This is a genomic window from Desulfoluna sp. CLI2B (assembly GCF_056847375.1).
In genome coordinates this window covers 5,328,952-5,385,944 of record NZ_CP186557.1, presented here as the reverse complement: position 1 = coordinate 5,385,944, position 56,993 = coordinate 5,328,952, and the positions used below count along the sequence as shown (strand labels likewise).

At 61.1% G+C, this 56,993-nt stretch carries 49 protein-coding genes, 2 tRNA genes and 1 pseudogene (2 of these 52 only partly in view); 15 read left to right on the top strand and 37 right to left on the bottom strand.

Annotated elements, in window-relative coordinates; all coding sequences use genetic code 11:
* Positions 1-2,354 carry the 3' portion of an efflux RND transporter permease subunit gene (locus ACOYW2_RS25115; RefSeq protein ID WP_482768342.1) on the top strand. 388 nt of this gene lie to the left of the window's left edge, so the window shows 2,354 of its 2,742 coding nt (coding positions 389-2,742); the start codon falls outside the window, past its left edge; it ends in the stop codon at positions 2,352-2,354.
* A 479-nt stretch (positions 2,355-2,833) separates the two neighbouring features.
* Here ACOYW2_RS25115 and ACOYW2_RS25110 read toward each other — a convergent pair whose 3' ends face one another.
* From ACOYW2_RS25110 to ACOYW2_RS25090, 5 genes and pseudogenes are all read right to left on the bottom strand, one after another.
* Positions 2,834-3,784 carry an electron transfer flavoprotein subunit alpha/FixB family protein gene (locus ACOYW2_RS25110; RefSeq protein ID WP_482418542.1) on the bottom strand — a complete coding sequence of 317 codons (951 nt, stop codon included), beginning with the start codon at positions 3,782-3,784 and terminating at the stop codon, positions 2,834-2,836.
* Entirely contained in the window at positions 3,784-4,572 is a 789-nt protein-coding gene (locus tag ACOYW2_RS25105) for an electron transfer flavoprotein subunit beta/FixA family protein (RefSeq protein ID WP_482768341.1), read from the bottom strand. The genes ACOYW2_RS25110 and ACOYW2_RS25105 overlap by 1 nt, the downstream gene beginning before the upstream one ends.
* A 151-nt stretch (positions 4,573-4,723) precedes the next feature.
* A complete protein-coding gene (locus ACOYW2_RS25100; RefSeq protein ID WP_482418541.1) occupies positions 4,724-6,790 on the bottom strand; it encodes a (Fe-S)-binding protein in 2,067 nt (688 codons plus the stop codon).
* 509 nt (positions 6,791-7,299) lie between these two features.
* A pseudogene (locus ACOYW2_RS25095) lies at positions 7,300-9,101 on the bottom strand (acyl-CoA dehydrogenase family protein).
* Positions 9,102-9,179: 78 nt separating this feature from the next.
* On the bottom strand, positions 9,180-9,770 hold the full coding sequence (locus tag ACOYW2_RS25090; protein WP_482418539.1) for a TetR/AcrR family transcriptional regulator: 591 nt from the start codon (positions 9,768-9,770) through the stop codon (positions 9,180-9,182).
* Between the two features lie 353 nt (positions 9,771-10,123).
* Between ACOYW2_RS25090 and ACOYW2_RS25085 the strand changes: the two genes are divergently transcribed.
* Positions 10,124-10,771, top strand: a complete 648-nt coding sequence (locus tag ACOYW2_RS25085; protein WP_482768340.1) for a potassium channel family protein — start codon at positions 10,124-10,126, stop codon at positions 10,769-10,771.
* 181 nt (positions 10,772-10,952) lie between these two features.
* Here ACOYW2_RS25085 and ACOYW2_RS25080 read toward each other — a convergent pair whose 3' ends face one another.
* The 3 genes from ACOYW2_RS25080 to ACOYW2_RS25070 form a co-directional block, all read right to left on the bottom strand.
* Positions 10,953-11,612 (bottom strand): amino acid ABC transporter permease, encoded by a 660-nt coding sequence (locus ACOYW2_RS25080; protein WP_482768339.1) that lies wholly within the window; start codon positions 11,610-11,612, stop codon positions 10,953-10,955.
* Positions 11,613-11,864: 252 nt separating this feature from the next.
* Complete coding sequence (locus ACOYW2_RS25075) at positions 11,865-12,626, bottom strand: ABC transporter substrate-binding protein (RefSeq protein WP_482768338.1); 762 nt, start codon at positions 12,624-12,626, stop codon at positions 11,865-11,867.
* Positions 12,627-12,779: 153 nt separating this feature from the next.
* On the bottom strand, positions 12,780-13,289 hold the full coding sequence (locus ACOYW2_RS25070) for a CD3072 family TudS-related putative desulfidase (protein ID WP_482768337.1): 510 nt from the start codon (positions 13,287-13,289) through the stop codon (positions 12,780-12,782).
* Between the two features lie 379 nt (positions 13,290-13,668).
* On the opposite strand from ACOYW2_RS25070, the gene ACOYW2_RS25065 reads away from it, so the two are divergent.
* Both ACOYW2_RS25065 and ACOYW2_RS25060 read left to right on the top strand, forming a co-directional pair.
* Entirely contained in the window at positions 13,669-13,866 is a 198-nt protein-coding gene (locus tag ACOYW2_RS25065; RefSeq protein ID WP_180138105.1) for a rhodanese-like domain-containing protein, read from the top strand.
* A 106-nt stretch (positions 13,867-13,972) separates the two neighbouring features.
* Positions 13,973-15,076 (top strand): PQQ-dependent sugar dehydrogenase, encoded by a 1,104-nt coding sequence (locus ACOYW2_RS25060; RefSeq protein ID WP_482768336.1) that lies wholly within the window; start codon positions 13,973-13,975, stop codon positions 15,074-15,076.
* 166 nt (positions 15,077-15,242) lie between these two features.
* Here the strand turns inward: ACOYW2_RS25060 and ACOYW2_RS25055 are convergent, their stop codons facing one another.
* From ACOYW2_RS25055 to ACOYW2_RS25020, 8 genes are all read right to left on the bottom strand, one after another.
* Positions 15,243-16,649 (bottom strand): MATE family efflux transporter, encoded by a 1,407-nt coding sequence (locus tag ACOYW2_RS25055; protein WP_482768335.1) that lies wholly within the window; start codon positions 16,647-16,649, stop codon positions 15,243-15,245.
* 394 nt (positions 16,650-17,043) lie between these two features.
* A complete protein-coding gene (locus ACOYW2_RS25050; RefSeq protein ID WP_482420448.1) occupies positions 17,044-18,048 on the bottom strand; it encodes an alpha-hydroxy-acid oxidizing protein in 1,005 nt (334 codons plus the stop codon).
* A 262-nt stretch (positions 18,049-18,310) separates the two neighbouring features.
* Positions 18,311-18,604 carry a hypothetical protein gene (locus tag ACOYW2_RS25045; protein ID WP_482768334.1) on the bottom strand — a complete coding sequence of 98 codons (294 nt, stop codon included), beginning with the start codon at positions 18,602-18,604 and terminating at the stop codon, positions 18,311-18,313.
* Positions 18,605-18,999: 395 nt separating this feature from the next.
* Positions 19,000-19,671, bottom strand: coding sequence for a hydrogenase nickel incorporation protein HypB (gene hypB, locus ACOYW2_RS25040; RefSeq protein ID WP_482420446.1), 672 nt, complete (start codon positions 19,669-19,671; stop codon positions 19,000-19,002).
* Positions 19,672-19,705: 34 nt separating this feature from the next.
* Positions 19,706-20,056 (bottom strand): hydrogenase maturation nickel metallochaperone HypA, encoded by a 351-nt coding sequence (hypA, locus tag ACOYW2_RS25035; RefSeq protein ID WP_482768333.1) that lies wholly within the window; start codon positions 20,054-20,056, stop codon positions 19,706-19,708.
* A 171-nt stretch (positions 20,057-20,227) separates the two neighbouring features.
* Positions 20,228-21,046, bottom strand: coding sequence for a nitroreductase family protein (locus ACOYW2_RS25030; RefSeq protein WP_180138091.1), 819 nt, complete (start codon positions 21,044-21,046; stop codon positions 20,228-20,230).
* Positions 21,047-21,295: 249 nt separating this feature from the next.
* A complete protein-coding gene (gene nadA, locus ACOYW2_RS25025; protein ID WP_482768332.1) occupies positions 21,296-22,198 on the bottom strand; it encodes a quinolinate synthase NadA in 903 nt (300 codons plus the stop codon).
* Positions 22,199-22,260: 62 nt separating this feature from the next.
* Positions 22,261-22,911: a LolA family protein gene (locus ACOYW2_RS25020; RefSeq protein ID WP_482768331.1), complete on the bottom strand. Its 651-nt coding sequence runs from the start codon at positions 22,909-22,911 to the stop codon at positions 22,261-22,263.
* A gap of 253 nt (positions 22,912-23,164) precedes the next feature.
* Here ACOYW2_RS25020 and ACOYW2_RS25015 point away from each other — a divergent pair, with 253 nt between their 5' ends.
* From ACOYW2_RS25015 to ACOYW2_RS24995, 5 genes are all read left to right on the top strand, one after another.
* On the top strand, positions 23,165-24,394 hold the full coding sequence (locus ACOYW2_RS25015; protein WP_482768330.1) for a molybdopterin molybdotransferase MoeA: 1,230 nt from the start codon (positions 23,165-23,167) through the stop codon (positions 24,392-24,394).
* A 65-nt stretch (positions 24,395-24,459) separates the two neighbouring features.
* Positions 24,460-26,385 (top strand): molybdopterin biosynthesis protein, encoded by a 1,926-nt coding sequence (locus ACOYW2_RS25010; RefSeq protein ID WP_482768329.1) that lies wholly within the window; start codon positions 24,460-24,462, stop codon positions 26,383-26,385.
* Positions 26,386-26,516: 131 nt separating this feature from the next.
* Positions 26,517-27,335 (top strand): undecaprenyl-diphosphate phosphatase, encoded by an 819-nt coding sequence (locus ACOYW2_RS25005; RefSeq protein ID WP_482418524.1) that lies wholly within the window; start codon positions 26,517-26,519, stop codon positions 27,333-27,335.
* A gap of 66 nt (positions 27,336-27,401) precedes the next feature.
* Positions 27,402-28,754: a phosphomannomutase/phosphoglucomutase gene (locus tag ACOYW2_RS25000; RefSeq protein WP_482768328.1), complete on the top strand. Its 1,353-nt coding sequence runs from the start codon at positions 27,402-27,404 to the stop codon at positions 28,752-28,754.
* 676 nt (positions 28,755-29,430) lie between these two features.
* Positions 29,431-29,631 (top strand): cold-shock protein, encoded by a 201-nt coding sequence (locus ACOYW2_RS24995; RefSeq protein WP_092215676.1) that lies wholly within the window; start codon positions 29,431-29,433, stop codon positions 29,629-29,631.
* A gap of 95 nt (positions 29,632-29,726) precedes the next feature.
* On the opposite strand, the gene mutL is transcribed toward ACOYW2_RS24995, so the two are convergent.
* The 8 genes from mutL to ACOYW2_RS24955 form a co-directional block, all read right to left on the bottom strand.
* On the bottom strand, positions 29,727-31,595 hold the full coding sequence (gene mutL / locus ACOYW2_RS24990) for a DNA mismatch repair endonuclease MutL (protein ID WP_482768327.1): 1,869 nt from the start codon (positions 31,593-31,595) through the stop codon (positions 29,727-29,729).
* A gap of 84 nt (positions 31,596-31,679) precedes the next feature.
* Positions 31,680-31,862 (bottom strand): hypothetical protein, encoded by a 183-nt coding sequence (locus ACOYW2_RS24985; protein ID WP_482418521.1) that lies wholly within the window; start codon positions 31,860-31,862, stop codon positions 31,680-31,682.
* Positions 31,863-31,932: 70 nt separating this feature from the next.
* Entirely contained in the window at positions 31,933-33,396 is a 1,464-nt protein-coding gene (gene gatA / locus ACOYW2_RS24980) for an Asp-tRNA(Asn)/Glu-tRNA(Gln) amidotransferase subunit GatA (RefSeq protein WP_482768326.1), read from the bottom strand.
* A 15-nt stretch (positions 33,397-33,411) separates the two neighbouring features.
* Positions 33,412-33,699, bottom strand: coding sequence for an Asp-tRNA(Asn)/Glu-tRNA(Gln) amidotransferase subunit GatC (gene gatC / locus ACOYW2_RS24975; protein ID WP_482420436.1), 288 nt, complete (start codon positions 33,697-33,699; stop codon positions 33,412-33,414).
* An 80-nt stretch (positions 33,700-33,779) separates the two neighbouring features.
* A complete protein-coding gene (locus ACOYW2_RS24970; protein ID WP_482420435.1) occupies positions 33,780-34,502 on the bottom strand; it encodes an SPOR domain-containing protein in 723 nt (240 codons plus the stop codon).
* 62 nt (positions 34,503-34,564) lie between these two features.
* Positions 34,565-34,924 (bottom strand): DALR anticodon-binding domain-containing protein, encoded by a 360-nt coding sequence (locus tag ACOYW2_RS24965; protein ID WP_482768325.1) that lies wholly within the window; start codon positions 34,922-34,924, stop codon positions 34,565-34,567.
* Positions 34,873-36,213 carry an arginine--tRNA ligase gene (gene argS, locus ACOYW2_RS24960; RefSeq protein ID WP_482768324.1) on the bottom strand — a complete coding sequence of 447 codons (1,341 nt, stop codon included), beginning with the start codon at positions 36,211-36,213 and terminating at the stop codon, positions 34,873-34,875. The genes ACOYW2_RS24965 and argS overlap by 52 nt, the downstream gene beginning before the upstream one ends.
* Positions 36,214-36,618: 405 nt before the next feature.
* The gene (locus ACOYW2_RS24955) at positions 36,619-37,029 is read right to left on the bottom strand and encodes a hypothetical protein (RefSeq protein ID WP_482418516.1); all 411 of its coding nucleotides are present in this window, start codon (positions 37,027-37,029) and stop codon (positions 36,619-36,621) included.
* A gap of 371 nt (positions 37,030-37,400) precedes the next feature.
* Between ACOYW2_RS24955 and ACOYW2_RS24950 the strand changes: the two genes are divergently transcribed.
* Positions 37,401-37,488: transfer RNA gene (locus ACOYW2_RS24950), tRNA-Ser, on the top strand.
* An 8-nt stretch (positions 37,489-37,496) separates the two neighbouring features.
* A tRNA-Ser gene (locus ACOYW2_RS24945) sits at positions 37,497-37,586 on the top strand.
* A gap of 529 nt (positions 37,587-38,115) precedes the next feature.
* Here ACOYW2_RS24945 and ACOYW2_RS24940 read toward each other — a convergent pair.
* The 4 genes from ACOYW2_RS24940 to ACOYW2_RS24925 all read right to left on the bottom strand — a co-directional run bounded on the left by ACOYW2_RS24940 (position 38,116) and on the right by ACOYW2_RS24925 (position 42,364).
* Entirely contained in the window at positions 38,116-38,370 is a 255-nt protein-coding gene (locus ACOYW2_RS24940) for a hypothetical protein (RefSeq protein WP_482420433.1), read from the bottom strand.
* Between the two features lie 816 nt (positions 38,371-39,186).
* Entirely contained in the window at positions 39,187-40,062 is an 876-nt protein-coding gene (locus ACOYW2_RS24935) for a helix-turn-helix domain-containing protein (protein WP_482768323.1), read from the bottom strand.
* Positions 40,063-40,199: 137 nt separating this feature from the next.
* Positions 40,200-41,147 carry an SDR family oxidoreductase gene (locus tag ACOYW2_RS24930; RefSeq protein WP_482768322.1) on the bottom strand — a complete coding sequence of 316 codons (948 nt, stop codon included), beginning with the start codon at positions 41,145-41,147 and terminating at the stop codon, positions 40,200-40,202.
* A 29-nt stretch (positions 41,148-41,176) separates the two neighbouring features.
* A complete protein-coding gene (locus ACOYW2_RS24925) occupies positions 41,177-42,364 on the bottom strand; it encodes an MBL fold metallo-hydrolase (RefSeq protein ID WP_482768321.1) in 1,188 nt (395 codons plus the stop codon).
* Positions 42,365-42,544: 180 nt separating this feature from the next.
* On the opposite strand from ACOYW2_RS24925, the gene ACOYW2_RS24920 reads away from it, so the two are divergent.
* The gene (locus ACOYW2_RS24920) at positions 42,545-42,697 is read left to right on the top strand and encodes a helix-turn-helix transcriptional regulator (RefSeq protein ID WP_482771086.1); all 153 of its coding nucleotides are present in this window, start codon (positions 42,545-42,547) and stop codon (positions 42,695-42,697) included.
* Between the two features lie 268 nt (positions 42,698-42,965).
* On the opposite strand, the gene acnB is transcribed toward ACOYW2_RS24920, so the two are convergent.
* A complete protein-coding gene (gene acnB, locus ACOYW2_RS24915) occupies positions 42,966-45,482 on the bottom strand; it encodes a bifunctional aconitate hydratase 2/2-methylisocitrate dehydratase (protein ID WP_482768320.1) in 2,517 nt (838 codons plus the stop codon).
* Between the two features lie 204 nt (positions 45,483-45,686).
* Between acnB and ACOYW2_RS24910 the strand changes: the two genes are divergently transcribed.
* A complete protein-coding gene (locus ACOYW2_RS24910; RefSeq protein ID WP_180138064.1) occupies positions 45,687-46,079 on the top strand; it encodes a pancreas/duodenum homeobox protein 1 in 393 nt (130 codons plus the stop codon).
* A 31-nt stretch (positions 46,080-46,110) separates the two neighbouring features.
* Here ACOYW2_RS24910 and ACOYW2_RS24905 read toward each other — a convergent pair whose 3' ends face one another.
* The 4 genes from ACOYW2_RS24905 to ACOYW2_RS24890 all read right to left on the bottom strand — a co-directional run bounded on the left by ACOYW2_RS24905 (position 46,111) and on the right by ACOYW2_RS24890 (position 52,094).
* Positions 46,111-46,518: a YkgJ family cysteine cluster protein gene (locus ACOYW2_RS24905; protein ID WP_482420425.1), complete on the bottom strand. Its 408-nt coding sequence runs from the start codon at positions 46,516-46,518 to the stop codon at positions 46,111-46,113.
* A 112-nt stretch (positions 46,519-46,630) separates the two neighbouring features.
* On the bottom strand, positions 46,631-50,524 hold the full coding sequence (locus ACOYW2_RS24900; protein ID WP_482768319.1) for a response regulator: 3,894 nt from the start codon (positions 50,522-50,524) through the stop codon (positions 46,631-46,633).
* Positions 50,521-51,300 (bottom strand): cyclase family protein, encoded by a 780-nt coding sequence (locus ACOYW2_RS24895; RefSeq protein ID WP_482768318.1) that lies wholly within the window; start codon positions 51,298-51,300, stop codon positions 50,521-50,523. The genes ACOYW2_RS24900 and ACOYW2_RS24895 overlap by 4 nt, the downstream gene beginning before the upstream one ends.
* Positions 51,195-52,094, bottom strand: a complete 900-nt coding sequence (locus tag ACOYW2_RS24890) for a hypothetical protein (RefSeq protein ID WP_482768317.1) — start codon at positions 52,092-52,094, stop codon at positions 51,195-51,197. The genes ACOYW2_RS24895 and ACOYW2_RS24890 overlap by 106 nt, the downstream gene beginning before the upstream one ends.
* Positions 52,095-52,693: 599 nt before the next feature.
* Here ACOYW2_RS24890 and ACOYW2_RS24885 point away from each other — a divergent pair.
* Positions 52,694-53,038 (top strand): DUF3842 family protein, encoded by a 345-nt coding sequence (locus ACOYW2_RS24885; RefSeq protein WP_482768316.1) that lies wholly within the window; start codon positions 52,694-52,696, stop codon positions 53,036-53,038.
* 169 nt (positions 53,039-53,207) lie between these two features.
* Positions 53,208-53,411 (top strand): CooT family nickel-binding protein, encoded by a 204-nt coding sequence (locus ACOYW2_RS24880; protein ID WP_180138051.1) that lies wholly within the window; start codon positions 53,208-53,210, stop codon positions 53,409-53,411.
* A 144-nt stretch (positions 53,412-53,555) separates the two neighbouring features.
* Here the strand turns inward: ACOYW2_RS24880 and ACOYW2_RS24875 are convergent, their stop codons facing one another.
* The 4 genes from ACOYW2_RS24875 to ACOYW2_RS24860 all read right to left on the bottom strand — a co-directional run.
* A complete protein-coding gene (locus ACOYW2_RS24875) occupies positions 53,556-54,038 on the bottom strand; it encodes a hypothetical protein (protein WP_482768315.1) in 483 nt (160 codons plus the stop codon).
* 206 nt (positions 54,039-54,244) lie between these two features.
* The gene (locus ACOYW2_RS24870) at positions 54,245-55,021 is read right to left on the bottom strand and encodes a hypothetical protein (protein WP_482768314.1); all 777 of its coding nucleotides are present in this window, start codon (positions 55,019-55,021) and stop codon (positions 54,245-54,247) included.
* A 12-nt stretch (positions 55,022-55,033) separates the two neighbouring features.
* Positions 55,034-55,168 (bottom strand): hypothetical protein, encoded by a 135-nt coding sequence (locus ACOYW2_RS24865; RefSeq protein ID WP_482420418.1) that lies wholly within the window; start codon positions 55,166-55,168, stop codon positions 55,034-55,036.
* Positions 55,169-55,512: 344 nt separating this feature from the next.
* Positions 55,513-56,993, bottom strand: partial view of an LTA synthase family protein gene (locus ACOYW2_RS24860; RefSeq protein WP_482768313.1) — the 3' portion only. Its footprint extends 313 nt past the window's final position; the window shows 1,481 of its 1,794 coding nt (coding positions 314-1,794); the start codon falls outside the window, past its right edge — the gene reads right to left on this strand; the stop codon is at positions 55,513-55,515.

Genomic DNA, 56,993 nt, shown 5'->3' with positions numbered 1-56,993 from the left:
GGCCCCTGTTCCAGCGCCTGGTGGCCCGCAAGCTGGATGCGGGCCAGCCCCTGGATACCGAGGCTCTGGATGCCCTTGTCCTGTCCGTGAAAGAGAGCCTGGCCCTCATGGCCGAAGCCCCGGTGAAGCGGGTGGTCTCCCCCATGAGTGTTTCGGATATCCGTGCCGAGGGCGACGACTTGTTTACGGGCAAGCTCCTGGAAGAAGACGATGACGGTAAGCGGATCATGCCGGCAACCGGGGAAGAGGTGTCGGCTGTTTTGGAGCGCATGCGGGCCAACCCGGCCTTTCGCCACGGGATCTATGCGGAAAACACTCAAGGGGAGATCACGGACTTCGGCATCGTGGTGACCTTCAGCAAGCGTCCCCGGGTGGATCGTATCTCCCGGGAGGTTATTGCCATCTGTGAGGCGCAGCAGGACCTCAAGGTGATGCCCCAGGGCTCCCCTGTGGTAAACGGGCCTCGCCAACACACGGACCTTCGCCGGTTTCTGCCCCTGGTGGTGCTGGTGATGGGGGTGACCTTTTTCATCAACTTCAGGTCGCCTTTGGGGTTTCTCCTGCCCCTGTGTTCCCTGGTGCTTTCCACGGTGTGGATCATGGGGCTCATGGGGCGGTTTGGTTACTCCATCACCCCTTTGGGGATCTCCCTTCCTCCCCTCATGGTCTCGGTGGGCAGCTCCTATGCCATCCACATCTACAACCAGTTTCTTGCAGACTCCCGGCTCATGGAGGAGAAGGGATTTTCCGAGGGGCTCTGCCTTGCCATGGAGCACATCAGCCAGACCGTTCTTTTTGCCGGGGTGACCACCATGATCGCCTTTGCCACCCTTGCCACGAGCCGCCTGTCCGCGGTGCGGGAGTGGGGGCTCCTTTCGGCGGTGGGCGTGGTCTTCTCCGTGATCCTGGCGTCTTCCCTTATTCCGGCCATTCTCACCCTGGTGGGCAAGGTGCCCGGCGCCCATAAAACGCAGGCGCCACCCCGTGGACCGCTGCGTCCACCCTTCTCCTGGCTGGTGACCCGGCATCCCCGAAAGGTGGTGGCGGGTACGGTTCTGGTCCTGGGGCTTTGTGTGGTGGGCATGTACCGCCTGGAGGTGGAGTCCGATTTTCTCCTCTATTTTAAGAAAAACGACGAGATCCGCGTGAGCGCCCGGGCCGTGGGAGAGAAGTTCAAGGGCCGCTCCGGCTTCAACCTCTTGATCGACAGCGGAACCCCCGGCGGGGTCCTGGACCCGGCTTTTCTGAAACAGGTGGAGGCCATCCGCCGGGAGCTGACCCGGCCGGAGCGTTCGGACTGGTGCATCGGCCGCACGGATTCCCTCACCGATTTTCTCATGGTGATGCACCGGGCCATGAACGGGGACAACCCGGCCTTTTATCGCCTGCCCGACTCCGCAGGCGATGTGCTGGACTATTTTGAGATCTACGGGGGCGAAGACGACAACGACGACGGCAGGCCCGATGAGTTCGAGGCCTATGTGGACCCGGACTGGCAGGTGATGAACCTGTTGTGCCGCCTCTACAGCGGGGACGGGGCCTCGGTGGGCACGACCCGCACCGGCCGGATCATGGGTGAGATCGAGGCCTGGCTGGACAACTCCCTGTCCCAAGGGATCACCGCCCATATCACCGGGTTTCCCAAGATCGACGTCAAGGTCACCGATTACATTGTAAAGGGCCAGCTCTCCAGCCTCCTGCTGAGCCTGGCCGTGATCTTCGGCATTGTGCTGGTGCGGTTCCGTTCGGTGCACGCCGCCTTGCTCTCCATGGTGCCCATGGGGGCTGCGGTGATGATCAACTTCGGGATCATGGGCTGGTTCGGAGTCCACCTGGACATGCTCACCAGCATCATCGCCTCCATCACCATCGGCATCGGAGTGGACGACACCATCCATTTTCTCCTGGCCTACCGCCACCACGCCAAAGCCAACCTCTCCAAGGAGGAGTCCCTGCTGCGTACCCTGGCCGTGTCGGGCCGGGCCATCAGCTACACCTCCCTGGCCCTTGTGGTGGGCTTTCTCGTGCTGGCCACCTCCAACTTCGTGGCCGTGGTCCTCTTTGGCCTGCTCATGGCCGTCACCATGACCGCCACCACCATCGGGGCCCTTCTGGTGCTGCCCTCTCTGATCCTTCTTACCGGGTTCTACCCCCAGCCTGCCGTGGCCGAAGGGATGGCACCCAAAAAGGTGGACCGCCTCATCTCCCTGTTCCGATCCCTTGAAAACAGGCCCGGTGCACTCAAATGCACCGAGGAGCCAAACCTCCCCGAACAGAGCGAAGAGGCCTACCAGAAGGAACAGGCCGCCTGGCTTGCCGAGGTGAAAAAGAGGAAAGAGAAGAACGGAAAATAACAGCGATGCCTCCGGCGGCCAGGGGATAAATCCCCTGGACCCCTGGTTCGCAAATGCTCCGGGGCTCGTTCCTCGCCCTACGCATTTGCTGACGGGCTGCGCCCGTGTGGAATAGACAAGAGCGTGTAGCAAGACACCTCAAAGGCTGAAAATCGGCCCATGCACTGACGCGGCTCACACACCGGAAGACATGGCATCACCCGTGATGTGCAGGGTGCATTTTATGCACCAGGGCGAATGTCTCTCAGCTGTCGAATTGAGACGGACCATGGCCGCCGGTATGTACCATGGTGGGCATGACACTTTTTCTCCCTCTGCGAACCATCCAATGCCCCCGTCTTTCCCCCTGTTGCGACCCATGGAGAGAGGGGCCCTGCTGGCTGTGGTGTCCCGCCAAACACAAAAAGGGCGCATCGACATGGTCGATGCGCCCTTTGGCTTTTCAGCTCAGAGAGCGGGAGCAAAGCCCCGCAAGTCTCTTAGAGGTCGTTGACGGCCTCGGTGAGTTCGGGGAGGAACTCGAGGATGTCGGCAACGATACCCACGTCCGCCACCTGGAAGATGGGGGCGTTTTCGCTCTTGTTGATGGCGATCATGAAGCCACCCTTGATGCCGCCCAGGTGCTGGAAGGAACCGCTGATGCCGCAAGCAAGGTAAACCTTGGGCTTGACGGTGCAACCGGAGGTACCAACCTGACGTGAGGGCTCGAGCCACTTGGCGTCGACGATGGGACGGGAGCAAGAAACTTCGGCGCCTGCGCCGAGGGCTTCGGCCAGCTCGTGGGCCATCTCGATGTTGTCCTCGTCTTCGATACCGCGGCCGATGGAGACGAGCAGATCGGCTTTGGTGATGTCCACGTCGCCAGCCTCGGGCTCAACGATTTCGATGAACTTGCGCTTGGCGGACAGATCGCCTGCTGCAGCAGCTTCTACGCTGCCGCCAGCGGACTTGGACTCGTCGGCTGCGAAGGTGCCGGGGCGAAGGGCCACGACTGCGCCGTTGGAAGCGTCCACGTCCACGTGGGTGTTGACTTCGCCGCCGAACTCCTGGCGTACGGTCTTGAGGGTGGTGCCGTCGGCTTCGAGACCGATGATGTCGGAAACGTAGGCAGCATCCATCTTGATGGAAAGGCCGGGGGCGCAGTCCATGGCGAAGGTGTTGTTGGCGAAGAGGACGATGGACCCTGCGGGGATGACGGTGAGCAGGGCTTTGCGAACCACTTCGGCGTTGGGGTAGGCCAGGGCGGCGTCGTCAATTTTGATGACTTTGGGGAAGATCTTGGCGGCTTCGTCGGCCACGGCGTCGATACCGGAACCGGTGACGATGGCGGTGACATCATCGCCTACGGCCTTGGCAGCCACGACCAGTTCCATTGCAGAATCATCAAGAACGCCATCGGTGTGTACCAAATATGCAAATACCTGTGCCATTACTGCAGCCCTCCATTCGCCTTAAGGATTTCGATGAGTTTTTCGATGATCTCCTCGTTGCTTCCTTCAAGCATCTCAGCGCCATCACCGGCCTCGGGAACGAAGTAGTCGGCCTTCTTGACCTTGGCACCGGCTTCGCCTACGGCGGCGGCGTCAACGCCCAGATCGGCAGCGCCGAACTCGGGGATTTCAACACCGGAGACCTGACGGATACCGCGGATACCCACGTAGCGGGGCTCGTTGATACCGGTCTGGATGGAGAGAACGCAAGGCATTTCGATTTCGTTCATCTCCTGGTTGCCACCCTCGATCTCACGACCGACGGTGAGCTTGCCGTCACCGGTTTCAATTTTGTTGACCAGGGACGCATAGGGGTAGTCGAGCATGGCGGCGAGCATGCCGCCCACAGCACCGGCCCCTTCATCGGCCTGGGCACCGGTGAAGATGAGGTCGTAGCTGCCTTTGTCCACGCAGCCCTTGAGGATGGTGGCCACGCCTTTGCAATCGGAACCCTCGAAGGCGTCGTCGGTCAGGAGGATGCCTTTGGCAGCGCCCATGGCCATTTCACGACGGAGCACTTCGTCGGACTCGTCATCGCCAACGGTGACAACCGTTACGGTGCCGCCGACCTTGTCAACAATCTGAATGGCTTCTTCGACAGCGTAGTTGTCCCATTCGTTTACGGAGAAAACCAGATCGTCACGCTCGATGTCGTTGCCTTCGGCGTTCATTTCGATCTCGTTTTCAGCCGAGTCGGGAACTCTTTTGACACATACTAAGATTTCCATGTTATTCCTCCCAAAAAGTTAATATATACCCGAATCTTGACAATCTCGTCTGTTGGTGCGCCTTCAAGGGCTTACGCCCTGTGGGCGGATCGCAGGCACATGATTCACAGGAATATACATGGGGCCGCCCGCGCGGCCCCATTTTGGTTGACTACTTTTCCATGTGCTGCTCAATGAGCTCGGTGAGCTCGATGGCTTCCAGCTGATCGTCGAGACCAGCCACCTTGATGGCATCTTCCATGTTGACCATGCAGAAGGGGCAGGCACAGACGATGACGTTGGCACCGGCTTCGTGGGCCATCTGGACCCTCAGCACGGCCATGCGCTCTTCTTCATGGGGCTCGTAGAAGAGCATGAGCCCGCCGCCGCTGCAGCAGAGGGAGCGGTCTCGGTTTTTCTCCATTTCTACCATCTGGAGGCCCGGAATGGCGGCCATGGCGTCACGGGGATCATCGTAGATGCCGTTGTGGCGGCCCAGATAGCAGGGATCGTGATAGGTGTAGACCTTGGAGGGGTCTTCCACCGGCTTAAGCTTGATGGTGCCGTCCTTGACCTTTTTAACGATGACCTCGGAGATGTGCTCCACGGGGAGATCCAGCTCGGGGTAGTCGTTCTTCAGGGCGTTGTAGGCGTGGGGGTCGGAGGCGATGATCTTCTTGGCCCCGGACTCGTTGATGGCTTCGACGTTCTGCTCTTTCAGCTGCTGGAAGAGCATCTCTTCACCGAAACGGACCACCTCGTTGCCGCTGTCCTTCTCCTGCTTGCCGAGAATGAAGAAGTCTTCTTCGGCGGCGTCCAGGATCTTGGAGGTGCACTTGGCGATGTTGACCATGCGGTCGTCGTAGCTGGTGATGGAGTCCACGAAGTAGAGGGTGTCGGTGGTGTCACCGTTGTCCATGACCTTGACACTGCACTCTTCGGCGAACTCTTTGTCCTTGGTCCAGTCCGCACGCTTCTTCTCCACTTTACCCCAGGGGTTGCCTCGCTTGCCGAGGGCCTTCATGGGTTTCTGGAGGGTCTGGGGCACTTCGCCTTCGTCCACCAGGCCGCGGCGCAGGTCGACGATCTTGTCGATGTACTCGATGCCCAGGGGGCACTCCTGCTCGCAGGCACCGCAGGTGGTACAGGACCAGATCTCGTCGGCGGTATAAATGGAGCCGATGAGGGGCTCGCTCTTTTTCAGCTCACCGCGCAGGGGATAGTTCTTGAACATGTAGTCCCTGGCCTTGATGGTGATAAAGCGCGGGGAGAGGGGACGACCCACCAGGTTGGCCGGGCACTGGTCGGAGCAGCGTCCGCAGTCGGCACAGGTGTAGAAGTCCAGCATGTGTTTCCAGGTAAAGTCCTCGATCTTCTTGACACCGAAGGATTCCAGCTCGTCGAGCCCTTCGGCGGTGATGCCGTAAACCACGGGCTTGATGTTCCCGCGCTGGACGCGCATGAAGAGCACGTTGAACAGCGAGGTGATGACGTGGAAGTGTTTCCCCAGGGGCAGGAAGCAGAGGAAGAAGAAGAAGAGGGTGTTGTGGCAGTAGTAAGCCAGAACGTGGAGGAACTGCAGCAGGCCGTGGGGCGCGCTGGCAAAGACCTTGGAGAAGAACCAGGCCAGGGTCAGGGGAGCCAGGAAGGCCTCGTGACCGGCTGCCACCAGAACCGCTTCAAAAAGGCTCTCGGTGAGCATCAGGCCCATGATGATGCAGCAGACGAACACTGCCTCGGCGGTGTGGTCGTGGCCGTACTTCTCGGGCACCGCGTAGCGGGCGGGCTTGAACACGCCGCGGCGGATGGCCGCCACGAGACAGGCAAAGAAGACGGTGGTGGCCGCGTAGTCCTTCAGGACGTTGTAGACAGCACCCAGGGGCTGATCCGGAGCCAGCCCGGGAAGGGCAAAATCCGGAAACATCCCTATGACCACAAGGGAGCAGGTCCGGAGCGCCAGGGTCAGGAACCCGAAGAAGATCAAGATGTGGAGCACGCCGGCGAACATGTAGCGGGGCTGTTTGATCTGTCCCAGCCAGACAACCAGAACGTTTTTAAGCCGCGCCGGAATGTTACCAAACCGGCTGTTGTCAGGTGCCGCCTTGACGAGGGGGGCCAGACGTTTTGCGATGATGTAAGCAAAGATACCCACACCGACAACCACATAGAGAAACGAAATCAGCCATCCTGGGATAAATCCCAAAATCATTGAATGGGCAGGTGAAATAAGATGTTCCATACTTAGCTTTCCCTCTCTCCCTTAGTTGAAATGATACAATATCCTCAAACAGCACATAGTAATTGTGCCATTTTACTCCATAATTGAAATGAATAACCCTTCAAATGTAAATGACAAACACGGTTCCGTCAAGTAAAAAAGCTTTCACCTTTTCGATCGTAAGCGTTATTGGATAATTACACCCTTTCCTTGTATAAAGGCAAAGGTTTTATGGCATTCTGCCATGCCTCGATCAAAAAGTAGGAGAGTGAGACAAATGTTCCTTGGTTGTGCATAAAATCGAGGCAAGCGGCAAGGGAAATCGGGGTGTGCCAGGGGAAGAAATGCAAGAAAAACGCATGGCCCCGGTGCCCCTCCCTGAAAATGAATGGCCCATGTTTATGCCGGTCCGCTTATGCCGTTGTTTTCAATGCTTACCTCCCTTGGGGCGGTTGGCGGAGAGGGGCCCGGGAACGCCGCCCCCCTCCGCGTCAGCCTGTGGCACCGTGTGCCGCACCGTTAGGGCGTCGTTAGCAGATGAACGACTCCTCGGCGATGTCCACGATGGCGCTGTTGGTGGCCTTGATCATCTCCATCTTGCCTTCGGTGACGGGGAGCACGCAGCCGGTGAAGAAGTCGAGGCTCTTGATCTGGCCTTCGTAGAAGGGGATGTCCTTCTTCTTGGCCTTTTCAAGGCCCTTGGCCGCGGAGGTCCCTCGCCAGAGGAGCATCCAGGCCATCACCACGTCGCCGGTCACCTCCAGGAAGGGGTGGGCGTAGGCAAAGGCGCTCTGCACCTTCTCGCTCATGGCGGTTTTGCCCATGTGCATGGCCAGCTCACCGAGCTTCATGAGGGAGGCCTCCACCTTGGCGGCAAAGGGGGCCAGGACCTCGTACTCTTTGGCCGCGGCCACGGTTTTGCCGATCTCGCCCATGAGGTCCATGAAGACCTTGCCCTTTTTCATGCCGAGCTTGCGACCGAGCAGGTCCATGGCCTGGATGCCGTTGGTGCCCTCGTAGATCATGGTGATGCGGCAGTCGCGCAGGAGCTGGGCCACGGGGTACTCCTCGATGAAGCCGTAGCCGCCGTAGACCTGGACGGCGTGGCTGCACATCTCAAAGGCACGGTCCGTGACATAGCCCTTGGCCACCGGGGTGAGGATCTCGATGAGGCCCTCGTACATGGCCTTGGTCTCTTCGTCCTCGGCCACGTGGGTGTAGTCCCGCAGCAGGCCCATGTAATAGATGGTGCTTCGCATGGCCTCCACGTAAGCCTTCATGGTGAGGAGCTGGCGCCGCACATCCGGGTGCTGGATGATGGGCACACCGCCGTCCTTGGGCTTGGTGAGGTTGGCCCCCTGGACCCTCTGCTTGGCGTAGTCCAGGGCGTACATGTAAGCGGCGGTGGCGCAGGCAAAGCCCTGCATGCCCACGTGGAGGCGCGCCTCGTTCATCATGAGGAACATGTGGGCCATGCCCTTGTTCTCTTCGCCGATGAGGGTGCCCACGCACTGGCCCTTGCCGCCCAGGGTGAGGGAGCAGGTGCAGTTGCCGTGGATGCCCATCTTGTGCTCGATACCGGTGCAGACCACGTCGTTGAAGGCGCCCAGGCTGCCGTCTTCGTTGACGAGGTACTTGGGCACGAGGAAGAGGCTGATGCCGCGGGTGCCGGCGGGGGCTCCTTCGATGCGGGCCAGGACCGGGTGGATGATGTTGTCCACCATCTCGTGCTCGCCGCCGGAGATGAAGATCTTGGAGCCGCTGATGGAGTAGGTGCCGTCATCGTTCTTCTTGGCCACGGTCTCCAGGGCCCCCACGTCGGAGCCTGCGCAGGGCTCGGTGAGGAGCATGGTGCCGCCCCACTCACCGGTGTAGAGTTTTTTCAGGTAGGTGGCCTTCTGCTCGTCGGTGCCGAAGGACTCCACGAGCTTGCCGGCGCCGTGGGTGAGGTTGCCGTACATCATGAAGGGGTAGTTGGCCCCGTTGAAGTACTCGGCGGCTGCCTGGCCCACCACGTGGGGCATGCCCTGGCCCCCCCACTTGGGGTCTTCGGTCATGGCCAGCCACTCCCCTTCGTTGAAGAGGTCGTAGACGCGCTTGAAGGAGTCGGGCACGATGACCTTGCCGGCATCGAAGGTGCACCCCTGCTCGTCCCCGTCCTTGTTGATGGGGAGAAGCTCTTTGACGGCCAGGTTGCGCGCTTCGTTGACGATCATGTCCACGGTTTTTTTGTTGAACTCGGCAAACCTGTCGTTTTTGCTTAAGTTGCCCACCTCGAACTGTTCATGCCCGACAACTTGCGGCAACATCGCTCTGAAATGACTTGAGCCATGTTTCCTTCTCTCCTTAGAACCTAATGTTGTTAAAGGCGCGGCCAAGATGGCCCCGCCGTTCTCTTTCATGTGGTCGGTTACGACTCGGTGTTGCCGATGCCTCGCATGTACAGATCCACCAGGGGGTCGGCCATGGAGGCCAGGTCGTAACGGCCGCCGGCCAGGACCCAGGTGTTGATGACCTCTTCCACGGCCCCTAAGATGAAGCGCTTGACCAGGCCGAGGTAGAGGTCTTTGCGCATGCACCCCTCCTCCTGTCCCTTCTCCACGATCTCTCCCACCAGGTTGCGGTACTGCTTGGAGATCTGGTTGATCTGTTCGGTGAGGGCGTCTGATTTTCTTACCTGGCGGGATTCGGCCTGGAAGACCACGGCCAGCCCCTTGTCGGCCTGGAAGGCGGTGAGCTGGTTCCGGATCAGGCTGCGGAGCTTCTCTTCGGAGTGGTCGCAGTGGGCCACGGCATCGTAGAACTGGTCAAAAATCTGCTTGGCACGAAACGAGAAGATCTGGAGGAGGATGTCCTCCTTGTTCTTGAAGTAGAGGTAGATGGTGCCGTCGGCAACACCGGCTTCCCGAGCGATCTGAGCCACGGTGGTCTGGTAGTAGCCCTGCTTGGCAAAGACGGTGATGGCTGCTTCTATGATAAGATGATATTTGTCTGATTTCATATGGTTCCAGTTGATACGCCTGGGAATTTGGGGGAAAACCGACTCCCCGGTTGATTATGAATGAATGCCCATTCAATACTATGAGAAATGGCGCATTTTTGTCAAGGCAATTTCTTATGATCCCTGTGTCTCCGTTGTTAAATCAGCGTGATACGAGAAGCGAGTATTTTATTTGGCGGCATGGAAATTGCTTTTATAACTAAGGTCCGGAAAAGGAACACAGAAACGGCATCGGCCCGGGGGCCTGGAGGGCCTGTGCTGGAAAAAGGGACCCAGGAAGGGTATAAGCGAAAAGGGGCCGCCTTTGAGCGGCATGGATCAACCAAGGGAGACGAATATAAGGATGAAACAGTTTGCGGTCATCGGCGTTGAAGGGGTACCACGGATGGTACCTGGCCTGTCACCTCTACGAAAAGGGCCATGAAGTCCTGGCCATCGACGCGGACGCGGGCCTGGTCCAGAAGATCAAGGGGCACGTGAGCCGGGCCCTGGTGGCCGACACCACGGACCCTGAGGCCATCGCCGGCCTGGGCCTTGCCGAGATGGACCGGGTGGTTGTCTGCATCGGTTCGATCCTGAGCAACTCCATCCTGACGGTGTTGAACCTTCAGGAGCTCGGGGTCACCAACCTCATGGCCAAGTCCATCAGCGAGCCCCATACCCGAATTCTCCATAAGATCGGTGTGGGGGAGGTCTTTTTCCCGGAAAAGGACCTGGCCATCTCCATGGCCGAAAAGCTTCACACCCCGGACATGCTGGACTACCTCCCCTTCATCGAGGGCCACGGCATCGTGCAGATGGCCGTGCCCGCCCCCTTTATCGGAAAAAGCCTCAAAGAGCTCAACCTCATCAACCGCTTCGGGGTGCAGGTGGTGGCCATCAAGGAGTTCGTGCCGGAGAAGATGCACATGATCCCCACCGCGGATTTTGTCCTCAAGGAGAGCGACATGATGGTGTGCCGACGGATGCAAGTCGAGAAGATCAGGAAGGTGAGGGGGTAAAAGGGGGAAAGGGCAAAAGGGGAAAGGCAAAAGGCAAAAGGCTAAGGGCTAAAGAGCAGGGTGGCAAGGGGGTTAAGCTGTCTCCTGCCTTGTGCCGAGCATGTGCGACTCTGGGGCTGTAGCCCCTTGCCGCCGGAGGCGTTGTCTTGTCCTTCAAAGAAAAGGCGTTTCTCTTCCCGCATCAGGCTGCGGGGGAAAACGCCTTTTGTTGTTCCAGGCGCCTGGAGAGGCGGGAAACCGCGTAGATGAGTGCAAAGTAGAGGAGGCCCACGGCAAGGTAGACCTCAAAGGCACGGAAGGTGCGGGTGTAGATGAGCTGGCTAACCGGTGAGTTCGGTGATGGCCAGCGCCAAAGCCAGGAAGACTCCTTGAGGGTGGCTGAGAAGGCATTCACCAAAGGGGGGGTGGCCGTTCGGAGGGCCTGGGGCATTACCACGTAGCCCAGGGCCTGGAGGCGGGAAAGGCCCAGAGCCGTGGCCGCTTCCTTTTGGCCGGAAGGCACGGAAAAAAGGGCGCCCCGGATGATTTCAGAGATGTAGGCCCCGCCGTTGAGGCCCAGGCCCAGGACCCCCGCCGCAGTGCTGGACAGGGTGAGGCCGACGGACGGCAGGCCGTAGTAGATAAAAAAGAGCTGGATGAGAAGGGGCGTGCCCCGGAACACCTCCACATACGGGGAGAGAAGCCTTCTGAACAAGGGGCTCTCTGAGCGGAGGACCCCCACCCCGATGCCCAGGGCCAGGGCCAGGATAAAGGCGGCTGCCGAAAGGCCCAGGGTTACCTTGAGCCCGTCCATGAGAAGGGGCCAGCCCCGCTGCAGCACGTCAAATTGAAAGCCTTCCATTGTATGTGACTCCTGTAACGATTGCGATAATGGACACGTGGCAACAACGTATCGTGTGACTTCAAAGCGTGTGAATCAGCCCGCACAAACCCTCAGCGTTTCTGTCGGGCGAAGCCCGATCCGAAGGCCATTGCGCTTTGGTCCGAGGAACGAGGGACAAAGCGCAATGGCAATAAGCTTTCGAGGTGGCTCACCTCGCCGCCGGAGGCAGGCTTTTCTTACCCACTTTAACCATAGAAGGCATGCTTTTGATTACATGGCCAGCCAGCGGTCATGGATGGCGGCGTATTCGCCGCTTGCTTTCAGGCGGCCGAGGGCTGCGTTGACCTCACCGGTGAGGGCATCGGCGCCTTTTTTCATCACGGCCACGATCTCAGCTTCAGTCAGGGGCGCGCCCACCACCTTAAAGGAGGGGTCTACCTTGTTCTGGCGCAGGGCGTAGGTGATGCCCACCAGCACCGCGTCGATGCGGCCGAACTTTAAGTCGGCAAAGGCCTCGGGGTTGTAGTTGTAGCGTTTGAGGCTCTTGAACCGCTCTTTCATGCCGTCGGCCAGCTGCTCGCTGCCGGAGCCCACCTGAACCCCCACGGTTTTGTCCGAGAGGTCGGCAAGGCCTTTGATGTCCTTGTTTTTGGCGCTGACCACGATGACGTCTGCCAGGCGGTAATAGACGTCGCTGAAGTTGGCGTTGGCGTGGCGGGCCTCGGACTTGGACATGCAGGTGAGGAGCATGTCAAAATCCCCCTTGCCCAGGCCGCCCAGGAGTCCCTGCCATTCAGCGTCCACAAAGCGCACCGACACCCCCATCTCCTTGGCCAGGGCTCTGGCCAGGTCCACGTCAAACCCTTCAAAGTTACCGTTTTCAGGGTTCTTGGACTCAAAAGGGGGGTACTGGGCGCAAAAACCCACCACCACTTCCTTCTGGGACCGGACCTTTTCCAAAGATCCGTCGGATGCCAGGGCAACGCCGCTGATAAAAAGTGACGCAAAAAGCGCAGATATGATTCGTTTCATGGGCTTCTCCTTTTTGATGCCCCCGGCGGCCCTGCCGGGGGGCAAATTTTTGAAAAGTTGGATAAACAGGTTTTAAAATCGGTTTTTCAAGGCTCTGCCGAAAGTCGTCGACAAGCTTTGGTATGTAGGGAACGTTTTTTGCGGCGCTTTTTTTCAGCTCTCATCCACCGCGTCAAAGGGGGCGCAGAGGCCGTTTTCCTGCATCAGGGCGGAGAGCTCTTCAAAGAAGACCCCCATGCCCTTGACCATGGCGAGGTTAGCCATCTGCTCGGGCAGGGTGGTGCTCCCTGCGATCTCGCCCCCTGTGTAGCCGGTGCAGGTTTTCCGCACCCCGCAGTTGGGGCTTCCGTCCATGCCCACCACCCCTTCAATGGTGCAGCCGTCGTCGGTAAGGAGTTTCAGCTGGTCCACCACTGGTGCCAGAAGGGTGCGGCAGTGGGCCCTGAAAGCCGGGACGTCGTACTGCTCTTTGGTCATGCCCCAGCGCTTCATGCCGAGGTAGGAGAGCTCGGGGCAGGGGAGCTGCACCAGCCCCACGCCCTTTTCAAGGCAGGGGGCGATGACCTCCTGGTAGATCCCTGCGGTTCGTGCCAGGGGATGGATTTTGGCGTTGGCGTTGAGGATGCAGTGGCACACCACCATCACGCGTTTTTTTCGGTGCATGGGAGCCTCCCGGGCTGTGACTGGTCATTGTTGGGGGTATTCGGTGGGGTGAAGGAAAGTCGAAACCGGGAGAAGATGTCAAATTGTTTGAATAGATGTTTTCGTATCGATTTATAGAAATGATCTATGTGGCTGCCGAAAGCTTTGAGGGGTAAAGGCTTTCAACATCTCTGGATCGTTGAGTTTTGCAAAAGGTATGGTAAAATAGAACCCAAACCCTTTCCATGAGTCCTCCCATTTATTGTCCCGCGATTTTTTTTGCGTCTCCTCCCGCCGGTCCGGCGTAGCGTCCCAAAGCCGTTTTGGGGTTTTTCATCGGGTGCGCTGTCAGGGCACCCGCGTTCTTCAACCCCTTCTATGGATGACAAAAAGGTGGACCATGATGGACATACCCCGCGTGACCCCTTGGGAGATGCAGGGCAAGCTGGCCCGCAAGGCGGCCTGGCTGGTTTGTGCCTATGAGGCGGAGGAGAGGTTCAGGCAGATGCACCTGGACGGGGCCATATCCCTGGAACGGTTCCAGAGGCGCCTGCCCATGATGCCCAGGGCCACTGAGGTGGTGTTTTATTGCAATTGACCCGATGAACACAGCGCCGCAGGTCTTGCGGCCACATTGATTGCCGGAGGGTTTCCCAATGCCAAAGCACTCAAGGGCGGGGTGGAGGGGTGGAAGGAGGCGGGGCTTGTGGTGCTTTCCCCGTAAACGGTTGGCTGGAATCATTCTCGTTGCCCTGCTCGGGCTTTCGTCACCCGGGGGCGCGGCACCTGCCATGGACCTGCCGGAAGGGTTTCACATCTCGGTGTTCACCGACCAGGTTCCCCATGCCAGGGCCCTGGCCCGGGGACCTTCCGGGGTCTGGTTTGTGGGGACCCGGAGGGACCGGGTCTATCTGGTGAGTGACGACGACGGAGACGGACAGGCTGAGTCTGTGCGGGTGCTTCTCTCCGGCCTCAACCGCCCTAACGGGGTGGCCTTTCGGGACGGGGACCTTTTTGTGGGAGAAATTCACCGCATCCTGCGCTACCCCAGGATCATGGATCGCCTTGATGCACCGCCGAAGCCTGAGGTGGTGGCCCGCTACCCGGACAGGCGGTGGCACGGCCTCAAAGTGATCCGTTTTGGCCCGGACGGGTTGCTCTACGTGCCCGTGGGTGCTCCCTGCAACGTGTGCGACACCTCCGGCACCCTGTTCGGAACCATCACCACCTTAGATGTTGCCACGGGAAAAGTGGGGGTGTTTGCCCGCGGGGTGCGCAACTCCGTGGGCCTGGACTGGCACCCCGGCACCGGGCAGCTCTGGTTCACCGACAACGGCCGGGACCACCTGGGCGACGACCTGCCGCCGGACGAATTGAACCATGCCCCGCAGCCCGGTCTTCACTTTGGCTTTCCCTACCGCCATGGCGCCGACCTTTCGGATCCGGGCTTTAAAACCGTGCCCGACGGGCTCTCCCTCAACCCGCCTGCCCAGCCCCTGGGACCCCACGTGGCCTCCCTTGGGATGCGCTTTTATTCAGGCACACGGTTTCCCTCCGAATATCGCAACCAAATCTTTATCTGCGAGCACGGCTCCTGGAACCGCTCGGAAAAGATCGGGTACCGCATCTCCCTTGTCCGCCTTTCCGGCAACACCCCCGTCTCCTACGAGCCCTTTGCCACAGGCTGGCACCGTGGCGATGAGGTCTTCGGCCGCCCCGTGGACCTTGAGGTGATGGAGGACGGCAGCCTCCTTGTCTCCGATGATCACGCCGGAACCCTCTACCGCATCGACTGGAAGGAAATGTAAAAAGCAGGCCTTCGGCGGCAAGGTGGGGGCACCTTGAAACCCTGTGGCGACTGCATGGTGGCAGCCATCATCCAACCGCTATCGGGGCATTCGCGCAGGGTGTGACGCCTCTCATGTACCGCCGCCTGTCAGCGAGTGCGACATGTCGACCTTGGGTTCCAAGGGCTCAGTCCTTGGTGGCTGGTGTCGTATCCGCTTCCACCAGCCGCATGGAGCGCCAGGGGCCGTTGATGTAGCGGGCCACGGTGGCCAGGCAGAGGCCGGCGATGTAGACGGTGGGGCAGCACCAGGCAAAGGTGAGGCCAAGGCCCAGGGCGAGGACGCCGGTGCCTGCGGGAAGGATCATGAGGGTGAAGGCGCAGATGAGGGTGGCCCACATGATGTAGCGGGTGTCCCCGGCCCCGGACAGGGCGCCGGAGGCCACAAAGCCCACGGTGTCGAAGAAGAGGTAGACCACCACGAACCGGAGGCAGACGACCCCTGCCTCCCGCACCGGGGCAAAGGCCTCGGGGCTTCCCCCGGCCGGGGCAAAGAGGTTGATGAGGGGCTCGGGGGCAAAGAGAAAGAGGGCGCACAAGGGCAGCACATAGACCAGGGCCAGGTGCAGGGAGGCAAAGGTAACGGACTCGGCCTTCTTGAGTTCCCCGCCCCCGAGGTGGTTGCCCACCAGCACGCTGGTGCCGCTTGAAAAGGCGTAGAGGGGCATGAAGGCAAGGGAGTTGATGGACAAGGCGATGTTGGTGGCGGCAAGGGCTGTCTCCCCCAGGCGGCCCACCAGGAAGACAAAGAAGGTAAAGGCAAAGATATCCAGAAAGAGGTGAAGCCCTCCGGGAAGCCCATAGTGGAGGACTTTTTTCATGAGGGACGGCACGGGCACCCAGCGGGTGAGGCCCAGGCCCTGGCCCCCCTCCCGGGCCAGGACAAGCCCCGCAAAGAGAAAGAAGATGAGGGCCGAGGCGCTCACCGTGGCAAGGCCCGCCCCGAAGATGCCAAGCTCCGGAAAGGGACCGATGCCGTTGATCAGGGCATAATCCAGGGGAATGTTCACCACCATGCCGATGATGTTCACCACCATGACGGGCCGGGTGCGCCCCATGCCGGAGAAGTAGCCGGAGAGGGCCGAGCTTGCCAGACTGAAAAAAGCCCCCAGGCAGAGGGTGCGGAAGTAGATGCGCTCATAGGCGGCGATGGTCTCCCCGTGGCCCGCCAGGTCGAAGAGGGGCCGGGCGCAAAAGGAGTAGCCGAGCATCACAATGGCTGCCAGGAGGCTGAGCCAGAGCCCCTGCCAGAGGCAGCTTCCGATGCGTCCCTCCATTCCGGCCCCCCGGTACTGGGAGATAAAGACGCTCACGTAACCCACGGTGCCCAGAAAAAGGGAGAGGGGGAGAAAATAGGCGATGCCTGCCGGGGTGGCGGCGGCCACTTCGGCCACGGAGTGGTTTCCCACAAAGATCCGGTCGGTGAACTCCATCACCGTGGTGGAGGCCATGCCCGCCACCAGGGGCAGGCTGACGTCAAGGACGCGGCGGTAGTCGTCTCGATGGGCGGAAGGCCCGGTAAATTTCAATGCCATAACGTTTTGTCACGCTCTTAAAAAAAAACAGCCTCCGGCGGCAAGGTGTGCCGCCTTGAAAGCAGATTGCAGGTGCGCTTTGCCCCTCGCTTGTGGCGCCGTAGCCCATTGACGTTAATCGACTGGTGACTCATAGCCATGGGCGTAGGCGGATTCTTCGGGGAAAAGCACATCTGCCTTTCAAATAAACGTCGACCTTGATCATCCGTTTGGGCCATCGCGTATTTACATCACCCCCGAACACCCTTGCACCCTGGAGTGCCACGCTCCGTGTCGGTCGATCTTTCTCGGTTTTTTTGAAGATCGCAACCCAAACGATAAAAGACCTGTTTATCAAACGTTTTAAATGTTTGGCCCCCGGCAGGTCCGCCAGGGGCGTTTTTTTTTGCACTTTTTACCGGAGAATCCCCGACTCCACCCGGTTCACGTTGTCGGTGCCGGTGAGGATCATGGCCTGGAGGAGCTGGGTCCGGAGGGTGTCGATGTAGGTTTCCACCCCTTGCTGGAGCCCGCCCACGGCGGCGATGGAGAAGGGGCGGCCGATCATCACCCCGTGGGCGCCCAGGGCCAGCATCTTCAGGATGTCGCTTCCGCTTCGGATGCCGCCGTCCACCAAAACGGTCATCTCCGAGCCCACGGCCTCGGCGATTTCCGGGAAACCATCTTGCCGGGCGGAGTCCAGCACCCGGCCGCCGTGGTTGGAGACCACGATGGCTTCGGCCCCGGCCTCTTTGGCGCAGAGGGCGTCATGGACGGTCATCACCCCTTTGAGGATGAACTTCATGGAGGTGGCCTTCATCACCTGTTCGAGGTCGGCCACGGTCATGGGGGTGACCGGGCGGCCCATCTTGGCCAGGGTGACCAGGCCGGCGGCGTCGATGTCCACGCCGAACACGGTGGCGCCGGTTGCTTCGGCTTTCTCCAGCTTGTCGAAGAACTCTTTTTCTTCCCAGGGCTTGATAAAGGGGATGCCGTGGCCCCCGGCCTTTTCGATGGCGGCGTTGCCCGAGGCGTGGATGATCTCCGGCACCCCGTCACCGGTGCAGCCGATGAGCCCCTTGGCCTTGCACCCTTCCACGATGGCGTCGATGTAGGCCCCTTCGGTGACGTCGCCTCCGCCCATGTTAAAGGAGACCCCGCCGATGGGCGCGGCCAGAAGGGGCATGGACAGGGAGAGTCCCAAGAATTCGGTATGGGTAATGGGGGCCTTGACGCCGTGGACGAGTTTCATGTTGAACCGTACCGAGTCCAGGGCTTCGAGGTTGGCGTGGAAGGCCGAGCCCGTGCCCAGCCCGCCCATGCCCGGTACTTCTCCGGCACAGGCCTTGCCGTTGCACACCGGACAGACCCTGCAGTATCCCTTCATCTTTTCTCGTGCTGATTTTCTGATGGTTTCCATGGTCGACTCCCTTGTTTCGCGTTGAGGTGTTCCTGGCGTATCGGAAAAGAGGGGGGCTCACCACCGCAGCGGCGGCCGTAATTCTCCATTGGCCCACCTTTTATGGGGGAAGGCCCATTGGTCCGACAATGCCCTCCGACGGGTTCCGGGGCCACCGGAAGCCGTGGCAGGGTGTCTCTTTCCTACACCGTTTCGTTTGGAATGACAATGGGATGGCTGAGGTGTCCGGGAGGGGGCGCGCGCCTTCGCCCCCTCCCAGGTCTCAGTGTGCTGCTGCTCCGGATCTTAAATCGACGGGTCGGGGCGTATACCAGGTGGGGGCCCCTTGAAAACAGAGGGAGGCTGCGTAACGGTCACCGGGGACGGCGGGGAAGGGGCAGCGCTCAGTGCGGTTGTCACAGGAGGGACTGGATCCGTGGTAGATGATGGAGAGCGGGGCCATGGCGTCGACGGGCCCGCACCCAGGCCCGGGGCCACCCAGGGCAAGGCGCAACGCAGCCGAGGTGGAGCGGGTAGGTGGGGGGGCGGCAGTGGGCCGGCACAGGGTCGGGATCATGGGCTCTCCGGGATGTCCGTTCGTCTATCGATTGTCGGTCTGTGGGGGGGCGATGGAACGGTTGCGTCCATTCGGATCGATAGTATCAACTGTGAACATTGTTATATCATGCGAAAAAAAAATGCAAGCCCGATTCACCCTCCCGCCAGGGTCAACGCATTTAGAGTTTTGCTTCCGGCGGCCCTGCCGGGGGGAAAACGTTTGAAAAGTTTGACAAACAGGTTTTGTTTTTTGAGGATTCGTCCCTACAGGGCATAGCCCCTCTTCTTTTTTAATTACCGGAGAGTTTTTGCGGAGCTTTTTTCAAAAAGCGACCCGCCGGAGGCAACTTGATTTTTAAATACGTTGGCCCTTCCCCTCCCGCGATAACTGAGGGAGGGGAAGGGCTTGCCGGGTCAGTTGTTGTGGGTTTTGACCTGCTCTTTAAGCCAGTCCGCCCAGGCGTCCAGGCCCTCGCCGGTGCGGCAGGAGATGTCAAACAGGGTGCAGTTCGGGTTGACCTTGCGCACCCCTTCTTCAAAGCGCGTGCGGTCGAAGTCGAAGAGCTCGCAGGTGTCGATTTTGTTGATGAGGACCACATCGCACACCGAGAACATCAGGGGGTATTTCAGGGGCTTGTCGTCCCCTTCAGGCACCGACAGGACCATGACGTTGACGGCAGAGCCGGTGTCGAATTCGGCCGGGCAGACGAGGTTGCCCACGTTTTCCAGAATGATGAGGTCGAAGTTTTCCGAGCCGATGGCCGAGAGGCCGTCTGTAACCATGGTGGCGTCCAGGTGGCAGAAGCCGCCGGTGCGCATCTGAACGGCGGTGACGCCGGTTTCAGCCACCTTTTCCGCATCCACCATGGAGTCGATGTCCGCCTCCAGCACGCCGATGGAGAGTGCTTCGCCCAGGCGGCGGACGGTCTGGATCACCGTGCTGGTCTTTCCCGCCCCGGGGGAGGCCATGAGGTTCACCAGAAAGGTTTTTTCCTGTTTCAGGCGGGCCCTGAGCTCTTTGGCCACCTTGTCGTTGTCGTCCAGAACGTTTTCTTTGACTTCGATGAGCCTGACGTTGTCGCCCATGGTTTTTTCCTTTGTGTCTTTTTTTCTGGCGTCCTTACTGGGCCACCATGTTTTTGACATAATACTCTTTGCCAGAGAGGATCTCGCCTCCCTTATTGCCGCAGTGGGGGCAGACGCCGAAGGTGTCGAGGGCGGGCTCCGTGGAAAACTCCCGGGCGCATCCGCTGCAGCGCATCACCACGTCCCCCCACTCGATCTCCAGTTTGGCCCCTTCGGCCAGGGTGCCCTTGGTGAGAAAGTCGAAGTAGTGCTGCATCCATTTTTCTTCCAGGTCGCTGAGTTTTCCCACTTTGAGTTCGATGGCCGCCACCTTGGTGACCCGGTTCAGGGCTGCGTGTTTCATCACCACCCTCAGGATGCTGTTCATCACCGGCAGTTCATGCATGGTCTTTTCCTTACATTGTTCGGCCCAAAAAAAACTCCGACGGCCCTGCCGGGGGGCAGACGGTTTGTCGCCTTTGCCAAAGCCCTCACCTTGAGGCACGAGGGGGAGGGCTTTGACTGTCCGAGGCGCTTTTATCCGGCTAACCTGAGCGTGGAAGCCGGTGTTGCCGGGTTACACCCAGGCCACCTCCGGGGTGTTGCGGGGGGGCATGCGGTGGTAGGCAAATTTTGGGTGGCCCACCATCATGGCGCCGTAGTTGCCGGTGGTCTCACCTAAGTTCAGGGCCTTCTGCAGCGGGGGCCAGAAGATGGCCGCGGCGTTGAAGAACCCGTTCCAGCAGCCCCCCAGCCCCAGGGAGGGGAGCATGAGCTCTAAGTAGCTCATGGCGATGGTGCAGGCGGCCTGGCCCGTGGGGTTGCGCTTGTCGGCGTTGACGAGGATGAGGTGGGGGGCGTTTCGGTTGATGGTGTCCATGCCGAAGTCCCAGCCGGCCACCACAAGGTCCAGGTGGAGTTTTTTGGCGGTGTCGGGCTGCTCTTTGATCATCCACTTCATCCAGTCGATGACGTGGCCGCAGAGCTCTTTGACCTTGTCGGTGTCGTAGATCACCTGCCAGCGTACGGGCTGGAAGTTGTGGCCGGACGGGGCGTGGCTCGCCACGCGGATGGCGTCTTCGATGAGGGCCTTGTCCACCGGGGTCTTTTTGTAGTTGCGGATGGAGCGGCGGCTCCTCAGGAACTGCTCGGCCTGGGCCGGGGAGGCGCTTAAGTCCTTTTCCACGGCAAGGCAGCCCTCAGGGGACAAGGTGGCAAGGGAGAGGGCCCCTTTGGGGCAGACAGCCACGCAGTGGCCGCAGTTGATGCACATCTTCTCCGCCCCTTTGGCCGGGGTGGGGGTGCCCTCCTTCATCTGGATGATCATCATGGGGCACTCTGCCGCGCAGATGCCGTCTCCGTTACACAACGCCTGGTCCACCGTAAACAATGCCATTGGTCTTCTCTCTCCTTTGTGTTCGTGGGGCCCTATCCCCACCCAAATTATTTTGTATGCTGTGTAAGAGAAATCATATCCCCTTGCGATGATCAACCTTTTTCATTTTCTTGTCAAAAGGGGATGATGGCTGTTGGGGGCGGGCTTGGGCGGGTATTTACGGGACGGGATAATGCTTTGTAGGCGAATGATTTTGGCCGGGGTACCGCCCCGTGGCCGGAAGGGGAGGCCCTTCCGGCCCATGGGGGACTACTTCATGGCGATCATCTTCTCCACGGCGGAGAGGGCCGGGACGCGGATCTCCTCCGGGACCTTCACCTCTCCTGAGAGGGTCTCAAGGCAGGTGACGATGTCGTTTAAGCGGATGCGTTTCATGTCGGCGCAGGTCATCTCCAGGGAGGCCGGGATAAAGGTCTTTTCCGGATTCTGCTGGGACAGGGGGTAGAGGATGCCCACCTCGGTGCCCACGATGAAGGTGGTGGCAGGGGACTGCCTGGCATAGGTGAGCATGCCCGAGGTGGAGGTCACCACGTCGGCCACTTCGAGAACCTCCGGGGGGCACTCGGGGTGGGCCATGAAGACGGCGTCGGGGTGCTTGGCCTTGACGGCCAGGGCGGTCTTGGCCGTTAGGGTGTTGTGGAAGGGGCAGTACCCTTCCCAGAGGTGGACGGTCTTGTCGGTCTGGGAGGCGGCGTACTGGGCCAGGTTGCGGTCCGGGGTCATGAGGACCTCTTTCTCCTTTAAGCTTGCCACCACCTTGACCACGTTGGCGCTGGTGCAGCAGACGTCGGAGATGGCCTTCACCGCCGCCGAGGAGTTGACGTAGGTGACCACGGGCACGCCGGGGAGTTCGGCCTTGCGGGCGGCCAGGGCTTCGGGGGTGACCATGTCGGCCATGGGGCATCCCGCCTCTTTCACGGGCAGGAGCACGGTTTTCTCCGGGGAGAGGATTGAGGCGGTCTCTGCCATGAAGTGAACCCCGCAGAAGACGATGACCTTTGCGTCGGTGGCGGCCGCCTTGATGCTGAGTTCCAGGGAGTCGCCGCAGAGATCGGCCACATCCTGGACCTCCGGCAGCACGTAGTTGTGGGCCAGGAGGATGGCGTTTTTCTCTTTGAGCAGGGCTCGGATGGTTTGTTTGGTTGCTTCCATTGCTTGGGGTACTCCTTGCTGTGGGTCCTTGGGCGGCCGGGGCCGTGACACGTGAGGCTGAATTACTCCAGGGGCGAAACCACGGCCCCTTCGGGGATCTCAAAGGTGAACCGGGACAGTTCCGGCAGGGTTCGCACAAGGTGACTGAAGGTGAGGGTGGTCTCTTCCCCGGTTTTTGTGGTGGAGACCACCCGGGTGATATCGTAGGTACCGGCATGGATGAAGAGCACCACCCGGCCCAGGGGGTCGCTCTCCTGCTTGGGGGTCAGTTCCAGGCGGAAGCTCTCCTTTTCCCGGGTGGGGGGGGCAGGGGTGAAGCGCTCGGTGACGGTTTCCACATCGGCCAGGAAACGGGCGCCGCCGTTCTGGCCGAAGAAGGCCTCGGCCGAACCGGTCCACACCTGGGCATCGTCGAGGCTGTGGACCCAGAGGGTCTTGCCGTCGGTGACGTAGTGGAGGCGGTCCGGGGTTTCGTACTCCCAGCGCACGCGGTTGGGTTTGCGGAACCAGACCTGTCCTTCGGCGGTCTCCACGATGCCGATGGCCTTCAAGGGCGATTCCTGGAAAAACCGGGCGGAAAAGCCCTCGGCGCCCAGGCGGCTGGCCACGCGTTGAATAAGGGTTGCGGCATCAGGGGCCGGGGTCGTTTTTGTCTCCGAAAAGGCGGAGACGGGGATGAGCAGGAGACACAAAAGGAAAAGAGTCCGTTTCACAAACACCCTCCATAATAGGGTTGGGGTAAGGGGGATTTATCGGTGCCAAGGCCATCCCTTACCCAATTTTTCCAACCATAGCAAGGCCTTTTGCTCTGTTACAAATCTCTGATTTGAACTCCGGTAAGGGGTATGGTATCACGTAGGGAAACGATGTCCGCGTCACTCATGCCCTGCCGCAGGAGAGACTGCCCGGGCATGCCGGGCACGCACCCCCATCGCCCACCCCACACAACCATGGAATCACCGCTTCATGACAGGATTTTTCAACGTTTCAGATTTGGATGATGTGATCGCCCGCGTCGGGAGTTTTCCCGTGACAGGCGCCGAAGAGGTCCCCCTTGAGGCGGCCCTGGGCCGCACCCTTGCCGGGGAGATCGCATCGGATGTGGACATCCCCGGTTTTGACCAGGCCTCATGTCCGGACGGATACGCCGTCAAGGGGGCCGATACCTTTGGCGCGTCCGACGGCTCTCCGGCCTGGCTTCGCCTGGCCGGCACCGTGGCCATGGGCGAAGAGCCCGGTTTCGTCCTGGGCCAGGGGGAGGCGGCAGCCATCTCCACGGGGGGCATGCTCCCCGACGGGGCCGATGCCGTGGTGATGGTGGAACACACCGATCGCGTGGACGAGGCCACCATCGAGGTTTACCGGAGCGTGGCCCCCGGGCATCACGTCATTACCCGGGGGGAAGACTTTGAGAAGGGCCGCGGGATTCTGGCCCCCGGCACCCTGGTGGGACCGGCGGAAGCCGGGCTGCTGGCCGCTGCGGGCTGCACCACAGTGGCCGTGCGGAAAAAGCCCCGGGTGGGCATCGTCTCCACCGGGGACGAGGTGATTCCCGTGGGGCAACCCCCTGTCCGGGGGCAGATCCGGGACATCAACACCCACACCCTTTCGGCCATGGTGACAGAGGCCGGGGGCGAGCCCCTCTCCTTCGGCATCGCCGGCGACGGCGAAGGGGAGCTGGAGCCCCTCCTTGAAAAGGCCCTGGCCTCCTGCGACATGGTTCTTATCTCCGGGGGCAGCTCCGTGGGCATGCGGGACCGCACCCTGGCGGCCATGGAAAAGGCGACGGAGAGCCGGGTGCTGGTGCACGGCATTGCCATCAGCCCGGGAAAGCCCACGATCCTGGCCCGTATCGGCGATAAGCCGGTGTGGGGCCTGCCCGGCCACGTGGCTTCGGCCATGGTGGTCTTTGAGGTGGTGGTGCGCCCCTTTTTGCTGGCCGCGGCCGGTGCGTCTTTCAAGGCACGGCCTGTGGTGCCGGCTCGCCTGACCCGCAACATCGCCTCGGCCCAGGGACGCACCGATTTCGTCCGCACCCGCCTTGTCGCCGAGGGCGACGGCTACCGGGCCGAACCCCTGCCCGGCAAATCCGGTCTGATCCACACCATGGTCCATGCCCACGGGCTCATCCGCATCAACCGCGACACCGAGGGGCTCTACCGGGACGCCATCGTCCCGGTTCGCCTGCTGCCATAGGCCCGGGGCGGTACGCATGCCGACCTGTTATTTGACGATCACTTAGGAACAAAGGGCATATCCCCATGGACAGAAACGTCTACCTTGACATGATCTCCCTTGACGAGGCGCAGCAACGGATTGCGCACCACTTTGGCTCTCGGCGCATGCCGACGGTCACGATCCCCTCGGCCCGGGCCGCAGGCCGCGTTCTGGCCGAGCCGGTGTTTGCAAGGGCCTCTTCCCCGGGGTACCACGCCGCGGCCATGGACGGCATCGCCGTGCTGGCCGAGGCCACCTACGGCGCCTCGGAAGGCCGTCCCCGGACCCTGGTGGTGGGGGAGAGCGCCTTTCCCGTCAACACCGGGCATCGCCTGCCCGAAGGGTGCGATGCCGTGATCATGATCGAGGCCGTCAACCCTGTCTCCGATACCGAGATGGAGATCGAGGCCCCGGCCTACCCCTTTCAATACGTCCGAAAGATGGGAGAGGACATCGTTGCCACCGAGCTTCTTTTCCCCACGGGCCACCTGGTCACCCCGTACTGCGTGGGGGCCTTGATCACCGCAGGCATCTTTACGGTGGCCGTGCACGAACGGCCCCGGGTGCTCATCATCCCCACGGGCTCAGAGCTGGTGGCCCTTGACCGGGAAGGCATGGCCACCCCGGAGCCGGGGCGCATCTTTGAGTCCAACTCCCACATGCTGGCCGCCATGGTGGAGAAAGACGGGGGCGAGGCCCTGGCCCACCCCATCATCGAAGACGACCCCGACGCCATCTCCGCCTGCGTGGCCAAGGCGGCCGAGGACGGGGTCGATGCCATCGTGATCATCGGGGGCTCGTCGGCGGGCTCTGCGGATTACGCCCGCACCGTGGTGACCGGCCTGGGGCGCCTTCTCTTTCACGGGGTCACCATCATGCCGGGCAAGCCCGTGCTGGCAGGGGAGGTGAAAGGGGTGCCGGTGTTCGGCATGCCGGGGTATCCGGTGTCGGCCATTGTTGCCTTTGAACAGTGCCTTTCGCCCCTGCTGGCCTCCCTGGCAGGGCGCTCCTTTGAGGCCAAGCCCACCCTGTCGGCCTCACCCTCCCGCAAGGTGGCCTCCAAGCTGGGGGTGGAGGAGTTTCTCCGGGTGAAGCTCGGCCGGGTGGGGGAGCGGGTCATCGCCACCCCCATCGCCGGGGGGGCAGGGACCCTGACCAGTATCACCGAGGCCGACGGCATCATACGGATTCCGGCCCATGTGGAGGGGCTTGCCGCAGGCACCGACGTGGCCTGCGAGCTGCTGCGGCCCGCCTCGGCCGTGGGGCGCACCCTGGTGGTGGTGGGGAGCCACGACAACACCCTGGACCTTCTGGCCGACGAGATCCGGCGGGATGCAGGGGACGTGCGCATCTCCTCCAGCCATGTGGGGAGCATGGGGGGGCTCATGGCCCTGAAGCGCCGCACCTGCCACCTGGCGGGTATTCACCTTCTGGATCCCTCCGACGGCAGCTACAACCGCTCCTATGTGGAGACCTACCTGCCGGATCGCCGCCTCACCCTGGTGAACCTGGTCACCCGCGAGCAGGGTCTCATGGTGGCCAAGGGAAATCCCAAGGGGATCCGCGGCATGGAGGACCTCACCGTTGACGGTGTCCGGTTTGTCAACCGGCAGGGGGGCTCCGGCACCCGTATCCTCCTGGATTATCGCCTTAAAACATTGGGAATTGATGATAAATTGATTGACGGCTATACTCGGGATGAGTATACACACATGTCTGTGGCTGTGGCCGTTCTCTCTGGAACCGCCGATGCCGGCCTCGGCATCTATGCCGCCGCCCGGGCCCTGGATCTTGATTTTATTCCCGTGGTGACGGAACAGTACGACCTGCTCATCGACAACGACTACCTCGATACCCCCATGGTGACGGCCCTTCTGGCCACCATCCGTTCCCAACGATTTAAAACGCGCGTCCTGGCCCTGGGGGGCTACAGCACGGACACCACCGGCGAGGTGGTGGCGACATTTTAGGGCCGACGGCCCATGGAAGGGGAGTCTCCCGGGGTCTGTTTCCCATCGGTGTGGGGGAGACGAAGGGGACTCCATACGTGTTAATCGCACCCACTGTCTGGTCATAAGGGCAGGGGGCCAGATCAAAAGGCATGGCTTTGGGACTTTTTCATTCGCTTTTTTTAGGGTTTATTCAAGGGCTCACCGAGTTTCTTCCGGTGAGCAGCTCCGGTCACCTCGTTCTGTTTCAGCGCTTTTTCGGCCTTGAGGAGCCGGAACTCTTCTTCGATATCTGCCTGCACTTAGGCACCCTGGGGGCGGTGTGCTTCTTTTTTCGCCGGGATATCGCGGCCCTCGGCCAGGCGATACTGGCTGCCGTGGCCTGCCGGGGAAAGCTGGGGGACCTCTCCCCTGAAGAGCGCTCTGAGCTTGCCATGGTAGGCCTGATTCTGGCCGGGAGCGTTCCCACGGCGGTGCTGGGGGTGATCATCAAGGAGCACTCCCACGTCATCTTCTCCTCCCTGCTGGTTGTGGGGGGGATGCTCTGCATCACCGCCCTGCTCCTGTCAGCCACGGCCCTGATTCCCATGGAGGGGGACCGGAAGATCACCCTGCCCAAAGCCCTTCTCATCGGCCTGATCCAGGGCATGGCCGTGCTGCCGGGCCTTTCGCGCTCCGGCTCCACCATTGCCCTGGCCCTTTTCATGGGAGGAAGCCGGGAGCGGGCCGCCCGCTTCTCCTTTCTCCTGTCCATTCCGGCCATCGTCGGAGCCAGCCTGCTGGCGATCCTGGACATTTCGTCCACGGTTCTGCCACCCTGGTGGGTGATCCTTTCCGGCACGGCCATGGCCGCCGTCACAGGCTATCTGGCCCTTCGCTTTCTTGTCTACATCGTGGGGAGGGGAAAGCTTCACGTGTTTGCCCCCTATTGTCTTGTTGTGGGGGTTGCCGCCCTGGTGGTGGGATGGTGACCCGGCAGGCCCCTTTCACCTGATTTTTTTCATGACCAACGCACAACCATTGCTTGAGGAGTGACCATGAACCCGACTATTTTCAGAGAATACGATATCCGTGGTGTGGCTGGTGAGGACTTTAACGAAGACGACGCCCGGCGCATCGGCAAGGCCGTGGGGACCTACCTCAAGGGGAAGGGCAAGACCCGGGTCGCCGTGGGCAAGGATTGCCGGACCACCTCCGATCTCTACACCGAGGAGGTGATCCAAGGGCTGCTCTCAACGGGCTGCGACGTGACGGAGCTGGGGTACTGCGCCACGCCCGTTCTCTACTTTTCCATCCATCACCTGGGCCTGGAAGGGGGCGTGATGGTCACGGCCAGCCACAACCCGCCCGAGTACAACGGCTTTAAGCTCTGCTGCGGCACCGACTCCATCCACGGCAAGGAGATCCTGGCCCTTCGGGATCTCATCGATGCCGAAGACTTTGCCCATGGGGAGGGCACGCGTCAGGCCATTGACATCCTGACCCCTTACCTTAAAGAGCTCTCCGAGCGGGTCTCCCTCTCCCGTCCCCTGAAGGTGGGGGTGGACGCGGGCAACGGATCTGCCGGCCCCATCGCCCTGCCCCTTTTGGACCGGTTTGATCTGGAGGTGCACCCCCTTTACTGCGAGATGGACGGCACTTTTCCCAACCATGAGGCCGACCCCACGGTGCTCGCCAACCTCTCCGATCTTGTGGAGCTGGTCCGGGAGAAGAAGCTCGACCTGGGCATCGGCTACGACGGGGACGGCGACCGCATCGGCGTGGTGGACGAAACCGGGGCCATCATCTACGGGGACCAGCTCATGGTGCTGTTTGCCCGGGAGATCCTGGGCAGAAAGCCCGGTGCCACCTTTATCTCCGAGGTGAAGTGCTCCCAGGTGATGTACGACGATATCCGCGCCAGGGGCGGCAACGCCATCATGTGGAAGACCGGCCATTCCCTCATCAAGCAGAAGATGAAGGAGACCAAGGCCGAGCTGGCCGGTGAGATGAGCGGCCACATCTTCTTTGCCGACCGCTACTTCGGCTACGACGACGCCCTCTACGCCACCCTGCGCCTCCTGGAGATCGTGGCCGACCAGGGCAAGCCCCTCTCCACCCTTCTTTCCGATCTGCCCAAGACCTACACCACCCCGGAGATTCGTCGCGAGTGCCCCGATGAGGTGAAGTTCTCCATTGCCGGGAAACTGAAAGACCGGTTTGTGGCCTCCCACACCGTCATCGATGTGGACGGGGCCCGGGTGCTCTACGACGACGGCTGGGGGCTGGTGCGAGCCTCCAACACCCAGCCCGCCCTGGTGCTGCGTTTTGAAGCCCTGAGCGAAGAGCGGCTGGGGGTTATCCGTTCCGAGATCGAAGGGGCCCTGGAGGAGATCATCGCCGCCGGATAAGCCCGTTTTTCAATGCCCCTGGCCGTTTATGGCCGGGGGCTGGGCTCCGGGGGATCCAAGGGATGGCTTCATTGGAAATTCTCCGTTTTCCTCTTTTTTCGCGAAATAGAATGGTCATTTCGCAAACCATGAAAAACAACAACATATGGCAAAAATTGGCAAATCCATATCAATATGATGTGTTTCTATATCGCCCATTGCTATGCCGTATTGACTTTTTGAGATTTTTTGCTTGATTAAGATCGGTAACCCATGTTAAAGACACATAAAAGTAGCGTAAAGAGGAATACCCGAGATTCGCACACGACCACAAGACAATTTCTATAGATTCTGATTTCCCGAAATAAACTGAAGGGTGCCCCCCCTCCTCAAAAGCAAGGCCCCTTTGTCGTATCCGCAGCATGCGATTTCGGAGCAAACGTTCACGACACCCGGCCATCAGTCTTCATGCTGAACATCGCGGGTAGCTGTCGCCCAGCGCCTCTTTTCAAGATAGCTTGTTTGATACCACTTCCAACCACCGACACCGCATACACATTCCCCTTGCCGATATCATGGTGGATCGCTTTGTTTACGGGTCCCCTGGTATATTTCGGCAGGCGGGATAGATAAAAAAGCGCTTTTGGAGTTCTGGCCGAAAGCGTCGTGAGTCAACCATAACAAGGAGGAAGGTGTTTTGGCAGAAGGAACAGTAAAATGGTTCAGCGACAAGAAGGGGTACGGGTTCATTGAACGGGAAGATGGATCCGACGTGTTTGTTCACCATAGCTCCATCGACATGCCGGGGTTCCGTACCCTGTCGGAGGGGGAGAGGGTCTCCTTTGAGCTTGAAGAGAGCGATCGAGGGTGTGCTGCAAAAAGCGTCATGCGGCTGTAGCACATGACAAAATAAGGACAATCGACTCCAAGAGGGGCCTGTACCGCGATGAGAGAGTGGCGGTGCAGGCCCCTTTTTTTGTTTTGGCGGTGGGGCTATCGCTTGAAAGCGCGTTCCAGGCTCCCGGTGCTCCAGCGGATCCAGGTGGGGCGGCCGTGGGGGCAGAAGGACGGGTCCCGGCAGGCGTCCAGCTCGGTGAGGAGGCGGTGGACCTCTTTGGTGGAGAGGGCCTGGCCCGCCCGGATGGCCCCGTGGCAGGCCATGAGGATGAGGCACTCGTCCAGGCAGCGCTCCAGGGTGTCCCGCTGGCCCATGCGCACCATGTTTTCGGCGATTTCGCTGATGAGCCGGGCCATGCCGTCGGCAGCCAGCATGGCGGGCACGGATTTCACCACAAAGGTGGTGCCCCCGAAGGGTTCCACCTCCAGGCCGAATCGGGCCAGCTCCTCGAGGATGCCGGTGAGGGCATCGGCCTCCCGAAAGCCCAGCTCCACGGTTTCAGGCACCAGCAGGCGCTGGGAGAGAACGCTCCCCTGGCCCTTGAGCTGCTCGAACACCACCCGTTCGTGGGCGGCGTGCTGGTCGATGAGGATGAGGCCGTCCCCGGCATCGCAGAGGATGTAGGTGTCGGCGTACTGCCCGATGATCCGAAGGTGTGCGAACTGCCCGGCGTGGTCCCCTGTGGGGGGGAGGGGGGCGGGTTCCGAGGGCTCCGTCACCTCTTCCGGGACATGGGGGAGGGGCTCTGTGGGGGCTGTGGGTTCTGCCGGAACGTAAAGGGGCTCGGCGTCCGCCTCCTCCCGGCGGCAGCAGGGGGAGCACAGCTCCGGGGCGGCGGGCTCTTCCACAAACAGGGCACTGGGCTCGGCCACCCGGACGTCGAGGTCATCCCGCCTTGGCATGGGCATGGAGGGGGGGGCGCTCGGGGCAAAGCCTGCGGCGGGCCGTCCGCTGCCGAACTGCCGGGAGGCGGCTTCGGCCCGGGCCAGGGCCTCCTTGACCCCGTCTTCCACGGCCAGCCCCACGGAGGAGGCATCCCTAAAGCGTACCTCGTTTTTGGCCGGGTGCACGTTGACGTCCACCCAGTCGCAGGGCAGGGTGATGGAGAGCATGCCCATGGGAAAGCGGCCCTTCATGAGGCGGGGCCTGTAGCCCGAGAGCAGGGAGTTGAGGACCACCCGGTCTTTGACAGGCCGTCCGTTGACATAGAGAAAGATCTTCTGGGTGGTGCTGCGGGTCACTTCCGGGGAGGAGACAAACCCGCTGACAGTGAGCTCCCCCCGGGTGAGGGAGACCTCGGCCAGGTGACCCCGGACGTCGCGGCCCAGCACCTCTTCCACCCGCTGGCGCAGCTCCTCGGTGGCCGGCCAGCTCTTGACGGCCTTGCCGTTGTGGGTGAGGCGAAAGCGCACCTGGGGCCAGGCCAGGGCAATGGCCGACACCGTGTCGGCGATGTGGCCCATCTCCGTACCCTCCCCTTTGAGGAATTTTCGTCGGGCCGGGGTGTTGAAGAAGAGGTGGGCCACGGAGATGAGGGTGCCTTTGGGGGCCCCGGTTTCCGAGACCTTGGTCACCTTGCCCCCTTCCATCTCCACGGTGCAGCCCACGTCCAGGTCCTGGGCCCGGGTGGTGAGGGAGAACTTGGAGACCGAGGCGATGCTGGGCAGGGCCTCTCCGCGGAAGCCCAGGGTGGAGATGTTGAAGAGGTCCTCGTCCGTGTAAATCTTGCTGGTGGCGTAGCGCTCGATGGCGAGCATGGCGTCGTCGGCGGCCATGCCGCAGCCGTCGTCTGCCACGCGGATGAGGCGCCTGCCTCCCTTTTCCACATCGATGGAAATGGAGCGGCTCTTGGCGTCCAGGGCGTTTTCCACCAGCTCCTTGACCACGGAGGCGGGCCGTTCCACCACCTCGCCTGCGGCGATTTTGTTGGAGAGGATATCCGGGAGGATGCGAACCTTGCTCATAGGAGGGCTCCAGAAGGCGCCGGGGGGCCCGGCACCATAAAAAGGGCGGGCCCCATGGGAAAGGGCCGCCCCTTGGTGTTTCGGTTACGTCCGGGGGGCGTCGGCCAGGAGCCGGGCCAGGGTGTCCGACTCGGCAGGGGAGAGGTTGAACCGCATGCCGGCCTCGTCCACCAGGGCGAGGCGGCCTTTGTCCGGATGGTCCTTCTTCTCTTCCACGGCCCAGGAGAGGGCCTTTTTCATTCGGTCGCTAAGCGGGACAACAGACATGGGCGCCTCCCGGAAGGGGTGCTGGGGGCCGCAAGGGGAACATGCCCCTTCAAGGCCCCGGTGTGTGGGGTTAAAGGGCCGGGCGCCTGCCCACAAGGCCTGCGGCCCGCTCAAAGTGCCAGGCTGCCTTGAGGAGGGTGGCTTCGTCAAAGTGCCGCCCCAGGAGCTGAAGGCCCACGGGAAGGCCGTCGCCGGTGAACCCGCAGGGCACGCTCATGCCTGGGATGCCGGCAAGGTTGGCCGAGAGGGTGAAGATGTCCGAGAGGTACATCTTCAAGGGGTCGTCGGCGCCTTCGCCGATGATCCCTGCGGCCGTGGGCGCTGCCGGCGAGATGATGAAATCGCAGGCGGAAAAGGCCTTTTTGAAGTCTTCCAGGATGAGGGTGCGCACCTGGGAGGCTTTTTTGTAGTAAGCGTCGTAGTAGCCCGAGGAGAGGGCGTAGGTGCCGATGATGATGCGGCGCTTTACCTCGTCCCCGAAGCCTTCGGACCGGGTGGTCTTGTAGATGGAGAGGAGGCCCTCGTCGTTGCGCTCGCTCATGCCGTAGCGGATCCCGTCGTAGCGGGCGAGGTTGGAGCTCGCCTCGGACGGGGCGATGACGTAGTAGGCGGCCACGGCATACTCGGTGTGGGGCAGGGAGACGGGCACGCAGCGCGCTCCCAGGGATTCCAGGGTGGCCTTGGCTTCAGTGACCGCTTTCATGACGTCTGCGTCCACTCCGTCGGCTTCCCAGTACTCGGCGGGGATGCCCACGGTCATGCCGGCGAGGCCCTTGTCTTCCCCCTCCTTCATGAGCTGGCGGAAATCCTTCGGCACGGAGGTGGAATCCTTGGGGTCATGGCCGCTGATGGCCTCCATCATCAAGGCGCAGTCCTCCACGGTCTTGGTCATGGGGCCGATCTGGTCCAACGAGGAGGCAAAGGCCACCAGCCCGTAGCGGGAGACCCGTCCGTAGGTGGGTTTCATGCCCACGATGCCGCAGTGGGAGGCGGGCTGCCGGATGGAGCCCCCGGTGTCGCTGCCCAGGGAAGCCAGGCAGAGGTCGGCGGCCACGGCCGCGGCAGAGCCCCCGCTGGAGCCGCCGGGAAAGCGGGTGAGGTCCCAGGGGTTGCGGGTGGCCTGAAGGGCGGAGTGCTCGGTGGTGGATCCCATGGCAAACTCGTCCATGTTGAGCTTGCCGGGAAAGACCGCTCCGGCCTCTTTGAGGCGGGTGACCACCGTGGCGTCGTAGGTGGGCACAAAGTTTTCCAGCATCTTGGAGGCGCAGGTGGTCTTCACCCCTTCGGTGCAGAGCAGGTCTTTCAGGCCCACGGGCAGGCCGGTTAAGGGGTGGGCGTCTCCGTTTGCCAGGCGGGCGTCGGCCTCGTCGGCCTGTTTTAAGGCGCCCTCTTTGTCCACGGTGATGTAAGCGCCCACCTTTGCGTCCACGGCCTCGATGCGGGAGAGCACGGCCTCGGTGAGTTCCCGGGAGCTTGCCTTTTTATCTCGAAGAAGCCCGTGGGCTTCGGTCAGGGTCATCTCTTGCAGTGACATTGCCTCTCCTTTCATCTAACCCACCACCTTGGGAACCACAAACATCGCATCTTCCTTGTCCGGTGCGTTGGCAAGGGTCACCTCCGCGCCGGGGTGGGTGTGCACCACATCCTCCCTGAAGGCGTTGGTCAGGTCGATGGCGTGGGTGGTGGGCTCCACGCCGTCGGTGTCGGCTTTCTCCAGGGTGTCCACATAGGAGAGAATGTCCCCGATCTCTGCGGCCAGCTTCTCCACGTCTTTGTCGTCCACGTTGAGTCGGGCCAGGTTGGCCACGTAGAGGACCTCTTCTTTCGTGATCTTCATATCGGATTCCTTTGTCCGGCCCGGCTGCAGGGAGCTCCCTTTGCCGGACCTGTCATATCGGTGTTGCCGCGCGGCCCTTTCTACAGCTTGACGACATAGGCCTTGCGTTTGAGTCGGGCGAGGCGCGTGAGCTCTTCTTTGGCCTGGTCGCGCTGGGTAAAATGCCCCACGCGCACCCGGTACCAGGTCTGGCCCTTGCTGTTTTTTGCCGCCATGACGTAAGCGGAGAGCCCTTTTTCGCGAAGGGTTTGGGCCTCGGCCTCGGCGGCCGTCTCCTTAATGTGGGCCGCCACCTGAATGGTGTACCCGGAGGTGGGCGGGGCCATGGAGGGCGACGCTTTCTTCGGGGCCGGTGCTACCACCGCAGGGGGCGGAGCGGGGGCCTTGACTGCCGTTGCCTTTGGCTTCGGGGGGGCGGGGCTCGCAAGGGGAACCGCCGCCTGTCCCGGGGCCAGCACGGTTTTGTCGGCCTTGGTCATCCGGCTGGATTTGGTGATGGCCTCTTCGCTCTGCTTGACCTCGGTGTAAAAGGAGAGGGGCACATCCGGGGGGACGGCCTCCGGGGGCAACGTCTCCTTGTCGGGCTGGGGGATGGCCTGCTTGTCCGGGATCACGGCCAGCTCCCGCTGCACCGCCGTGGGGATGAGCTCCACCTCGATGCTGCCTCGGCCCACCAGCACCCCCAGGAAGAAGAGCCAGCCGAAGAGGAGAAAAAGGGCCGTGCTCCAGCCCAGGGTCTCCCGGCTGCTCAGGGTGATGAAGGGGGGGCGGGCTTTGGGTTTTGCCTTTGCCGCGTTTGCCATGGTTCCCTCAAGGGTTGTTGGTCCGAAAAGGCCCCGGCATCTGCCGGGGCCTTTAAGTCACGTTACATCTTCTCCGGTGCCGACACACCCAGAAGGGCCAGGCCGGTCTTGATCACCTGGCGCACCGAGGCCACCAGCCTCAGGCGGGCGGCAGAAAGCACGGCGTCGTCGGTGAGGACCTTGTGCTTGTTGTAGTAGCTGTGGAAGGCCGAGGCCAGGTCCATGAGGTAGTAGGAGATGCGGTGGGGCTCCATAAGCTTGGCCGCGGTTTCCACCACCTCGGGGAAGCGGAGCATCGCCTTCATGAGGGCGATCTCCTCGGGCTGGGTGAGGCTCTCCATGGGGGCGGCCGACACGGTGAGGCCCCGTTCTACCCTGGCCTTTTCCAGGATGCTGGAGATGCGGGCGTGGACGTACTGCACGTAGAAGACCGGGTTGTCGTTGGTCTTCTTCTTGGCCAGCTCCAGGTCAAAATCCAGGGGGCTGTCGTAGTGGCGGGAGAGGAAGATGAAGCAGCAGGGCAGCGCCACCTGGCTGCGCCACGTCCTTGAGGCGTCGAGTCCGCCTGGAGCAGCTGGCGAGGTTCGCCCCCGCGCAGAAGGTTCACCAGCTGGACGAGGATGACGTCAAAATCGTCCTTGTTGTGCCCGGTGGCTGTGATGGAGGCGTTGATGCGGGGGATGTAGCCGTGGTGGTCGGCCCCCCACACATCGATGAGGCGCTGGTAGCCGCGGTCGAACTTGTTCATGTGGTAGGCGATGTCCGAGGCAAAGTAGGTGGTCTGCCCGTTGCTTCGCACCACGACGCGGTCTTTTTCGTCCCCGTACTCCGAGGTCTTGAACCAGAGGGCCCCGTCGTTTTCGTAGAGGGTGCCCTTGGCCTTGAGGGTCTCGATGGTCTCGGGAACCAGGCCGTTGTCGTAGAGGCTCTGCTCGCTGAACCAGCAGTCAAAGGGGACGCCAAAGGCCTCCAGGTCGGTTTTGATGCCTTCCAGGATCAGGGAGGCGGCGTGGCGGGCGCAGAGGAGCACGGCCTCGTCTTCGGGCAGCGCCAGAAGGGAGTCGCCCTTGTCGGCCTTGACCCCTTGGGCCATGTCGATGATGTAGGCGCCCTGGTAGCAGTCCTCGGGAAAATCCACGGGGTTTCCGCAGAGCTCTTTGTAGCGCAGGAACAGGGAGAGGCCCAGGGTGCGGATCTGGCGACCGGAGTCGTTGATGTAGTACTCCTTGTCCACATCAAAGCCTGCAAAAGAGAGAATGCGGGCCGTGCTGTCTCCCACGGCTGCGCCGCGGCCGTGGCCCACATGCAAGGGGCCCGTGGGGTTGGCGCTGACAAACTCCACCATTACCTTTTTGCCCGCCCCCAGGGTGGAGGCGCCGTAGGTGTCGCCCTTGTCTTCCACGCGGGTGACGGCATCAAGCCAGGCGCCCTTGTTCAGGAAGAGGTTGATAAAGCCGGGGCCGGCAATCTCCACCTTGTCCACGATGCTGCCGGCAAGGGCCATCTCGGCCACCAGGGCCTCGGCGATTTTCCGGGGGGCCATCTTCTGGGCCTTGGCCATGACCATGGCGATGTTGGTGGCAAAGTCACCCTGGCTCTCCACCTTGGGCTCTTCCACGGTGAAGGGGGGGAAGGCATCGGAGGGCAAGGCCCCCTTTTCAAAAGCCGCACGGGCGGCCTGTTCGATCAACGTCTTTATTGTCTGCTTCATCGGATCTGCTTTACGTTAGGGTTCATGACGGCCTGGCACAGCCATAAGGTCCGGGGAAACCCCAACACAACCGAGGCGTGCTTGCCAAAACACCGTGTGGCCGCACCTTTTGTCTGGAAATTGAGGTCGCCATGGGGTGGGTCGTCCTGCGCGGGCGGGCTGCCCTGGGCAGCCTTTTTCATGTCGATACGGGTGCCGGCTCGGCACGCCAAGGGGTCACCCGGCTTTCAGGGGGCCTTGCGCTTGGGTGCGGCCGGGCGTAAACGCCATGCCAAAAGCCCCATTTTAAAAGAACATTATGTAATAAATAGTTTTCCCCCGCAAGTCAAGGCGCGGGGCCCTTTGGGCGTGCCCATAAAAAAAGGGCCGCGGAAGTCCCGGCCCTTTTTTCTCTTTAAAATCGGATCACGGCTCCACTTCGGGGGTGCTGGTCTCGTCGGTGTCGTCTAAGAGCTTGTCGATCTCCACCAGCTCTTTTTCGTCGGTGACCAGGGCCTCCTGGGGCTCTTCCTGGGCGCTTTCCAGGGCGTCGTTGTCGCAAAAGGCGATTTTGACGGTGGTTTTCTCGTCTGCCCCGAACATGGAGAGGATCCCCTCGGCCAGGGTGTTGGCGGAGAAGGCGGGGGGGAAGAAGTCGTGGTTGCGGAACATGGCGATGAGGGCGTCGGCACCCCCGGGCAGGGCAGCCTCCACGACCTCCAGGGGAAAGCTCTCCTGGTGGAGAACGCTGAATTTGCCCACATCGGTCTCGGCCATCTCCTTTAGGGTCAGGGTGCCTGCTTCAAGGTCCTTGTCAACGACGTACTTTTGATCCATGGTTTATCTCCGAATGGTTGTTCCGCCCGGCGTGCCGTCGGGACAGAAGGTACAGACTCTTTATCATATAAGGTGGGGCCCTTGCTTTGGGTATGGGCTGGCCCCAGAAAAAACGCCGGGCTTACCATCTGCGGGGGCTTCCCCCGACATTTTAGCCGCGGCGATAGGCAAAACCCGCCGGGGTCCCAGGTGGGCCCCTCGGGGGGTCATCAGTTCATAATAATAAGCGAAAATCTTTCGATGTCAACACACAGAAGGGATCAGGGGTTTTGGGGGCTGGTTCCGGGCTGTTTTCCCTTTGGGGGAAATAGTCCAACAAAGCTGTTGACCTCTGCCGGATCTAATGGTAATTAGTCCGAGTGAATTTGAGTGGAGGAGTGGCCGAGTGGTCGAAGGCGGCGGTCTTGAAAACCGTTGAGTGTCAAAGCTCCGTGGGTTCGAATCCTACCTCCTCCGCCAAATGATGCGGAGAAATGGCCGAGTGGCTGAAGGCGCGCCCCTGCTAAGGGCGTATGGGTTAACGCCCATCGAGAGTTCGAATCTCTCTTTCTCCGCCACCATCGCTTATAAAGCCCCAACAAGGTGACTTGTTGGGGCTTTTTTGTTTTTGGAGGTTCCAAAACCTCCTGGAAGCCACATTTGGTCCAAACGTGGGGCTTTCCGAGGGCAAAATGGAGGCTCTCTCCCCTTGCATCTCAAATTACGCAATCATACCTTTCGCTTCCCTTTGACAATTCCACGGCTTTCAGGGCAAGTCTTGGCTGCCGGTATATGTACTCATCCCTCTGTACGGGTGGCATGGCATCGATTCATTCCTTGCGGCTTGAGAGTCTGAAGTAAGGTTCTGGTCTTTTTTTTAGTTCGGATGTGTCTTCGGTTGCGAGTGTATGACGATGATGGCGACAACCTTACAAGGTTGGCATTTTAAGTTTTGTCAAAAAGAAAAAGGCCAGCATGTTCTGGTTAACATGCTGGCCTAAATATGAAAGCCGGAGATTTTTAGACGGTGAATCTTAAAACACGCATCTCTGAACTTTAATGCATCTAAAATAGATTAAGTTTGTGGTCTCTTTTTAATCTAATGATCTACTGGAACATATTAAGTTTATCTTGATTGTTCTTAGCTTTTTCATAGTATGTTGAGCTATTTTTCAAATAATCCAACAACATCTTAACCGAAGATTCTGGTAAAATCATTTTAACTACTGGAGAACTACCGCTTGTACTTAAGGATGATTGGGACATGGCATTATAGTATGAAAATGTCATCTCCAAGCCCCATATTTTCCCTTCATCAATAGAAGCAAAGTTCAGCGCAAGTCCATAAGAACTTACTGTCATGCTATTGTCTAAGTAGTCAAGATGCTTTGTGATTTCGACTTTTTCCGCCTGTGAACTGAAGAAATGGCTTTTTCAAGGTCCATGATCATTTGTTTCATAAGAACTTCGTCAAGGCATAAGTTAAGAGTTCCAGAGCCATTGTAATCTACAATTAAACAACTTACATTATTTGGATATGCCTTGAGTCGGACTGAGTCAGATGCTACACCGCGAAGATACTGAAAACTTCTTGCTGCAGGTATTTCAGCTACAGAAATAGGGGTTCCTTCCTTTTTAACATAGTGAGTTACGCCACAACCTGATATTAAACCCACAACACACAAACAAAACGTAATTTTCAAAAAAAACTTGGACAATTTCAAACCTCTTAATTAACAGTCATTAGTAAATAAATTTAAAGGCGAACATCACATAAAAAGAGATATTGCAAAGCTTTAATACACTAACTAATGACAGAGGATCAAGGCTCATCAACTATTTTATTTCTATGAAGAATTTATGTGGCTTTAGTGGTAACATTTGAGATGAAAAGTTTTGTAGAGACTGTCTAAATTACTGATTGCTTCTCTTCTGTTTTTGAACAGCCATTTTTCAAATATGTGTAAATTCCTGGTAGAGGAACTTAACCACCTGAGGTGTGGATTTTCCCCTTGCTCCTCGTATTTTGCCAATCACACGACTCGTTTCTACTCGACGTGTTGGCTGACGGACGATCACCCCGTTGCTTTCAGCAGGTGGCAAGGACAGGGTATCGGCCGTGGGTAAGCGCCGTCTTGGGCTAATGAACGGCATACTGTTTTCTGAACTCAGAGGGCGTCATGCCAACCTTCTTTTTAAACATTCGGGAACATGGTACTTGAACCCCAACTGATACGCGGTTTCCGATACGGTGCGCTGAGGCTCGAGCAACAGGTCCTTTGCCTCATCAATGAGGGCGAGCTGGATCAGTTCCTTGGCTGTTTTTCCCGTTTCCACCTTTAAGGTGTCGCTTAAATAACGCGGGGACACCTTCATTTCCCTGGCAATGTCAGCGGGTTTCGGGGGGCCCTCCTCCAGGAAACGATGGGACTCAAAGTAGTTGGCAACCTTGGTCTCGAATTTTCGAAGGAGCTTTCCTGACAGATCCGACCTGTGGATAAACTGGCGTTTGTAGAATCGGCTTGCGTATTTCAGCAGGGTGTCGATTTGGGAGAGGATGATCTCTTTGCTGAATTCATCCTGGTTGTTTTGATACTCCGCTTCCACGACCTTGAAGATGGACTGAACCAGCAGCTCTTCCCTGGGGAGAGGGTGGAGGGCCTCGTTCAATTGTGTATAGAAACTGCAATTTTTAATACGGTTTCGTATCGCGTGTCCTTCGATGAAATCCTCATGAAAACAGATGGTGGCACTTTGTGAGCTGACCACAAGGTTTCGTGCGACGAGCTCCTGCCTTGGAGCCGTGAAGATCATGGTTCCGTTCTGGAAATCATACTTGGTTCGGCCGTAGAGCAGCTCCCCGGAAACAAGGGTTTTCAGGGAGATGGAGTAGAAATCCGTGGACAAGGCAAAGGGCTCCGACGGAATGCATGCATGGTGGCTCACATCGTCAGAGCCGTCATAGGTAACCACGCTGAGCATGGGGTGCTCGGGGGCCGGTAGGTTGAAGAATGTATGGTAGTCCGCAATACTTCCGAAATGCACTTTTTGCATAAGGCTCACGTATCCCTGCGCTTTTATTGTGTGACCATCCGACACATGGACCTTTTACGTCTCATCATACCGTTGGTGTGACCCATTGGCAATTTTCAAGGTTGCAATGGCCTGGGCACCCTGAACCTGGCGCTTTGCTATGGCGACCATGCCAGGCCGGTCTTCTCTTCAGAAACGGTCCATAGCTTTTCGGCCACCCCGCGATCCAGCACATGGGGAAGGAGCCTGCATGTGCCGATGGGACCGGCCATTTCCCCCCTTTTTGTGGGCCCATAAAAGGCTTCTGGCTCAAGGCCCTCTTCCGTGGCGCACAGGACTTCGGGCCACGAGCCTTTTTCGGCGGATTGCGCAAAGGGAGACAAGATTTTAAACAGTATTTTTGTGGCCAGGTTGGCTTCTTCCTGGGCCAGGGTGGTTCGGGCTGCCCCCGGATGGCACACCAACACCTGCACCTGTTTCCCGGCGTCTGTGATACGTCGCTGCAACTCGTATGCAAAGACCATCTGGGCCAGCTTGCTGTGAGAGTACGTATTCATGGGAACGTAGTTGCTATTGAAGTCAAGGTCTTCAAATTGAATGCACTTGAGCCCCATCCGATACCCCAGGCTCCCGACGACAACGATGCGTCCCCCGGAGGCTTCCACATGGTTAAAGAGGAGTCCGCATAAGAGGAAGTGCCCGTAATGGTTCACCCCCAGTTGGCTCTCAAAGCCATCCACGGTGAGCTCCTGCTTTGCCACCTGGGCGATGGCCGCGTTGCATATGAGGGCATCGATCCGGGGAACCTCTTTGTTGACGGTCTCTGCGGCTTGGCGGACGGAGTCCAGCGAGGCCAGGTCCAGTTGGATAAAAGAGACATCTGCAGCAGGGAACTGGTCTTTGATCTTTGCGATGGCTGTCTTGGCCTTTTGGGGATTGCGGCACAGCATCACCACCTTTGCGCCTTTGCCGACAAAGACTTTCGTTGCCTCAAAGCCCGCACCGACATTGGCACCGGTGATGACGTATGTTTTTCCCTTCAGGGATGGCAGGCGTTCAGGGGTCCAGCCCTTGGGCCCGAAGGGGTTCTTTTCTGACTTTTTCATTTTTTCCTCTTTTTACGGCGTAGGTATGTTTAGTCGGTTTCGGTTGCCAGAGCCGTGGAACTGGCAAGGCCGGGTGCTTGCTTGGGCCTCCACCAGGCTGTTTGGGGCAGCGCCTTGCCGATGGTCACGGTGTCTCCGGCCATGGGGGTGGCAAGGGTCACGCCCTTTTTTCCTGCGGCCTTGAGGGCGCGCTCCATGGGCTCGAACCAGTCGTGGATCGCAAGGTTGAAGGTGCCGGAGTGGATGGGAACCATTACCCCGCCTTGAACGTCCCGGTGGGCCTGAACGGACTCTTCAGGCTGCATGTGGATGTCGGGCCAGAATGGGCTGTAGGCCCCGCATTCCATGAGGGTGAGGTCAAAGGGGCCCAGCTTTTCGCCGATGGCTTTAAAGGCCGAGGTGTAGCCTGAGTCGCCACTGAAAAACACCGAGTGGTCAGGGCCGGAGATGGCCCATGAAGCCCAGAGGGTTTTGTTGCCGTCCCTGAGCCCCCGGCCGGAGAAGTGACGCGCCGGGGTGGCGGTGAGGGTCAGGCCCGGCACAGGGGAGATTTCATCCCACCATGCCAGCTCGCTGATGGACGAAGGGGAAACCCCCCAGGCCGAAAGTTTTTTCCCCACCTTTAAGGGCACGATGAAATGCCCCACCCTGGGGATCAATTGCCGGATGCTGGCCTTGTCCAGGTGATCGTAGTGGTTGTGGGAGATGAGGACCACGTCGATGTCGGGAAGCTGGTCAATGGTGATGGGGGGCCGCGCCAGGAACCGCTTGGGACCGACAAGGGGAAACGTTCGCCTGCTGAACATGGGGTCGGTGAGGATGGTGTGCCCGTCTACCTGAAGAAGCACGGTGGCGTGTCCCACCCAGGTGGCATGAAGACCGCTGGCCTGCCTTTTGATGGCTTCTGCGGATGCCTGGGGGTGAGACGGTGGCTCGGTTTCGGGAAATCGTGTCTCCTTTCCCAAGACATAGGCTTTGAGCATGCCAACATACCCCCCTGGTTTTGCCAGGCGAGTTTCCTCCTGGTTGAAAAATGTCCCGTCAGAGTACTGGCTGAACTCTTCAGGGGGCGTTAGCTGGTTGATGTCGAGGGGCTTGCTGCAGATCTGGGTGCACCCGGTGAGGCCCAGCAAGGTCATGAAAAGGGCCCCGTTTAACCGGGCTTTCGCCCTTGAAGAGTCGCCTTCGGGAAAATTGTTATGGATACGGGATGTCATGTTCCGTCCTTATGGAAAGCGTGTGTTGTGACATCAGCGGCATGGCGTTGACCCATGGCATGGGACGTCATATGGGGCTGATGGTATCGATTTGATGTGATTGTAGGTCGATAGGCGGCTGGCTTCAATAAACAGAATCACGGAAATCGGATACTTTTTGACATATCTTTGTTTCAGCAGGTGACTGAAGAGAGTCCCTTGCGATATTTGAAAAAAACACGCCTGAACAAGGCAGGGCTCCTGATTGATCGGGAAGGTCTCCGCGTGGGGGATGCGGCGGAGCTGGTGGGGTGTGAGAGGGTGTCTCAGTTTGGCCGGGAGTTTAAACGCTAGGTTCAGGTTTCCCCTAAGAGGCCTGCTGTGCCGGGGTTTTGAGGCGGTTCCGTATAAACGATCTGTTTTTGTCCGGGTATTTAGAGCGTCAATCAAAAAGGGCCCCTTCCCGTTTAGGAAAAGGGCCCTTTGATTTTTTAACCAGAAAGCATCACCCATGGCGGGCAATGTCCCACGGGCGCAGCCCGTCAGCAGATGTGACGGGACGAGGGACGAGCCCCGGAGCATGTGCGACCCTGGGGTCCAGGGGATGTATCCCCTGGTTTTTTTATTCTTTGTCCTCCGAGAGATCGATGAAGCGGTAGATCTCGCCTTCCCGTCCTTCAAGGGCCGCCATCTCGGAGAAGTAGGTGGCGGGGTCGGGGAGCTTGCCCAAACGGGCGGTGACGGCGGCCAGTTCGGCAGAGCCTAAGAAGACGTTGGCGCCGTCGCCGATGCGGTTGGGGAAGTTGCGCGTGGAGGTGGAGAGCACGGTGGTGTTCGGGGCCACGCGGGCCTGGTTGCCCATGCACAGGGAGCAGCCGGGGATCTCCATGCGGGCGCCGGCGCGACACAAGGGGTTGTAGAGGCCTTCGCGTCGGAGCTGGTCTTTGTCCATGACCGTGGGCGGGGTCATCCAGAGGCGCACGGGCACTTCGCCGTCTCCTTCGAGGAGGGCGGCGGCGGCCCTGAAGTGGCCGATGTGGGTCATGCAGGAGCCGATGAAGACCTCGTCGATGGGGGTGCCGGTGACCTCGGAGAGGCGCTTGACGTCGTCGGGGTCGTTGGGGCAGGCGAGGATGGGCTCGGTGAGGGTGGCAAGGTCGATCTCGATGACCTCGGCGTACTCGGCGTCACTGTCGGCGGAGAGGAGCGCCGGGGCGTTGAGCCAGGCCTCCATGGCCTTGATGCGGGCCGTTAAGGTCTCTTTGGCTTCGTAGCCTTGGGCCACCATGGACTTTAAGAGGGCCACGTTGGAGCGCAGGTAGCGGCTCACCTGGGCCTCGGAGAGGCGGATGGTGGCGGCTGCTGCCGAGCGCTCGGCCGAGGCGTCGGTGAGCTCAAAGGCCTCGTCCACGGAGAGGTGATCCAGCCCTTCGATCTCTAAGATGCGGCCGGAGAAGATGTTCTTCTTGCCCTCTTTGGCCACGGTGAGCAGACCCTTTTCAATGGCGGCAAGGGGGATGGCGTTGACGATGTCCCGCAGGGTGATACCGGGTTTGGGGGTGCCGGTAAAGCGCACCAGCACGGACTCGGGCATGTCCAGGGGCATGCGGCCCATGGCGGCGGCAAAGGCCACCAGGCCGGAGCCTGCCGGAAAGCTGATTCCCATGGGAAAACGGGTGTGGGAGTCGCCGCCGGTGCCCACGGTATCGGGCAGGATCATGCGGTTTAAAAAGGAGTGGATCACCCCGTCGCCGGGCTTTAAGGCCACGCCCCCGCGGCTGGTCATGAAGCCGGGGAGGGTGTCGTGCATGGCGATATCCACGGGCCGGGGGTAGGCGGCGGTGTGGCAGAAGGACTGCATCACCAGGTCCGAGGCAAAGGAGAGGCAAGCCAGCTCGGTGAGCTCGTCCCGGGTCATGGGGCCGGTGGTGTCCTGGGAGCCCACGGTGGTCATCTTGGGCTCGCAGTAGGTGCCGGGGCGGACCCCGTCCATGCCGCAGGCACGGCCCACGATCTTCTGGGCCAGGGTAAATCCCTTGCCCGTGTCGGCGGCCACGGGGGTGGCGCGGAAGAGGTCGCTGTCTTCAAGTCCTTTGGCTTTTCTGGCCATGGCCGTCAGGTTACGGCCGATGATGAGGGGAATGCGGCCCCCGGCCTGCACCTCGTCAAAGAGCACCTCGGTTTTGAGGGCAAAGCGGGAGAGCACGGTGCCGGCCTCATCGGTGACGGTGCCGTCGTAGGGGCGGATGGTGACCACCTGGCCGGTGGCAAGGGCGGTGACGTCACACTCCACGGGCAGAGCCCCTGCGTCTTCCAGGGTGTTGAAGAAGATGGGAGCGATCTTGCCGCCCAGAACCACGCCCCCTGCGCGCTTGTTGGGGACAAAGGGGATCTCGTCGCCGATGTGCCAGAGCAGGGAGTTGGTGGCGGACTTGCGGGAGGAGCCGGTGCCCACCACGTCGCCCACAAAGGCCACGGGGTGGCCCTTGGCCTTGAGCTCTTCGATGGTGGCAAGGGCGTTTTCGTCGCGGCTGGTGAGCATGGACAGGGCGTGCAAGGGTATGTCCGGGCGGCTCCAGGCCTCTCCGGCCGGGGAGAAGTCGTCGGTGTTGCACTCGCCGTCCACTTTAAAGACCGTCACGGTGAGGGCTTCGGGCAGGGCCTTTTTCTCGGTGAACCAGAGGCCATCGGCCCAGGCCGAGAGGACCTTTTCCGCTGCGGGCAGGTTTTTGGCGGCTTCCACCACCTTGTCGAAGACGTCCGGGACGATGACAAGGCGGGCCAGGGCGTCGGCGGCCGGGGTGCCCAGCTCTGGGTGGGCCAGAAGGTCAAAGAGGGCGCCGGTGTTGTAGCCGCCCCCCATGGTGCCCAGAAGGGCCACGGCCTCTTTGGGGTCAATGAGAGGGCTTTTCTGCTCGCCTTGGGCAAGGGCTGCGAGAAACTCCGCCTTCACCTTTGCGGCCGGGTCCACGCCGGGGGGGACCCGGTGGGTGAGAAGGTCCAGGAGCTCTTGTTCCTGGCCTGCGGGGGGATCCGCAAGGAGCTCGCACAGGGCTGTCACCTGGGCGTCGGTGAGGGGTTTCGGGGGAATTCCCATCTCTTGCCGTTGGGCCTCGCTTTGTCTGTATGCGGTAAGCATCGTCACACTCCTGATTGGTTTGTCACACGTCGTTGGTCAACATCCTCGGGCTCTTGATACCGGGTTTCGGGGCGCTTTTTGTTTGACCGGCGGCTTTTCCGTGGTATATGGTTTCTTTCCTTCAAAAATCATGTGGGATTCCGATGGTAACTCACCGGGATCACCTGTAACTCATAATCAAACATGACCAAGGAGCACCCACCCATGAGCACGGATACATTTCGGTCCCTGTTTACTGCCGATTTTCTCGCTGAGGTATTTCCGGCTGATCTTTCCGACCAGTTTTTTGAAGCACTCTACGGCGATGCCGAAGACGGGGCTTACGATATCTCCCTGGTTTATGCCGGCGAAGGGGACAAGAGCCTTGAGTTCGAGCTGCACCTGACCCAGAGGCCGGGCAAATGCCTTGTCTGCAGCCTCACCTACGGCCTGCCCGAGGTCTTTACGCGGCATCCCCTGATCAACCTTAAGGGGCTGGTGGCCAAAATCGACGCCGCCCTGGGCGAGTCCGCAACCTGCGGGGAGTGGCGCATCGGCCGGACCCGTGAGGTTTCCCGGGCCCTTCATGTGGTGCCCCTTTCCATCTCCCTTGCCTGATCGGCCAGCTGCCGGTTTCTTATCCCCATGGTCAGCGATGGTCCGGGCTGCTTTCGTCAAGGATGACGCCCGGGCACTCCGCCGCCGCCTCGTGGGGCCTCTCCCGAAAGTAGTCCCAGAAGGGAAAGGTCCGGCACTGGGCGGGACGGGCCTCGTAGGCCGAACACCCCCCTTTGTTCCTGTCGTAGAGAAGGCAGGCAAAATTCTCTCCCTCCTGCCGCTCTCCGATGGAGACGCGGTATCCCACTTTTTTTAAATAGTCCCGGGCAAAGGCCTCCGGGGTCATCCCCAGGGCATGGGCCAGGGCCCGGCTTTCGTCCCGGGTGACCCAGATGTTTCCGGACTCCCCGTTGCAGCAACGCCCTCCGCAGGTCTCGCAGGCGGCGGGGTCAAAGGCAAAGGGGAACCCTTGACGGGTCAGTATGGTTGGGTTCGTCATGCGATTCGTATCTGTTTGTCTGTTGTGGGTAAGCAGGCGGCACTTACGTGCCGTAAAGGCCCCCATGGGGCTTCGTTTTCTACCACATATCCCCATGGGTTGGAAAGGGGGATCATCCGGTGAGCAGGGCGAGTCGGTGCCGGGCCCCGTCGAAGTCGTACGCGTCGATGAGCTCTGCGACCTCCTGCATGGCGGCAAGGGTCGCCTCCTGCTCTTTGCCCTGCAGGTGCCGGATCAACGCCCCCACGGTCTCGGCTGAGCCCACGGGGTCGGCCTCGGTCAATTCGTCCCGGAGGCGGGCCACCATCGTATCGCGGGCCTTTTCGGGCGGAGACGCGGGGACTTTCGGGGCAGGGGCCGCTGGCCGCTCCAGGGTCTCCACGGCGGAGAGCACGTGGGAAAGGGCCCGGGAAAGGGCCGGTTCCAGCTCCCGGGCGCTGGAAAGGTCCTCCCGGGCCGCGGTCTCTTCCATGGCTGCGGCCTCGGCCGAGAGGATGTCGGCGGCGATGTTGGCGGCCACCCCCTTGAGGGCGTGGGCCTCCATGCGCAGGGCGGCAAGGTCCGAAGCGTCCAGAAGGTCGGCCAGTTTGGGGGCAAAGTCCCGGTACTCGACCTGGAAACGCTGGAGCACCCGGTCGTAGAGGGCCTCGGAGCCCAGCCGCTCCACCCCGGCGTCGAAATCGAGGACGCATCCTCCGGCAAGGGGTGTGTCGTGGTGGGCCGGTGCGTCGGTCCCCACGGTGTGGCGGGCGATGACCTCAAAGAGGCGTTCCCGGTGAATGGGCTTGGCCACGTAATCGTCCATGCCCGCGTGGAGGCAGCGCTCCTTGTCTCCCTGCATGGCGTGGGCGGTCATGGCCACGATGGGCAAATCGGGCATGGCCAGGTTGTCCCGGATCATGGCCGTTGCCTCCAGGCCGTCCATGATGGGCATCTGAAGGTCCATGAGCACCAGGTTGAAGGGGTGGGTCTCCACCTTCTTGACCGCTTCCAGGCCGTTGGCGGCGGCGGTGACGTCAATGCCCCAGCCTTTGAGGAGTTCGCTGGCCACCATCTGGTTCACCGGGTTGTCCTCCACCAGGAGCACGGACAGGCCCCTCAGGTCCCTGGGGGCGGCCGAAGAGGACGTCGGGCCGGTGGCCGTGCGGGGGGCGCCGAAGATCTCCATGACGGCGTCAAACAGGGCCGAGGTCTTGACCGGCTTGATGAGAAAGTGGGCAAAGCCGCTGCGCCGGGCCCGGACCACCTCCTCTTCCCGGCCGAAGGGGCCGATGAGGATCACCCGGGGGCTGTCTGCCCCGCCGCTTTTCACCAGGTCCGTTGCGGTGTCGATGCCGTTGATGCCGGGCAGTTGCAGGTCGATGACGGCCAGGCTCAAAGGGGGATAGCTCCCCTTTCGAAAGTGCTTCAAGGCCTCTTCCCCGCTTTCGGCCTCTGCCACGGTGAAGCCGAAGCCCGTGAGGTCGCGGGCCAGGACAGTGCGCGTGGCGGCGTTGTCTTCCACCAGGAGCACGGCCCCCCTTCGCATCTCATGGGGAATGAGGGTGGGCTGGGCGTGGGTGTCCATGAACCGGATGCGGGCGGTGAAGCAGAACCGGCTTCCCCCGCCGTGGACCTGTTCCACCCAGATGGCCCCGCCCATGCGCTCCACGATGTTGCGGCAGATGGCAAGGCCCAGGCCCGTGCCTCCGTATTTGCGGGTGGTGGAGCCATCGGCCTGGCTGAACACCTCGAAGAGGCGGTCCGACCGCTTGGGGTCCACGCCGATGCCCGTGTCCCGGACGGCCACAAAGAGCTCCACGTGGTGCTCTTCCTGCCGGAGGCAGGTGGCGGTGATGGCGATCTCCCCTGCCTCGGTGAATTTAAAGGCGTTGGAGAGAAGGTTGGCCAGCACCTGGCGAAAGCGCAAGGGGTCCCCGATGAGCTCGTCGGGCACCTCCGGGTCGATGTCCACCACCAGCTCGATCTCTTTTCTTACGCAGCTTTCGATGAACAGGTCGGTGACCGCCTCCACCACCTCGGCCAGGCGAAAGGGGATCTCCTCGAACCGGAGCTTGCCCGCGTCCATTTTGGAAAAGTCTAAAATGTCGTTGATGATCTGGAGCAGCGAGCCCGAGGAGGAACGGATGATGCCCAGGTACTCGCGCTGGCGGGGGGTGAGGTCCGTGCGCATCACCAGGTCGCTCATGCCGATGATGGCGTTCATGGGGGTGCGGATCTCGTGACTCATGTTGGCCAGGAAGGTGCTCTTGGTGACGGCTGCTTCCTTGGCCTCTTCCACGGCCAGTTCGGAGCTGCCGATGGCCTTTTCCAGCTGGGCCGTGCGTTCGGCCACCAGCTCTTCCAGGCGGTTGCGGTGGGCGGTGAGCTCTTCGTTTTGCCGGTTGATCTTCTCTTCGGCCTGCTTTTGACGGGTGATGTCCGTGACGATGGCCATGGTCGCCGGTCGCCCGCCCATGGTGACGGGGGTCTCGGAGATGATGACGTCGATGATATCGCCGTCTCTGTGGCGGAGCCGTGCCTCGTACTGGCCCGAGGGACTCTGACCCTGGCGCCGGGCGCTGAGCCTGTCATCCATCATGGCCCGCCCCGTGTCCGCGTCGGCGAACAGGTCGATGACGGGCACGGTGTAGAAGGCTTCGCCTTCGTAGCCGCACATGGTCATGATGGCCTGGTTGGCGTAGGTGATTCGGCCGTCGACCTCCACCACGATGCCGTCCCTGGCGTTGTCCACCAGGCTGCGGTAGGTCTCTTCGGAATCCCGGAGGGCCCTGACGGACTCGGTGCTTTGGCGCTGCCGGGCCTGCTGTTTGTCGTGCGTGGCCCAGGAGAGACAAAGGACCAGGAGGCCGTAGCCCATCTCCAGGCCCCAGCGGGAGAGGGGGCCTAAGGGCACCACCCCGTAGAGGCTTCCTGCCGAGAGGGCGCCCCCGGCCAGGAAGAGGAGCCAGGCCATCAGGAAAAAGCGTGTGGGGCGGCCCCCTTTGGCGGCCATGGCCGCTCCCCCTGCCAGCATCACCAGGACGGTGGCGATGCCCGTGACCGTGGTCCACTGGCTGATGATGCGGTAGTCCAGGATCGGGGCGCAGGCGGCCAGGCCCAAGCAGAGTACCAACCCGGCCTTGATGAGGCGGTCCAGGTCCGGGCAGAGGGTGCGGGTTTCCAGAAAGCCCCGGGAGAAGAGCAGGGCAAAAAAGGTGGCCGTCGCAAGAAGCAGGGGGTTGGCCGTGTTGGCCCAGTCCGGAGCCTCCGGCCAGAGGAACTGAAAGGCGTGACCGGCGTGGACCATGGCGTGGAGGGTCAGGGCAAGAGCAAAGAGCAGCAGGGAGAGCCGGGTGCGCTCCCGGGTGGCCAGAAAGGCAAAGAGGGCGTGGGTGGCCATGGCCAGCATGACCCCGTAGAAGATCCACGACAGGGGCGGGCCACCACGGTTTGTGGCGGGAAAGGCGTCGGCGTTCCAGACCCGGACGGGCAGGACCATGGCGCCCCGGGTGGTGATGCGCAGAAAGACGGTGGTCTCCCCCGGGGGCAGGGTGACGGGAAAGGCCACGGCCGGGTGGGCCAGGGGCCGCTCGGCAAAGGGGTGGGTGTCGCCGCTTATCTCACGCTCGAAGCCTTCGAGGCCGGGGTGGTAGAAGACCACCTCGTCTAAGGGCGGGTAGTCGATGGTGATGACCGCGTCAAAGGGGGCGTCGCCCCGGTTGCTCAGGGTGAGGCGTCCCCACAGGGGGTAGCCCATGAACCCGAAGGCGTATTCGAGGTTTTCCAGGGGGGCAAAAAGGGTGTCGGGACGGGCCGCCTCGGTGACGGTGAGGGTTGCTTCGGCGTCGGCATGCCAGAGCAGGGACGGCCCCGGCGAGAGGCTGGTTTCAAGGTCGGTGACGTCCAGGGCTGCGGCCCGGACCGTCAAGGGCATGAGGAGCACCAGCAGGGCGGCACAGAGCCGGGCAAAGGGACCGGCGCGGCGGTGGGTGGGGAGAGGGCGGGGAGCCCGTGTCGGTGTCATGGGAGGGGCCCTTCCTCGCCGTCGGGCATGAGGGCCACCACACGGCTCGGCCCTGCAGAACCTCCCTTGACCTTCAAGGGGAAGCAGCAGACGGTAAAGCCCTGGTCCGGGAGGCGGTGGAGGCCCGCCAGGCGTTCCAGGTGGCAGTACGGGGTCTCGGCCCCCTGGTAGTGGGATTCCCAGAATTCACCCTTTCCGGTTTTGGCGCGCCTTGCCATGTGGGAGAGGGGGCCGTCCCACCCCCAGGCGTCGATGCCCGTGATCTTGACCCCCCGCATTGTGAGCAGGGCCGTGGCCCCTCGGGTCACCCAGGGGCCGGTGGTAAAGTACGCGGGATCTCCCAGGAGCCGGTCCATGCCCGTGCGGATGAGCACGATGGTCCCGGCGGTGATGGTGATTCCCCGGGCCTCTTCCCAGGCCGTGATGTCGGCTTCGGCGATGGCCTCCCCGTCTTTTTTGTGGCTCATGTCCAGGCAGACCCCCGGGGAAAAGCACCAGGAGAGGGGAACCTCGTCGATGGTCATGGCGCGCTTGCCCCCGGCGTCCGGGGCGTAGTGCCAGGGAGCGTCCAGATGGGTGGTGCCGTGGGAGGAGAGGGAGAGGGTGTCGTTGGCCCAGCCGAGGCGGCGGCGCAGGAACCGGGGCGTCAGGCCCGTGAGAAGAAAGACGGTCAGGGCGCCGAAGCGGTGGCCCTGGCGTTTGACACGGGTACGGGCCCACCAGGGGGCCCAGGCGGTGTCGGAATCCAGCGGGGCAGACAGGTCGAGGATCTCCATGGCGTCTCCGGTGGTGGGGCGGCCCTTGGGAGGGCGGCCCCGTCTGGATGGTCAGGGGCTAAGCCGGGGGGTGCAGGTCGTTGTTCAAGCAACCCTTCCCCGAGACCCTCTGGGGACGGCGTCGAGGCCGCGCCGGCGTACTCCTGGGCCAGCTCTTTGGCGGCTTCGGCGTTGGCCGCTCCGGGGTATCCCCCGGAATTGAGGTGAATGCGCATCACCTGGCCGTCGGTGAGGGGCAGCTCGCCCTGGTGCCCCGCGGACTGCAGGCGCCCTTCCAGGTAAGTCGTCATTTCGGCAAGTCCCATGGGGGGCAGGGGAACCTCACGGATGCCGTCATGGGCGGGAACCAGGTGGCGCAGGGTGTCCAAAAGGGCGGCCGTGTGGGGCAGCCCCGTTAAGATGACCTGTTTGAACTGGCGCGGCTCCCCCTCATCGGTGGTCTGCTTGATGAGGGCGGCCAGGGCGTCGGGCTCCAGGCGGTGGGCGTCGTCCACCATGATGACGGGCAGGTCGTCACGCATCATGGTGTAGGCCCGCAACGGGGCGCAGCCTGTGGGCAGCTGGAGGGTGCAGACACTCCAGCTCTCTTCATCTGCGGCCAGCACCTGTTTGAGCAGGAGGGTTTTTCCTCCCCCCGGATCAGCCGTGATGAGGACCACGTTGTGGGGAGCCTCCATCAGGTTGCGCACCAGGGCGACGGTTTCAATGAGCTTGGTATATGGAAAAAACGAGGCCTCGTCCACGTAGTCGTCGAAGGGGTCCCGCATGAGATGTAACGCTTCAATATAAGACATAGAACAGCACGCTGTTTGGAGTGTGTCATGGCCGCCGGAAACGAACCGATGGTGGATGATAGCAGGAACAACGTTCCTTTCCCTGCCCGTGGAACATGCAACAACGGGGTTTTCGGGCCAGGGGCGCTCCGGCTGCGAAGTTTCTTTGAGGGGCTCCTTGTGTTCTCCAGGGTCCCTTCGCCGGGTGGTGCCTGGAAAAGGATCACCTTTTCAAGCACGTCCTTAATTTAAATTCTCATTTTTGCCGGAATATCAATTTTTTTTCAACTCTTGATTCCTTTTGATAGGAAAAAACGGGCCCGTTTCTCTGCGTTGCGAGGCTGCCCGAAACCGGGTGCCTGCACCAAGTAGAGGGATAAAGGGACTGTCTGGCGTGGGAGGCTCCGCACATCTCGGGGCCTGCGATTTTTACGCGACGGCATTGACGGGGAGGAGGCCGGTTTGATTAATGGATGAACCGAAGGGGGTTATGTCGGCTTTACCTAAACCACGGCTTTGATCCACCGCCCAGATACACCAGGCAGTTTGCCGATGTCAGAAATTGCGCGATCGACGGCGCAGGCGCAGATCCGGAAGCGCCATCATCATGATGCTCAGGTTTGTTTGCCGAGAAGGTGGAGATCATCGCCCTGGGCACCAACGCCGTGGCCACGGCGCAGATGCTTAAGGCCGGAGCCAACCGTGGGGCGTCCGGAGAAAACGCCATTGTCCGGAGCGTCCAGCATTGCGATGTGGCCACCGGGCCCTTGGGGATTGTCATGGCCCATGCCCTTATGGGGGAGGTGACTCCGGCCATGGCCGAGGCCATCTCCGGCTGTTCGGCCAGAAAGGTGCTGCTGCCCCTGTCCCAGGACAACGTGGAGGTGGTGGGGGTGCACAAGGCTCCCTTGCCCCACCTGGTGGATGAGTTGATTGAATCGGGGTTGAAAACCCTGTTGAACTGATGCCCTCGCAGCCAGCGCCGCTTATGCGGTGTTTTTCTTGACGGTGCGAGACCGGCATGTTTCAGTATGACACCGGCGATTGACGCGCGCATGGACCCTGCAGGGTTCATGCCCTTATGGATAAACGTAGAAATGGTTGCCGGATGAATCGCGTAAACGGAGGTATCCCATGTGTGAAGCCAGTGCCTATATCATTACCGACGGCGAGCCGAAACTGATTATGGAGTCGGTGGACGTGGCCGTTCCCACGGAAGAGGGGGAACTCAAGCTCATCAATATTTTCGGCGAGCAGCGCTTCATCAAGGGGGCCATCGAGTCCCTCTCCCTGGTGGATCATAAGATCTTCATCCGGGAGACAGGGGCCGCTCTCTGACGCAAGCCAGGGGCAGGCCTTTAAGCCCGCGCCCCCTCAAATGGCCTTTATCCATGCCCGTTACCCCTGGAAAAAGGCATCCACGCTCTCAATGAACTCGGAGAGGAGCCGACGGCTGACCTCAGAGACGTGGCCGCGTTTTTCTCAATGGTTCGGTTCAGCCCCCCCTTTGTCTCGGTTCGTCTCTCTTCGGTTCCCCACAGCTCGCTGGGTCGCCACAGGCCCCGGCGGTGAGAGACCGGGACGAGGTTGGTAGTCGAAAAGGGCCACGCCCATGCGTGAGAGGGAGGTCATGGACACGGGCTTGCCGTGGAGTTCCGGAACGGGAGAGGAGAGGGGGTAGGTCCCCTTTTCGATGGCGCTGTCCATGAAGAGATCGCCGATCCAGGTGAGGTGGGAGCGCGTGCCGAACCGGGTGCCGTGGGTGAGCCAGTAAAAGAAGGGGGCCGCTTCCAGGAGCTCTTCCGCCTTTCCCGCCCGCTGGTAAAATCCCCGCCTGACAAAGTACCGCACCCCGGGCTGGATCTCGTTCATGCCCGCATCGATGATCTGGGGTGGCACCCCCACCCCGCCGTACATCTCCGCAATGAGGGCAGGGTCGTAATCGTGCCGTATCACGTCCCGCATGGGCCCCTGGCCGCTCATCCCGTCGTTGAACCGGATGGGGGCTAACCGCCCCCACCGGGTTATACCCAGTGCGCTTTCAGGCCCCTTCCTCTCGCTGGTTCCGGGCCAGCCAGGGGAGCAGCAGAGTCCCCCCCATGCAGTATCCCATCACACAGATCTCTTCCCCCGGATGTTCCTTTTGGGACCCAGCCCATGTTGGCCTTGCCCTACCCGTTTTTCCAGAAATCCAGGTCCAAGCCGTCGGATTTTTCTCCTGGCTCCCCGGCGTTGTTCCAGGCAGATGCTGCAGCCCGGCGCCCAGACAGGGCCTCCACGCATTTCCCCGGGACGAACAGGGACCCGGCTCGTCGATCAGGGGGCTGGCAAAGGCAAGGAGCTGGCTCGGCCCCTTGGGGGGTGAGGCACCGCGGAGGGTGCAGGGCCCCAGGCGGGAGCCCTTCACCACCAGGGGAGACCCCGATGATGCCGCCGGTGGTGCGCTCGGAGAAATCCTTGACGTAAAAGGCGTCGTGACGAAACAGGTTCTCCAGGCGCTTTCTGGCGATGGTGAGGTAGGTCTCAAAGGAGAGGGTTTCGCCTTCGGCGTAGGGCAGGGGGCCGTCGACGCGCTCTTCGGTGACGGCCATCACCAGGGTGGTGAGGAGCTCCCGCAGGGCTTTCAGGGCCGAGAGGCCGAAGGTGCCGTAGGCACACTCTAGATAGCGAAAGTTTTCCACCTGCTGGCTGAACCGGCGCCTCAGGGCGCTGGTGACCATCACCTGACGGGCTTTATCTTCCGAAAAGTGGCCGGTTTCATCCATGAACTCTCCGGTGACGTCCCGGAGCATGGAGGCGTAGAGGCGCTCCACCAGCTCATCGGAGTAGACAAAGGTGTCCGGGTTGTCCCCCCGCATGGAGGCCACCTGGGCGTGGGTGCGGATGGGGCGGGTGACGGTGGCCTCCAGGGTGTCGTGGCTCCACTGGGCCCAGGTGGAGCCGGGCATGGCCAGGCTCCTTCATGCCGTCGCATCAAGCGAGCGCACGGCGCCGCCCACGATGCGGCTCATCATGGGGATGTGGGTGTCGTACCCCTCCCGGTTGTCCACCGGGGAATAGACCAGGGAGCGAAGCATTCTGTCGGAACGGTTCATGGCATATCCTTGTCTGTTCGGGGAGGCCCCCGAAGGGTGTGTTTTGGGGTGTCGGGTTGGCGTGCTCTGTGGGAATGCGTGTGCCCAGGGCCTTGGCGTGGCCGCCTTGAAGGGGCAAAAGGGCCGCCTGGCAGGTGGGCCCTTGTCACTGCCATAGTAGCTCAAACCATGGGATTTGCGTAGGAAAAAGTGAGGAAGGGACGCCCTGGGGTGGCCGCTGCCGGCGGAAGGTGCCGGCAGCATGGGCGGGAGCCTTTACTTCTTGAAGAGATCGAAAAATTCCAGGGTCCTGCCTTTAAAGAGCAGGTCCTGGGAGCGCTGGGTAAAGGCCAGGGCCTCTCGAGTCATGCGGTCGTTGTGGATGGGCATGGGGTCACCTCAAAGAGCGGGTCCAGGGGCCCCTCGCGCAGGTAGGTTTTTGTCTCCCCCGACCCAAGGAGGTTGATCTCCACCACGTGGTCCCCTTCCACCCAGCCCAGAAGGCCATGGTGGTAGTAGTCGGCAGCCCGGGGGCCGGGTTTCAAGAGGGAGCGGCCGGTAAAGGCGGGAATCTCACCCCCCAGAAGGTGGGCCACGGTGGGGGCGATGTCCCGCTGGGAGACCAGGGCGTTGATGGCCCCGGGGGCCACCGAGCCGTCGGTGGCAAAGAGGGTAAAGGGAATGAGGTACTGGGTCAGGGCCGGCCCTGTGACCTTTGCGGTGTGGTCGGCCAGCAGGACAAAGAGGGTGGGGCCGAAGGCGGGGTCTGCCTCGTAAGCGGTGATGAACCCTTCCAGGGCCTCGTCAGCAAAGCGCAGGACGCTCAAGTTCCGGTTCAACGGGGTGTCCATGCCGAAGGCGGGGGTCACCGAAGGGGGCAGGGAGTTGTGAGGGCGGGAGCGTCGGCACGGCCAAGGTATGCTTTTGTGGCCTTGAGTTTTTTCAGGATAAACGTGTAGAGGTCCTGGTCGTAAACCCCCAGTGGTTCGGTGCCCAAGGATCCCACTGATCTCCTCCTTGCCGTAGCTCTCCTGGAACCCCAGCCTCTGGGCAAAGGCCCCGGTGCCGCTGGTGTCCTTGCGGGTTCCCTGGAAAAAGAGGGTGCTCCAGCCTTTGTCCGAAAGGCTCTGGGCCAGGCTTCGGTAGGGGTAGGTGGTGAGCTGGCTCTTGGCCAGGCTCTGACCCAACGGGTTCTGGTAGGAGCAGAAGGTGGTGAAGATCCCTTCTGTGGTGCGATGCCCCCCTGCCACCATGGCGTCGGCCCGGAGTCCCCGGGTGGCGAGGTTGTCGAAAAAAGGGGTGGTCTCGTGCTCGTATCCGTAGCTCTTCATCAGGGCCGCAGGCCAGCTTTCCAGAAGGAGCACCACCACGTTGACGGGCCGAAAAGTCAGGGCCTCTTTGGTGGGGGCGTCCGGGTAGAGGCGGGCAAGGATCCTTCGCTGGTCGTCTGTGGAGACGGGGGCCGGCATCGGGATCTGGGCTATCTTGTCCCGGTTGCGAAAAAGGTAATAGAGGCCGCTGTAGCCGCCGTTAAGGGCCAGGGTGGCCTGGACAGGATCCCCGATTTTGTAGGCAAACAGGGGCTTCATGGGAAGGCCGGTGACCCCACCGCGTACGGAGATGACAAGGACGGCCGCCACCACCAGGCTGGCCAGGCCCCCTTTGATGAGTCCGAGTCGGGCCGGGGTCTCCTTGAGGACCCAGCCCCGGGCTTTGAAGATGGTCCCAAGGGCCAGCCCCAGCAAAATGAACCCTCCCAGGGTGACGGAGGCGTACTGGGTAAAGGCCGTGGCCACGAGGCTCCCAAAGTCCGTGGCAGCGTCGGAGAGTTCGTAGCCGATGTGCC

Coding starts and splice junctions, on each gene's coding strand:
- ACOYW2_RS24865 (WP_482420418.1), bottom strand. CDS start 55,168: ATGAACCGTTCCGACAGAATGCTTCGCTCCCTGGTCTATTCCCCGGTG.
- ACOYW2_RS24880 (WP_180138051.1), top strand. CDS start 53,208: ATGTGTGAAGCCAGTGCCTATATCATTACCGACGGCGAGCCGAAACTG.
- ACOYW2_RS24890 (WP_482768317.1), bottom strand. CDS start 52,094: ATGTCTTATATTGAAGCGTTACATCTCATGCGGGACCCCTTCGACGAC.
- gatC (WP_482420436.1), bottom strand. CDS start 33,699: ATGAAGATCACGAAAGAAGAGGTCCTCTACGTGGCCAACCTGGCCCGA.
- argS (WP_482768324.1), bottom strand. CDS start 36,213: ATGAAGCAGACAATAAAGACGTTGATCGAACAGGCCGCCCGTGCGGCT.
- ACOYW2_RS24930 (WP_482768322.1), bottom strand. CDS start 41,147: ATGAAAAAGTCAGAAAAGAACCCCTTCGGGCCCAAGGGCTGGACCCCT.
- ACOYW2_RS25010 (WP_482768329.1), top strand. CDS start 24,460: ATGGACAGAAACGTCTACCTTGACATGATCTCCCTTGACGAGGCGCAG.
- ACOYW2_RS25090 (WP_482418539.1), bottom strand. CDS start 9,770: ATGAAATCAGACAAATATCATCTTATCATAGAAGCAGCCATCACCGTC.
- ACOYW2_RS24985 (WP_482418521.1), bottom strand. CDS start 31,862: ATGTCTGTTGTCCCGCTTAGCGACCGAATGAAAAAGGCCCTCTCCTGG.
- acnB (WP_482768320.1), bottom strand. CDS start 45,482: ATGCTTACCGCATACAGACAAAGCGAGGCCCAACGGCAAGAGATGGGA.
- ACOYW2_RS25110 (WP_482418542.1), bottom strand. CDS start 3,784: ATGGCACAGGTATTTGCATATTTGGTACACACCGATGGCGTTCTTGAT.
- ACOYW2_RS25015 (WP_482768330.1), top strand. CDS start 23,165: ATGACAGGATTTTTCAACGTTTCAGATTTGGATGATGTGATCGCCCGC.
- ACOYW2_RS24870 (WP_482768314.1), bottom strand. CDS start 55,021: ATGCCCGGCTCCACCTGGGCCCAGTGGAGCCACGACACCCTGGAGGCC.
- ACOYW2_RS25075 (WP_482768338.1), bottom strand. CDS start 12,626: ATGAAACGAATCATATCTGCGCTTTTTGCGTCACTTTTTATCAGCGGC.
- ACOYW2_RS24935 (WP_482768323.1), bottom strand. CDS start 40,062: ATGCAAAAAGTGCATTTCGGAAGTATTGCGGACTACCATACATTCTTC.
- ACOYW2_RS24875 (WP_482768315.1), bottom strand. CDS start 54,038: ATGCGGGACGTGATACGGCACGATTACGACCCTGCCCTCATTGCGGAG.
- ACOYW2_RS25030 (WP_180138091.1), bottom strand. CDS start 21,046: ATGGCATTGTTTACGGTGGACCAGGCGTTGTGTAACGGAGACGGCATC.
- ACOYW2_RS24940 (WP_482420433.1), bottom strand. CDS start 38,370: ATGACAGTAAGTTCTTATGGACTTGCGCTGAACTTTGCTTCTATTGAT.
- ACOYW2_RS24970 (WP_482420435.1), bottom strand. CDS start 34,502: ATGGCAAACGCGGCAAAGGCAAAACCCAAAGCCCGCCCCCCCTTCATC.
- ACOYW2_RS25055 (WP_482768335.1), bottom strand. CDS start 16,649: ATGGCATTGAAATTTACCGGGCCTTCCGCCCATCGAGACGACTACCGC.
- ACOYW2_RS25050 (WP_482420448.1), bottom strand. CDS start 18,048: ATGGAAACCATCAGAAAATCAGCACGAGAAAAGATGAAGGGATACTGC.
- mutL (WP_482768327.1), bottom strand. CDS start 31,595: ATGAGCAAGGTTCGCATCCTCCCGGATATCCTCTCCAACAAAATCGCC.
- ACOYW2_RS25065 (WP_180138105.1), top strand. CDS start 13,669: ATGATGGACATACCCCGCGTGACCCCTTGGGAGATGCAGGGCAAGCTG.
- ACOYW2_RS24910 (WP_180138064.1), top strand. CDS start 45,687: ATGAGCACGGATACATTTCGGTCCCTGTTTACTGCCGATTTTCTCGCT.
- ACOYW2_RS25105 (WP_482768341.1), bottom strand. CDS start 4,572: ATGGAAATCTTAGTATGTGTCAAAAGAGTTCCCGACTCGGCTGAAAAC.
- ACOYW2_RS24900 (WP_482768319.1), bottom strand. CDS start 50,524: ATGACACCGACACGGGCTCCCCGCCCTCTCCCCACCCACCGCCGCGCC.
- nadA (WP_482768332.1), bottom strand. CDS start 22,198: ATGGAAGCAACCAAACAAACCATCCGAGCCCTGCTCAAAGAGAAAAAC.
- hypA (WP_482768333.1), bottom strand. CDS start 20,056: ATGCATGAACTGCCGGTGATGAACAGCATCCTGAGGGTGGTGATGAAA.
- hypB (WP_482420446.1), bottom strand. CDS start 19,671: ATGGGCGACAACGTCAGGCTCATCGAAGTCAAAGAAAACGTTCTGGAC.
- ACOYW2_RS24955 (WP_482418516.1), bottom strand. CDS start 37,029: ATGGATCAAAAGTACGTCGTTGACAAGGACCTTGAAGCAGGCACCCTG.
- ACOYW2_RS25005 (WP_482418524.1), top strand. CDS start 26,517: ATGGCTTTGGGACTTTTTCATTCGCTTTTTTTAGGGTTTATTCAAGGG.
- ACOYW2_RS25100 (WP_482418541.1), bottom strand. CDS start 6,790: ATGGAACATCTTATTTCACCTGCCCATTCAATGATTTTGGGATTTATC.
- ACOYW2_RS25080 (WP_482768339.1), bottom strand. CDS start 11,612: ATGGAAGGCTTTCAATTTGACGTGCTGCAGCGGGGCTGGCCCCTTCTC.
- gatA (WP_482768326.1), bottom strand. CDS start 33,396: ATGTCACTGCAAGAGATGACCCTGACCGAAGCCCACGGGCTTCTTCGA.
- ACOYW2_RS25045 (WP_482768334.1), bottom strand. CDS start 18,604: ATGATCCCGACCCTGTGCCGGCCCACTGCCGCCCCCCCACCTACCCGC.
- ACOYW2_RS25000 (WP_482768328.1), top strand. CDS start 27,402: ATGAACCCGACTATTTTCAGAGAATACGATATCCGTGGTGTGGCTGGT.
- ACOYW2_RS24905 (WP_482420425.1), bottom strand. CDS start 46,518: ATGACGAACCCAACCATACTGACCCGTCAAGGGTTCCCCTTTGCCTTT.
- ACOYW2_RS25070 (WP_482768337.1), bottom strand. CDS start 13,289: ATGCACCGAAAAAAACGCGTGATGGTGGTGTGCCACTGCATCCTCAAC.
- ACOYW2_RS24925 (WP_482768321.1), bottom strand. CDS start 42,364: ATGACATCCCGTATCCATAACAATTTTCCCGAAGGCGACTCTTCAAGG.
- ACOYW2_RS24895 (WP_482768318.1), bottom strand. CDS start 51,300: ATGGAGATCCTCGACCTGTCTGCCCCGCTGGATTCCGACACCGCCTGG.